At 50.9% G+C, this 57,671-nt stretch carries 53 protein-coding genes (2 of these 53 cut by a window edge); 30 read left to right on the top strand and 23 right to left on the bottom strand.

Annotated elements, in window-relative coordinates; genetic code table 11:
• On the top strand, positions 1-634 hold the 3' portion of the coding sequence (locus GW591_RS23545) for a hypothetical protein (protein WP_013577609.1). Its footprint begins 296 nt before the window's first position; 634 of the gene's 930 nt are visible here — the last part of the coding sequence; its start codon lies beyond the left edge, outside the window; it ends in the stop codon at positions 632-634.
• Between the two features lie 67 nt (positions 635-701).
• Here GW591_RS23545 and tdh read toward each other — a convergent pair whose 3' ends face one another.
• Together tdh and kbl are read right to left on the bottom strand one after the other, a co-directional pair.
• Positions 702-1,724 (bottom strand): L-threonine 3-dehydrogenase, encoded by a 1,023-nt coding sequence (gene tdh / locus GW591_RS23550; protein WP_013577610.1) that lies wholly within the window; start codon positions 1,722-1,724, stop codon positions 702-704.
• A 9-nt stretch (positions 1,725-1,733) separates the two neighbouring features.
• On the bottom strand, positions 1,734-2,930 hold the full coding sequence (kbl, locus tag GW591_RS23555) for a glycine C-acetyltransferase (RefSeq protein ID WP_013577611.1): 1,197 nt from the start codon (positions 2,928-2,930) through the stop codon (positions 1,734-1,736).
• 242 nt (positions 2,931-3,172) lie between these two features.
• Here kbl and rfaD point away from each other — a divergent pair, with 242 nt between their 5' ends.
• The 12 genes from rfaD to coaD all read left to right on the top strand — a co-directional run bounded on the left by rfaD (position 3,173) and on the right by coaD (position 15,657).
• The gene (rfaD, locus tag GW591_RS23560) at positions 3,173-4,105 is read left to right on the top strand and encodes an ADP-glyceromanno-heptose 6-epimerase (RefSeq protein WP_013577612.1); all 933 of its coding nucleotides are present in this window, start codon (positions 3,173-3,175) and stop codon (positions 4,103-4,105) included.
• A 30-nt stretch (positions 4,106-4,135) separates the two neighbouring features.
• Positions 4,136-5,185, top strand: a complete 1,050-nt coding sequence (rfaF, locus tag GW591_RS23565) for an ADP-heptose--LPS heptosyltransferase RfaF (RefSeq protein ID WP_112152576.1) — start codon at positions 4,136-4,138, stop codon at positions 5,183-5,185.
• On the top strand, positions 5,185-6,174 hold the full coding sequence (gene rfaC / locus GW591_RS23570) for a lipopolysaccharide heptosyltransferase RfaC (RefSeq protein WP_112152577.1): 990 nt from the start codon (positions 5,185-5,187) through the stop codon (positions 6,172-6,174). The genes rfaF and rfaC overlap by 1 nt, the downstream gene beginning before the upstream one ends.
• Positions 6,171-7,268, top strand: a complete 1,098-nt coding sequence (locus tag GW591_RS23575) for a glycosyltransferase family 9 protein (protein ID WP_037035340.1) — start codon at positions 6,171-6,173, stop codon at positions 7,266-7,268. Before rfaC ends, GW591_RS23575 begins: the two co-directional genes overlap by 4 nt.
• Complete coding sequence (locus GW591_RS23580) at positions 7,261-8,265, top strand: glycosyltransferase family 8 protein (RefSeq protein ID WP_119262199.1); 1,005 nt, start codon at positions 7,261-7,263, stop codon at positions 8,263-8,265. Before GW591_RS23575 ends, GW591_RS23580 begins: the two co-directional genes overlap by 8 nt.
• Entirely contained in the window at positions 8,262-9,548 is a 1,287-nt protein-coding gene (locus tag GW591_RS23585; protein WP_166861439.1) for an O-antigen ligase family protein, read from the top strand. The genes GW591_RS23580 and GW591_RS23585 overlap by 4 nt, the downstream gene beginning before the upstream one ends.
• Before the next feature lie 69 nt (positions 9,549-9,617).
• Positions 9,618-10,625: a glycosyltransferase gene (locus GW591_RS23590; RefSeq protein ID WP_013577618.1), complete on the top strand. Its 1,008-nt coding sequence runs from the start codon at positions 9,618-9,620 to the stop codon at positions 10,623-10,625.
• A 160-nt stretch (positions 10,626-10,785) separates the two neighbouring features.
• Positions 10,786-11,868 (top strand): putative lipopolysaccharide heptosyltransferase III, encoded by a 1,083-nt coding sequence (rfaQ, locus tag GW591_RS23595; protein WP_013577619.1) that lies wholly within the window; start codon positions 10,786-10,788, stop codon positions 11,866-11,868.
• On the top strand, positions 11,861-13,006 hold the full coding sequence (locus GW591_RS23600; protein ID WP_037035349.1) for a glycosyltransferase family 4 protein: 1,146 nt from the start codon (positions 11,861-11,863) through the stop codon (positions 13,004-13,006). Before rfaQ ends, GW591_RS23600 begins: the two co-directional genes overlap by 8 nt.
• Before the next feature lie 120 nt (positions 13,007-13,126).
• On the top strand, positions 13,127-14,401 hold the full coding sequence (gene waaA, locus GW591_RS23605) for a lipid IV(A) 3-deoxy-D-manno-octulosonic acid transferase (RefSeq protein WP_013577621.1): 1,275 nt from the start codon (positions 13,127-13,129) through the stop codon (positions 14,399-14,401).
• Positions 14,401-15,168, top strand: a complete 768-nt coding sequence (locus GW591_RS23610; RefSeq protein WP_037035350.1) for a glycosyltransferase family 2 protein — start codon at positions 14,401-14,403, stop codon at positions 15,166-15,168. The genes waaA and GW591_RS23610 overlap by 1 nt, the downstream gene beginning before the upstream one ends.
• A gap of 6 nt (positions 15,169-15,174) precedes the next feature.
• Positions 15,175-15,657 (top strand): pantetheine-phosphate adenylyltransferase, encoded by a 483-nt coding sequence (gene coaD, locus GW591_RS23615; protein ID WP_013577623.1) that lies wholly within the window; start codon positions 15,175-15,177, stop codon positions 15,655-15,657.
• A gap of 8 nt (positions 15,658-15,665) precedes the next feature.
• Here coaD and mutM read toward each other — a convergent pair whose 3' ends face one another.
• From mutM to radC, 4 genes are all read right to left on the bottom strand, one after another.
• Positions 15,666-16,475 carry a bifunctional DNA-formamidopyrimidine glycosylase/DNA-(apurinic or apyrimidinic site) lyase gene (gene mutM, locus GW591_RS23620; RefSeq protein WP_121020210.1) on the bottom strand — a complete coding sequence of 270 codons (810 nt, stop codon included), beginning with the start codon at positions 16,473-16,475 and terminating at the stop codon, positions 15,666-15,668.
• A 140-nt stretch (positions 16,476-16,615) separates the two neighbouring features.
• A complete protein-coding gene (gene rpmG, locus GW591_RS23625) occupies positions 16,616-16,783 on the bottom strand; it encodes a 50S ribosomal protein L33 (RefSeq protein ID WP_004392084.1) in 168 nt (55 codons plus the stop codon).
• An 11-nt stretch (positions 16,784-16,794) separates the two neighbouring features.
• Positions 16,795-17,031, bottom strand: coding sequence for a 50S ribosomal protein L28 (gene rpmB / locus GW591_RS23630; RefSeq protein WP_004931195.1), 237 nt, complete (start codon positions 17,029-17,031; stop codon positions 16,795-16,797).
• A gap of 266 nt (positions 17,032-17,297) precedes the next feature.
• A complete protein-coding gene (gene radC, locus GW591_RS23635; protein WP_013577625.1) occupies positions 17,298-17,978 on the bottom strand; it encodes a RadC family protein in 681 nt (226 codons plus the stop codon).
• Between the two features lie 184 nt (positions 17,979-18,162).
• Between radC and coaBC the strand changes: the two genes are divergently transcribed.
• From coaBC to slmA, 3 genes are all read left to right on the top strand, one after another.
• Complete coding sequence (coaBC, locus tag GW591_RS23640; RefSeq protein ID WP_166861441.1) at positions 18,163-19,380, top strand: bifunctional phosphopantothenoylcysteine decarboxylase/phosphopantothenate--cysteine ligase CoaBC; 1,218 nt, start codon at positions 18,163-18,165, stop codon at positions 19,378-19,380.
• Positions 19,358-19,816 (top strand): dUTP diphosphatase, encoded by a 459-nt coding sequence (gene dut, locus GW591_RS23645; RefSeq protein ID WP_013577627.1) that lies wholly within the window; start codon positions 19,358-19,360, stop codon positions 19,814-19,816. The genes coaBC and dut overlap by 23 nt, the downstream gene beginning before the upstream one ends.
• Before the next feature lie 171 nt (positions 19,817-19,987).
• A complete protein-coding gene (gene slmA / locus GW591_RS23650) occupies positions 19,988-20,584 on the top strand; it encodes a nucleoid occlusion factor SlmA (protein ID WP_013577628.1) in 597 nt (198 codons plus the stop codon).
• Positions 20,585-20,638: 54 nt separating this feature from the next.
• Here slmA and GW591_RS23655 read toward each other — a convergent pair whose 3' ends face one another.
• The 4 genes from GW591_RS23655 to rph form a co-directional block, all read right to left on the bottom strand.
• Entirely contained in the window at positions 20,639-21,175 is a 537-nt protein-coding gene (locus GW591_RS23655) for a GDYXXLXY domain-containing protein (RefSeq protein WP_112152587.1), read from the bottom strand.
• Entirely contained in the window at positions 21,162-23,369 is a 2,208-nt protein-coding gene (locus GW591_RS23660) for a DUF2157 domain-containing protein (RefSeq protein ID WP_112152586.1), read from the bottom strand. Before GW591_RS23660 ends, GW591_RS23655 begins: the two co-directional genes overlap by 14 nt.
• 31 nt (positions 23,370-23,400) lie before the next feature.
• Positions 23,401-24,042: an orotate phosphoribosyltransferase gene (gene pyrE / locus GW591_RS23665; protein WP_037035354.1), complete on the bottom strand. Its 642-nt coding sequence runs from the start codon at positions 24,040-24,042 to the stop codon at positions 23,401-23,403.
• Between the two features lie 83 nt (positions 24,043-24,125).
• Positions 24,126-24,842: a ribonuclease PH gene (gene rph, locus GW591_RS23670; RefSeq protein WP_013577632.1), complete on the bottom strand. Its 717-nt coding sequence runs from the start codon at positions 24,840-24,842 to the stop codon at positions 24,126-24,128.
• 248 nt (positions 24,843-25,090) lie between these two features.
• Here rph and GW591_RS23675 point away from each other — a divergent pair, with 248 nt between their 5' ends.
• Positions 25,091-25,954, top strand: coding sequence for a YicC/YloC family endoribonuclease (locus tag GW591_RS23675; RefSeq protein WP_013577633.1), 864 nt, complete (start codon positions 25,091-25,093; stop codon positions 25,952-25,954).
• Positions 25,955-26,035: 81 nt separating this feature from the next.
• Here GW591_RS23675 and fabF read toward each other — a convergent pair whose 3' ends face one another.
• Entirely contained in the window at positions 26,036-27,310 is a 1,275-nt protein-coding gene (gene fabF, locus GW591_RS23680) for a beta-ketoacyl-ACP synthase II (protein WP_013577634.1), read from the bottom strand.
• Between the two features lie 145 nt (positions 27,311-27,455).
• Positions 27,456-28,076 carry a TetR/AcrR family transcriptional regulator gene (locus GW591_RS23685; protein WP_013577635.1) on the bottom strand — a complete coding sequence of 207 codons (621 nt, stop codon included), beginning with the start codon at positions 28,074-28,076 and terminating at the stop codon, positions 27,456-27,458.
• Positions 28,077-28,419: 343 nt separating this feature from the next.
• On the opposite strand from GW591_RS23685, the gene GW591_RS23690 reads away from it, so the two are divergent.
• Positions 28,420-29,037, top strand: a complete 618-nt coding sequence (locus GW591_RS23690) for a trimeric intracellular cation channel family protein (RefSeq protein ID WP_013577636.1) — start codon at positions 28,420-28,422, stop codon at positions 29,035-29,037.
• Between the two features lie 20 nt (positions 29,038-29,057).
• Here GW591_RS23690 and ligB read toward each other — a convergent pair whose 3' ends face one another.
• Positions 29,058-30,755, bottom strand: a complete 1,698-nt coding sequence (ligB, locus tag GW591_RS23695) for an NAD-dependent DNA ligase LigB (protein WP_121020212.1) — start codon at positions 30,753-30,755, stop codon at positions 29,058-29,060.
• A gap of 278 nt (positions 30,756-31,033) precedes the next feature.
• Between ligB and gmk the strand changes: the two genes are divergently transcribed.
• The 6 genes from gmk (at position 31,034) to GW591_RS23725 (ending at position 38,454) form a co-directional block, all read left to right on the top strand.
• Positions 31,034-31,657, top strand: a complete 624-nt coding sequence (gene gmk / locus GW591_RS23700; RefSeq protein WP_013577638.1) for a guanylate kinase — start codon at positions 31,034-31,036, stop codon at positions 31,655-31,657.
• 54 nt (positions 31,658-31,711) lie between these two features.
• Positions 31,712-31,987, top strand: coding sequence for a DNA-directed RNA polymerase subunit omega (rpoZ, locus tag GW591_RS23705; RefSeq protein ID WP_013577639.1), 276 nt, complete (start codon positions 31,712-31,714; stop codon positions 31,985-31,987).
• Positions 31,988-32,006: 19 nt separating this feature from the next.
• Positions 32,007-34,115: a bifunctional GTP diphosphokinase/guanosine-3',5'-bis pyrophosphate 3'-pyrophosphohydrolase gene (gene spoT, locus GW591_RS23710; protein ID WP_013577640.1), complete on the top strand. Its 2,109-nt coding sequence runs from the start codon at positions 32,007-32,009 to the stop codon at positions 34,113-34,115.
• 5 nt (positions 34,116-34,120) lie between these two features.
• A complete protein-coding gene (gene trmH, locus GW591_RS23715) occupies positions 34,121-34,819 on the top strand; it encodes a tRNA (guanosine(18)-2'-O)-methyltransferase TrmH (protein ID WP_013577641.1) in 699 nt (232 codons plus the stop codon).
• Positions 34,816-36,897, top strand: a complete 2,082-nt coding sequence (gene recG / locus GW591_RS23720; protein ID WP_013577642.1) for an ATP-dependent DNA helicase RecG — start codon at positions 34,816-34,818, stop codon at positions 36,895-36,897. The genes trmH and recG overlap by 4 nt, the downstream gene beginning before the upstream one ends.
• A gap of 231 nt (positions 36,898-37,128) precedes the next feature.
• Positions 37,129-38,454, top strand: a complete 1,326-nt coding sequence (locus GW591_RS23725) for a PTS cellobiose transporter subunit IIC (protein WP_013577643.1) — start codon at positions 37,129-37,131, stop codon at positions 38,452-38,454.
• 54 nt (positions 38,455-38,508) lie between these two features.
• Here the strand turns inward: GW591_RS23725 and gltS are convergent, their stop codons facing one another.
• Positions 38,509-39,720, bottom strand: coding sequence for a sodium/glutamate symporter (gene gltS, locus GW591_RS23730; protein WP_013577644.1), 1,212 nt, complete (start codon positions 39,718-39,720; stop codon positions 38,509-38,511).
• A gap of 238 nt (positions 39,721-39,958) precedes the next feature.
• Here gltS and GW591_RS23735 point away from each other — a divergent pair, with 238 nt between their 5' ends.
• Positions 39,959-41,350: a nucleobase:cation symporter-2 family protein gene (locus GW591_RS23735; protein WP_121020213.1), complete on the top strand. Its 1,392-nt coding sequence runs from the start codon at positions 39,959-39,961 to the stop codon at positions 41,348-41,350.
• Positions 41,351-41,503: 153 nt separating this feature from the next.
• On the top strand, positions 41,504-43,198 hold the full coding sequence (locus tag GW591_RS23740; protein ID WP_119262205.1) for an AsmA family protein: 1,695 nt from the start codon (positions 41,504-41,506) through the stop codon (positions 43,196-43,198).
• A gap of 67 nt (positions 43,199-43,265) precedes the next feature.
• Here the strand turns inward: GW591_RS23740 and fabY are convergent, their stop codons facing one another.
• The 5 genes from fabY to typA all read right to left on the bottom strand — a co-directional run bounded on the left by fabY (position 43,266) and on the right by typA (position 48,144).
• Positions 43,266-44,198 (bottom strand): fatty acid biosynthesis protein FabY, encoded by a 933-nt coding sequence (gene fabY / locus GW591_RS23745; RefSeq protein WP_013577647.1) that lies wholly within the window; start codon positions 44,196-44,198, stop codon positions 43,266-43,268.
• A gap of 33 nt (positions 44,199-44,231) precedes the next feature.
• Positions 44,232-44,669, bottom strand: a complete 438-nt coding sequence (gene dtd / locus GW591_RS23750; protein ID WP_013577648.1) for a D-aminoacyl-tRNA deacylase — start codon at positions 44,667-44,669, stop codon at positions 44,232-44,234.
• Positions 44,670-44,687: 18 nt separating this feature from the next.
• Entirely contained in the window at positions 44,688-45,557 is an 870-nt protein-coding gene (locus GW591_RS23755; protein WP_013577649.1) for a virulence factor BrkB family protein, read from the bottom strand.
• 11 nt (positions 45,558-45,568) lie between these two features.
• Positions 45,569-46,156, bottom strand: a complete 588-nt coding sequence (gene yihX, locus GW591_RS23760; RefSeq protein ID WP_013577650.1) for a glucose-1-phosphatase — start codon at positions 46,154-46,156, stop codon at positions 45,569-45,571.
• A 164-nt stretch (positions 46,157-46,320) separates the two neighbouring features.
• The gene (gene typA / locus GW591_RS23765; protein WP_013577651.1) at positions 46,321-48,144 is read right to left on the bottom strand and encodes a ribosome-dependent GTPase TypA; all 1,824 of its coding nucleotides are present in this window, start codon (positions 48,142-48,144) and stop codon (positions 46,321-46,323) included.
• Positions 48,145-48,615: 471 nt separating this feature from the next.
• Here typA and glnA point away from each other — a divergent pair, with 471 nt between their 5' ends.
• The 3 genes from glnA (at position 48,616) to glnG (ending at position 52,747) form a co-directional block, all read left to right on the top strand.
• Positions 48,616-50,025, top strand: a complete 1,410-nt coding sequence (gene glnA, locus GW591_RS23770; protein ID WP_013577652.1) for a glutamate--ammonia ligase — start codon at positions 48,616-48,618, stop codon at positions 50,023-50,025.
• A gap of 252 nt (positions 50,026-50,277) precedes the next feature.
• Positions 50,278-51,327, top strand: a complete 1,050-nt coding sequence (gene glnL / locus GW591_RS23775; protein ID WP_013577653.1) for a nitrogen regulation protein NR(II) — start codon at positions 50,278-50,280, stop codon at positions 51,325-51,327.
• A gap of 7 nt (positions 51,328-51,334) precedes the next feature.
• Complete coding sequence (gene glnG, locus GW591_RS23780) at positions 51,335-52,747, top strand: nitrogen regulation protein NR(I) (protein WP_013577654.1); 1,413 nt, start codon at positions 51,335-51,337, stop codon at positions 52,745-52,747.
• 64 nt (positions 52,748-52,811) lie between these two features.
• Here the strand turns inward: glnG and hemN are convergent, their stop codons facing one another.
• Positions 52,812-54,185: an oxygen-independent coproporphyrinogen III oxidase gene (gene hemN, locus GW591_RS23785; protein WP_037035571.1), complete on the bottom strand. Its 1,374-nt coding sequence runs from the start codon at positions 54,183-54,185 to the stop codon at positions 52,812-52,814.
• Positions 54,186-54,372: 187 nt separating this feature from the next.
• Positions 54,373-54,924, bottom strand: a complete 552-nt coding sequence (gene yihI, locus GW591_RS23790; RefSeq protein WP_013577656.1) for a Der GTPase-activating protein YihI — start codon at positions 54,922-54,924, stop codon at positions 54,373-54,375.
• A 579-nt stretch (positions 54,925-55,503) separates the two neighbouring features.
• Between yihI and yihA the strand changes: the two genes are divergently transcribed.
• Positions 55,504-56,154, top strand: coding sequence for a ribosome biogenesis GTP-binding protein YihA/YsxC (yihA, locus tag GW591_RS23795; RefSeq protein WP_013577657.1), 651 nt, complete (start codon positions 55,504-55,506; stop codon positions 56,152-56,154).
• Positions 56,155-56,292: 138 nt separating this feature from the next.
• Here yihA and GW591_RS24315 read toward each other — a convergent pair whose 3' ends face one another.
• The gene (locus GW591_RS24315) at positions 56,293-56,340 is read right to left on the bottom strand and encodes a spot 42 RNA, inhibition of DNA synthesis (protein WP_071892919.1); all 48 of its coding nucleotides are present in this window, start codon (positions 56,338-56,340) and stop codon (positions 56,293-56,295) included.
• 164 nt (positions 56,341-56,504) lie between these two features.
• Positions 56,505-57,671 carry the 3' end of a DNA polymerase I gene (gene polA, locus GW591_RS23800; RefSeq protein ID WP_121020215.1) on the bottom strand. Its footprint extends 1,638 nt past the window's final position, so 1,167 of the gene's 2,805 nt are visible here — the last part of the coding sequence; its start codon lies off the right edge, out of view; the stop codon is at positions 56,505-56,507.

The raw sequence follows: 57,671 nt of genomic DNA on the forward strand, positions 1-57,671 counted from the left end.
TTATAAACAAATTTATCTCAGCCGCCTGATCAAACTGATGGCGCCTTTGCAGGCCAGAACTGACGGTATTTTGATGATCGATTCCGATCTTAATTTGCTTAAAATGCCGGAAATTCAGTTACATGAAAATCATATTTATTCAAGTTTCCGTCAGGGCAAGATGATTGCCAAACTGGACGGTTGTGATCCTGAGATCATCCCGGCGTATTACAAAAACAGCGTGCGTCCTTATATTGTCGATCACGTGAACGGCGCTTTTTTAGCCGCCACGCGTAAAACCTGGGAGCGTTTGTGCCCGCTGTGGATTATGTTTTTCATCGATACATGGAACATTCTGCCAGACAACCAGCCCCCGACAGATCAACTGCCTCTGGCGGCCATGCTGGATACGCTGGACATCAAAAGCGTCAATCTGGGCGACTGGATGAACTGGCCGGTATCGAAAAAAATTGGCGGCACACCGTCGGTTATCCCTAAAGAAGTGATCGGCGCTCATGGCGGCTTCCCGCTGACAGAATGGCAAAAGTATCTGGCTTCACCGGATAATGAACTGTTATTCAAAGGTCAGGATTACACCCGTAAAGTGCGTTATCTGACGGATGACGAGAAACAAATGGCCGGTCCTGCGGCGTAAAGACTGCGCCCGCTATCAGCAAAAGCCCGCTATTTTCAGCGGACTTTTGCATTTTCAGAGCGCCAGATTACCAGTTAAGTATCACTTTGCCGGAATGCCCGGAGCGCATCGCATCAAACCCTTTCTGGAATTCATCAATCGGAAAATGGTGCGTAATCAGAGGTGTAAGATCTAATCCTGACTGGATCAGGGCGGCCATTTTGTACCAGGTTTCGAACATTTCCCTTCCGTAAATCCCTTTAATAAACAGTCCTTTGAAAATCACCTGATTCCAGTCGATTGCCATCTCGGTCGATGGAATGCCCAGCATCGCAATCCGGCCGCCATGATTCATGGCGTTAAGCATGCTGCGAAATGCCGCAGGTGCACCTGACATTTCCAGCCCGACGTCAAACCCTTCCGTCATGCCCAGCTCATCCATCACATTCTGCAAGCTTTGCTGGCTGACATTCACCGCCCGCGTCACACCCATTTTGCGCGCGAGTTCCAGACGGTATTCGTTCATATCCGTGATCACCACATGGCGGGCACCGACATGTTTGCAAATGGCTGCCGCCATGATGCCAATCGGCCCGGCACCGCTGATCAGAACATCCTCGCCGACCAGATCAAACGACAATGCGGTATGCACAGCATTACCAAAGGGATCAAAAATGGCAGCCAGATCATCAGAAATATTGTCCGGGATTTTAAACGCATTAAAAGCAGGCAATACCAGATACTCCGCAAAAGCGCCCGGACGGTTTACCCCCACGCCCTGTGCGTTGCGGCACAAATGCGTACGTCCTCCCCGGCAATTACGGCAGTGTCCGCAGGTAATATGCCCCTCGCCCGACACCCGGTCACCGATACTGAAACCTTTAACTTCCTGCCCGATGCCCACCACTTCGCCGACATATTCGTGTCCGACCACCATTGGTACGGGAATGGTTTTTTGTGACCATTCGTCCCAGTTGTAGATGTGCACATCGGTTCCGCAAATGGCGGTTTTACGGATTTTGATCAGCAAATCGTTGTGCCCTAATTCCGGCACGGCCACATCCGTCATCCAGATGCCTTCTTCACGTTTGAGTTTTGCTAAAGCTTTCATCGACATTCCTCAGGCGATCACGCCAAGTTTTTTGCCAATACGGGTGAAGGCTTCAACGGCCTTTTCGATTTGTTCCGTGCTGTGCGCTGCTGACATTTGAGTACGGATGCGCGCCTGCCCCTGAGGCACCACCGGGTAAAAGAAACCGGTGACGTAAATCCCTTCCTGCTGCAAAAGCGACGCAAACTCCTGAGCCAGACGAGCCTCGCCAAGCATCACCGGGATAATGGCGTGATCAGCCCCCGCCAGCGTGAAACCCGCGGCGGTCATTTTCTCGCGGAACAATTTTGAATTGCTGAGCAAACGCTCACGCAGTTCGCTGCCTTCTTCGAGCATGGAAAGCACTTTCAGGGAGGCAGAAACAATCGACGGTGCCAGGGAATTAGAGAAGAGATAGGGCCGCGAACGCTGACGCAACCAGTCGATCACTTCCTGACGCGCAGCGGTATAACCGCCGGAAGCCCCGCCCAGCGCTTTGCCAAGCGTGCCAGTGATGATGTCCACGCGCCCCATCACATCGCAATATTCGTGCGTTCCCCGCCCTTCGGCACCGACAAAACCTACCGCATGGGAATCATCGACCATCACCAGCGCGTCGAACCGTTCGGCCAGGTCGCACACGCCCTTCAGGTTGGCTATCACGCCATCCATTGAAAATACGCCGTCAGTTGCCACCAGAATATGACGGGCACCCTCATCTTTTGCCTGCTGCAAACGGGTTTCCAGTTCAGACATATCGTTGTTGGCATACCGATAGCGTTTCGCTTTGCATAAGCGAACACCATCGATTATTGAGGCATGATTCAGCGCATCCGAAATGATGGCGTCTTCTTCACCCAGCAGTGTTTCAAATAACCCACCGTTGGCATCAAAGCAGGAGGAATAGAGGATCGCATCGTCCATACCGAGAAAGTCAGCCAGACGGTGTTCAAGTTCTTTGTGCGTATCTTGTGTGCCGCAGATAAAGCGGACCGAAGCCATGCCGAAACCGTGGCTGTCGAGACCGGCTTTTGCAGCACGGATCAGTTCGGGATGATTCGCCAGGCCAAGGTAGTTGTTGGCGCAAAAATTGATCACCGGACGGCCGCCAGCGACGGAGACTTCAGCCTGCTGGGGCGTGGTGAGAATGCGTTCTTCTTTAAACAGCCCTTCAACCCGGGCCTGCTCCAGCTGATCTTCCAGCTGGCGATAAAACGAAACAGACATACAGTATTCTCCTGAAATGACTCATTCACGGAATACCTTACTAATCTGCATATAAAATAACGATGGAAGTGCTCACAATATCTTTGTTTTGCAGCATAGTTCACGCCTTACGCTCTGAAACATAAGAATCCCTGTTATCGGACACCTTCCCAATGTGAGCTTCATAATGAAGTGTTATGATATTACCCAATATACAGGCTGTGCATGGTGCGCAGTTCTTCAAATGATTAAAGGTGAATCCCATGATAATCGTCACTGGCGGCGCTGGTTTTATCGGCAGCAATATTATTAAATCGCTCAATGATATGGGATACCGCGATATTCTGGTGGTGGATAATCTGAAAGATGGCACCAAGTTCGTCAATCTGGTGGATCTGGATATTGCGGATTATTGCGACAAAGAAGATTTTATCGCCAGCATCGTGGCCGGCGACGATCTGGGTGATATCGACGCCATTTTCCACGAAGGCGCATGCTCTTCCACTACCGAGTGGGACGGCAAGTACATGATGGATAACAACTATCAGTACTCTAAAGATGTCCTGCATTATTGTTTAGATCGCAGCATTCCCTTCCTTTATGCGTCTTCCGCAGCCACTTATGGTAGCCAGAGCACCAGCTTTGTTGAAGAGCGTAAATACGAGCAACCGCTGAACGTCTATGGTTACTCTAAGTTCCTGTTTGACCAGTATGTTCGCGAAATTCTGCCGCACGCTGAATCTCAAATTTGTGGTTTCCGTTATTTCAACGTTTACGGACCGCGTGAAGGCCATAAAGGCAGCATGGCGAGCGTAGCGTTCCATCTGAATAATCAGATCAAGGCCGGGGAGAACCCAAAACTGTTCTCGGGCAGCGAAGGCTTCAAACGCGATTTTATCTACGTGGGTGATGTGGCAGCCGTGAACCTGTGGTTCTGGCAAAACGGTGTTTCGGGCATTTTTAACTGCGGTACCGGACGTTCGGAATCCTTCCAGGCCGTGGCAGATGCTGTCGTGGCATACCACAAGTCTGGCGATATCGAATACATTCCATTCCCGGAAAAACTCAAAGGCCGTTACCAGTCCTTCACACAGGCCGACATGACGGCCCTGCGTAACGCCGGTTACGACAAACCGTTCAAAACGGTTGCCGAAGGTGTTACGGAATACATGAGCTGGCTTAACCGCACAGTTTAAGCCCTGCACATTGAGGAATGGATTAACGGTATGAAAATACTGGTAATTGGGCCGTCATGGGTCGGTGACATGATGATGTCACAAAGTCTTTATCGCACCCTGAAAGCTGCGCACCCCGACGCTCAGATTGACGTGATGGCACCTGCATGGTGCCGTCCTTTACTTGATCGCATGCCGGAAGTACATCAGGCGCTGGCCATGCCGCTGGGCCACGGTGCGCTGGAATTGGGCGAACGTCGTCGTCTGGGTATTTCATTGCGCAATGAGAAATATCAGCGTGCATTCGTTCTGCCTAACTCGTTTAAATCGGCGCTGGTTCCTTTCTTTGCCCGTATTCCGCAACGCACCGGCTGGCGTGGCGAAATGCGCTATGGTCTGCTCAATGATTTGCGGGTGCTGGATAAACCCGCTTTTCCACTGATGGTTCAGCGTTATGCTGCTCTGGGCTACGATGCCCGGCAAATCAAAACTGCCGCTGATCTTCCACAACCCATTCTCTGGCCGAAATTAGAGGTCGGCGACGCTGAAGTCACCGCAGTTAAAACCTCATTCTCTGTGGATAACACCCGGCCGCTGATTGGTTTCTGCCCTGGCGCAGAGTTTGGTCCGGCAAAGCGCTGGCCTCATTATCACTACGCGGTGTTGGCTGAAAAACTGATCAGCGAAGGCTATCAGGTGGTGCTCTTTGGCTCTGCAAAAGATAACGCAGCAGGTGAACAAATTCGCCTGGCACTGACAGAAAACGCACAACCTTTCTGTCTCAATCTGGCGGGGAAAACCTCATTGGATCAGGCGGTGGTGATGATTGCCGCCTGTCATGCGGTCGTCAGTAATGATTCAGGCCTGATGCACGTTGCCGCCGCGCTGGATAAACCGCTGATAGCACTTTACGGGCCCAGCAGCCCGGACTTCACACCGCCCCTCAGCCATCAGGCAAAAGTTATACGTCTGATCACTGGCTACCATAAAGTCCGTAAAGGCGATGCTGAAGAAGGCTATCACCAAAGTTTAATTGATATTCAACCCGGACAAGTTTATCAGGAACTCACCCAGTTGCTGAGCGCAAGGAAGGAGCTTTAATGCGGGTTCTCATCGTCAAAACGTCGTCCATGGGCGACGTTCTGCATACCCTTCCGGCGTTGACGGATGCTATGCAGGCCATTGCCGGGATCCGCTTTGACTGGGTCGTGGAAGAAGGATTTAGCCAGATCCCCGGCTGGCATCCTGCCGTTGATCGCGTGATACCTGTCGCCATCCGCCGCTGGCGTAAAAACTGGTTCGGCTCTGAAACCCGTCAGCAACGCTGCGACTTCAAACGCGAAGTTCAGTCTCAAACCTATGATGCGATCATTGATGCTCAGGGTCTGATTAAAAGCGCGGCACTGATCACCCGTGTCGCCAAAGGTGAAAAACACGGTCAGGATTGTAAAAGTGCCCGTGAACCATTCGCCAGTTGGTTCTACAATCAGCGTCATGAAATCGATAAAAAGCAGCACGCGGTAGAGCGTACCCGGGAATTGTTTGCGAAAAGCCTGGGCTATGAAAAGCCATCAGGCCAGGGAGATTATGCTATTGCAGCACGTTTCCTCTCCCATCTTCCTGCCGACGCGGGCCGGTATCTGGTGTTTCTTCATGCCACCACCCGCGCCGATAAACATTGGCCGGAAGAACACTGGCGTGAGCTGATCAGCATGTTCGGCGGGCAAGATATCCGCATCAAACTTCCGTGGGGGGCAGACCATGAACATCAGCGCGCATTGCGTCTGGCAGAAGGTTTCCCTTATGTCGAGGTGTTGCCCAAGTTGAGTCTGGAAAAAGTTGCTGAGGTTTTAGCCGGTGCGAAAGCGGTCATTTCTGTTGATACGGGGCTGAGCCATCTGACTGCCGCGCTGGATCGTCCAAATATCACGCTTTACGGACCGACCGATCCGGGATTGATTGGCGGGTATGGAAAGAATCAGTTTATCCTCAAAGCCGAGAACAATTCACTGGAAAACTTACCAGCCAAAACCGTCTTTGAGCGTCTGAGTGATCTGACCGCTGCGAAAGAGGAAATGAACCGACCATGAGCTACGTGATTATTTTCATCTTGCTGTGGCCGTTCAAAATGCTGATGAAGCCTTTTCATCAGGGCAAAGGGCGAAATCTGGTCATACAAACCGCCAAAATTGGTGATTTCGTCAATATCACGCCTTTACTGAAGCATTTAAAAAAATCAGATGTCTTGATCAGTAAAACGGTTTTGCCTTTGGCTGCACACGATTCGACGATCGATTCTATTTATCTCATTGAAGATTACAAAAAATCTTTAGTCAGTAAAATTGGTCTCGCCTTTCGCCTGCTCAACCGCTACGACAATATTTATCTGCTACAACCTAACAGCGTTAACGGTTTCTATGCCGCCTTCTGTAATGCGAAGCATAAAGCCTTTCTGATCGCTTATACCCGCAAGTGGTATCACGGGATTTTTTATCAGACGGCCGACGTTGTTCGTTTGCATCAGAAAACCGATTTTACGCTGGAAAGTTATCTGAAGCTGGCAGACCCCAGCCTCAGTGCAGAAAGCTATACTAAACATGCCACCCTTCCCTTGTGGATACCTGAAAAAACCTTGCCGGAGCTGGCGGCAAGCAAGCAGGTCAAAATCGGTATCAGCATTTCGGCAGGCAATAAAGCTAAAACAATTCCGACAGCGGTATGGATTAAAATCCTTAATACCCTGGCTGGCCTTCCTTGTCAGTTTTATGTTTTTGGCCCGGAGAATGAGCAGAAATACCTTGATCAGTTGCTGGAAAAACTCAGTGCTCGCGAAAACATCATTAACCTGATCGGTAAGCTAAAATTGCATGAAGTCCCACATGCCATTTCTCAGATGGATATGTATATCGCCTCAGATTCTGGAAACGTGTATATCGCAGATGCGGTGAATATCCCAGTGGTATGTTTAGCGGGTCCTTGTGACTTAACTGAGCAGCATCCAACCTATGCGCCACTCATCCTGACGCCTGAAGATAAAAAACTCGCGCCTGAATCTTTTATTTTCTCAGCACCTTATCAATTCCGGCACAGTGCTGAAGAACTTTTTTCACTCAGTGATGCTCAACTGGAGAAAATACGTTCATTTGTTATAAGCAAAACAAGTCAGGTACAACATTATGTCTGACCATGAATATATGAGCTATCTCGAGCATAAAGAAGAGCTCGTGAATAATTTAGGGGATTCATCACTCTCTGTGGTCCATATCGCATTCGGAATAAATAATGCCTATGCCCGTGGTATGGGGGTCACTGTCTTTTCTGTCCTGAAAAACAACCCTGACTTAGCTTTTCATATTCATATATTTGGCAGTGCGCTCGATGAAATATCAAAATCCCGACTGCTTGAGCTGGCGGCAAAACATCCGCTGGCCATCACCTGTTACGTTTTTAAAGAATCTGCGTTCACTGATTTACCGCTGATGGGGCGCTATCCTCAGGCTATTTATTATCGTTTATTCACTCCCTACATCCTTTCTGGCGTCACATCAAAATTACTCTACCTTGACGCGGACACATTATGTTTAGGCAGTTATAAAGAACTGAGCGAGATGGATATCAGCCCTTATACGCTGGCAGCCGTCAACGATACGCAACGGGCAAGAAATAAACTTTGCTCACAGTTAAGTCTGACAAAGGGAAATTATTTCAACTCAGGATTCTTATACATCAATATCCCTCAATGGCTTGAGAAAAATACAACTGAGCGGATCATCCGGACACTTAGCCTTCAGGAAAGTGAATTTAAATTCCCTGACCAGGACGCACTTAATATTGTCCTGGAACATGAAGTTCTGCTGCTTCCTAAAAGATATAATTTTGTGTGTGACATCATTTTAAATAAAGTGGGAAAGAGAGTTGATATCCCGAAAGATACCATCCTGATTCATTATACGGGTAAATGTAAACCCTGGCACCTTTGGGGAATGGGAGAACTGGCCGATATTTATGATCAATATTATGCGCAATCCCCATGGCACGCAGTCCCACATGACGTGCCGGTTTCCTATAAAGAGATGAAACGCTATGCCCAGGCACTCTGGCATAAGGGTCGCTACCTGACCAGCTTGCGCTGGATGACCAAATATATGAATAATAAGATTTTCAGGAAAAGCTCTTTATGAAAAGTAATCTGATGGCACAGATAAAAAAATCGTCTTTTGACGATAAACTTGCATCTTTACTATTCTTATTGATTACCATTTCCATTTCTTTCTTTATGTACTCTGGTGAAATAACCCGGAATTTCTTTTATATCGCAACGTATATTGCTGTCCTGTATTTCATCTACGTCACCCTGCGTGTTGATAAGAAAATTAAATTCTACCCGGTTGCCTGCACAATTCTACTTCTGGGTATCAGCAAGTTGCTTTGGGTTATGCTCACCGTAAACCATCAATATCCGCTCATTGCCTATCATTACCAAATTAGCGGTAAGAGACTCATATTAGCTTCATTTATTCTGTATGCCATTGAACATAACATTCACAAATGGAAAATCCCTGCACTGACAGTGCGCACGGGGATAGCTATTATGACGATTCTTTTTATCGTTATATCCGTCATACGAATCATTGTTTATTTAAAGACAGGCGAAAGAATGAAAATAAATTCTGACGCTCCGACTTCCGGCGCCTATACATTTACTATTTTTTCTTTGCTGGTGATGTACAGTCTTAAATATCATGCGTTAAAGCATTACAGGCTCATTTGTCTGATTGTGATGACGCTGACTTTTGCGGTTCTCGCTGCCACAGAAACCCGCTCTGCAATAATACTCTTTATACTTATTAGTGCAGGCAGCATTATTTACGATTTCACCAAAAGCTCGCATACGTCTAAAATTATCTACGGTTTTGCCATTGCGGTCTTAATTATTGCCGCAGTGACTTCTGGTCATCCTTATTACAATAAAGTCCTCACCCGCTTCGATAATCTCCAAAACGAGGTTACCTCTTACAATGACGGGGAGCGTAATACTTCAGTCGGTGCGCGTTTCTCAATGTGGCGAGCCGGAGTGGATGCTTTCAAACATCACCCGTTTGGTCAGTCCGCCGACAGCCGCAATACACTTGCCACCACGTTCATCGATGAGCATGAAGGCGGAAACCCGGAAGCGTTACGCAATCTTCAGTTCCATTTGCACAATGATATTATCGATACAATGTCATTACAGGGAATTTTAGGCGCATTGATTATGGTACTTTTCTTCGCCGTATTATTGCTCTATCCCTTCAGGCTGGTGCCCAAGGGTTACGAATTTTTATTACTGTCGGTCCCGGTAATTTACTTCAGCATGGGTGATACCCAGTTTTACAATCGCGAATCACCGTATTTTATTGTGCTGGTATTTGCCTACCTGATGATGCTCAGGATGAGGCCACATCCCCCGATAGAAAAACAATGATTTTTTCCGGGCTGTGAAACTTACACCGGCCCGGTTGATTGCCCTCCTTATCAGTGGAAATTGTGTGATATGCCCCTTACAACGACATCCGACAACATTAAGCTCAGCGCGATTATCCCTCTGTATAACGCAGGGGAAATGTTCCGAAACTTTATGGATTCGCTCGTCGCCCAGACGCTGACAAACTTCGAGATCATTATCGTCAATGATGGTTCGACAGACGGTTCCGAGTGCGTTGCGCAAGAATATGCTGAGAAATACCCGCATATTCGCGTCATTCATCAGGCTAACGGCGGCGTATCGCGTGCGCGTAATGCTGGCCTGGATATCGCCAAAGGTCAGTACGTCACTTTTCCGGATGCCGATGACATACTCTATCCGAACATGTACCAAACGCTGATTGAACTGTGTGAACAGGATGATCTGGATGTCGCACAATGCAATGGTGAACGTTATTTTGTCGGCTCAGAAAAAGTTAAACCCATCATCCCCACCGATCGTTTAACGTCGACTGCCGTGCTGGATGGCCCGCACTGGCTTAAAATGGCGCTGGCAACAAACCGTTATTTGCACGTAGTGTGGTTAGGTGTCTATCGTCTGGAACTTATTAAAAAGCATCATCTGTATTTTGAACCCGGCCTGCATCATCAGGATATTCCCTGGACAACCGAATTCATGTTCAACGCACGCCGCGTGAAATACACCCAAGAGGTGCTTTATCGCTATTACATTCATGGTCAGTCAATCAGTAATCAAAAAAGAACCGGAATGAAAAACGTTGAATATCAACGGCATTACCTGAAAATTGCCAAGATGCTTGATGAATTAAATAAGCGATATAAAGACCGGGTAAAAATCTATGCGGAGTTTCCGAGACAGGTCACCCGGGAAGCCCTGACGGTTTGTCATTCTGTTCGCCGCGAGCCTGTTCAGGCCGCTCAGAAAGCCATGATCGACGATATTTACACCTCCGGCACACGCAGGATAATGCTGCGTAACGCACGCGGACCGAAACAATGGTGGCAACTGTTACTGTGGCTGTATCGTCTCCATAACCTGCGTAAAAAACTCGGTTAAGTTGTTTCAGAAAGAGACGATTCCTTTATTCGTTTAAGTGGAATCTAACTATTTCATAAATGAAGTTATTTATCTTTCTATATCAGGAAGATAAATAACTTCACAGCATACGATTCTTCACCTAAAATCAACTCACTATATTCTACTATCAGATAATAGAATGCCTAATTCAGAAGCCAAATACGCAGCGTTCAGACCCCAAAGAATTCTTCTGGTGAAACTCCGTCATCATGGAGATATGGTGCTGACCACGCCGGTGATAAACAGGCTACGCGAGCATTACCCCGATGCTGAAATTGATGTGCTTCTGTATAAAGAAACTCGCCCTATTCTCAGTGAACATCCAGCGCTATCTCATATCCATGTCATTGACAGAACATGGAAAAAACAAGGTGTCCGCTATCAGTTACAACAGGAATATCAGTTACTCAAAGCTGTTCGCGACCGACATTATGATCTGGTGATTAATCTTGCCGATCAATGGCGCAGTGCTTTGATTTCCCGATTTAGTGGCGCGAAAGTTCGTTTAGGATTCGACTATAAAAAACGACGTTCTGCTTTCTGGCGGGCAGGTCATACGCAGTTAGTGACGACCGAAAATCACAGCATTTTGCATACTGTCGAACAGAATATGTCGATTTTGTCACCGCTTGGTATTTCCACCGACAACGCTCTGACATCAATGCATTATTCAGAAAGTGACAAGTCATTTTGTCAGCAATTACTTCTGAAAAATCAGGTGTCCGGCGAATATATTGTGATTCAGCCAACGTCCCGCTGGACGTTCAAATGCTGGGATGATGACAAATTCGCCAATGTGATTGATGGACTTGCTGAAACCGGCCTGACGATCGTGATGACCTCCGGCCCGGATAAGAAAGAGCTGGATATGGTGAGCAAAATCCAGGATCTCACGCACAATCCGCAGGTGATCTCTGTCGCCGGTCAGTTATCACTGACCCAGCTGGCTGCAATGATTGACGGTGCAAAACTCTTTATTGGGGTGGATTCTGCGCCGATGCATATGGCCGCCGCGCTTAATACGCCTTGCGTCGCCTTATTCGGCCCGACGAAAATGCAACACTGGCGTCCATGGGGCAAAAATAATACCACTCTCTGGGCGGGGGACTACGCGCCGCTACCCGCACCCGATTCGATCGATACAAAAACTCAACAACGTTATCTGCATGCAATCCCTGTCAGTGATGTGATTGATGCAGCCAGGAGTTATCTGCATGACTAATGCCGCCAGTGGGAAAAACATCCGTTTAGCGATTGTCAGACAAAAATATCGCCCGGATGGCGGCGCGGAACGTTTTATTTCCCGCGCCCTGGAGGCACTGGATGACCAAAATATTGATCTGAATATTATTACCCGCCAGTGGGAAGGCAAGCCAAATCCGCAATGGAAAATTCACCTGTGTAATCCGGCAAAGTATGGCCGTGTTTCACGTGAGAAGGGTTTTGCCGCTGCTGCGCAACAATGTTGGAAACAGGAACATTTCGACATAGTGCAAAGCCACGAACGTATTCCGGGTTGCGACATTTTCCGGGCCGGCGATGGTGCACATCGTGTCTGGCTGGAACAACGGGCGCGTGTCATTTCCCCTCTTCAGCGTTTTCTTACAAAAATCAGCCCCTACCACCGCTATGTCCTGCAAGCCGAAGAAGAGATGTTCCACTCCCCGGCATTGAAAAAAATCATCTGCAATTCTGAGATGGTAAAACGCGACATCATCCGCTGTTACGGAGTTGATGAGAGCCGTTTTGAAGTGATCTATAACGCCATTGATTCCCAAAAATTCGTACCGGCGACAGATGCACAGCGCCTCGCTGCGCGTGAAATGCTTTCAATTCCTGCGCAGGCCGTGGCACTGATTTACGTAGGTTCAGGTTTTGAACGCAAAGGGCTGAAGCCTGCCATTGAAGCGATCGCTTGTGGCGATCGCTACCTCATTGTCGTCGGACAAGATAAAGACCAGAAGAAGTATGAATCTCTGGCGAAGCAATCAGGGTGCGCTGACCGGGTCCGCTTTGTCGGGGTACAAAACAATGTACTCCCTTATTACCATGCGGCCGATGGCATGATTCTGCCGACATTATACGACCCGTTCCCGAACGTGATTCTTGAAGCCATGGCCTGCGGATTGCCCGTTATCACCAGCGAAACCTGTGGTGGCGCAGAGTTTATTCTGCAGGGGCGCGAAGGCTTCGTTTGCGATGCGCTGGATGTGATAAGACTTAGCGAATACGTTAATAAAATTCCTTCCCGTCAGGAAAATGACCAGATGGGAAATGCGGCAAGAGAGCGGATTTTACCTTACAGCCCTAAAAACCTTTCAAAACAGTTGGTTACACTTTATCACTCATTACTGGTCTGAGGACGCAGGCGCTGACATGATGAGTCGATCACACTTATCTGATAACATGTGCCCATCTATCCGCCGGGACTATTTTCGCTCTATGAAATTGACTTTCCCTTATGCAACGCCTGATAAAAGATGAATATTTTTTATAATATAATCATATATTTAATTCAGCCATTGATTTGGATCCGTTTACTTTTGCGCAGCCGCAAGTCGCCCGCCTATCGTAAACGCTGGGCTGAACGTTATGGCTTCTGCAAAGGAAAGGTTGTCTCCGGCGGCATTATGCTGCATTCCGTTTCCGTTGGAGAAACGCTGGCAGCGATCCCTTTAGTCCGCGCATTACGTCATCGTTATCCTTCCTTGCCAATTACCGTCACCACCATGACACCGACAGGCTCAGAGCGTGTTCAGTCCGCTTTTGGCAAGGGTGTGCACCACGTCTATCTGCCTTATGATCTGGCCGGATCCGTAAATCGTTTCCTGGATGAGGTTAACCCCAAGCTGGTAATCATTATGGAAACCGAGCTTTGGCCGAACCTTATCAGTGCATTGCATCGTCGCAAAATTCCACTGGTTATCGCCAATGCCCGTCTTTCTGCCCGTTCAGCGAAGGGATACCAGAAGCTAGGCAAATTCATTCGCACCATTTTGCAACGCATTACACTGATCGCCGCACAGAATCAGGAAGATGGTGAACGCTTCTTGTCTTTAGGACTCAAACGCAACCAGCTTGCGGTGACCGGTAGCCTGAAATTCGATATCTCGGTCACGCCGGAACTGGCGGCAAAAGCCATTGCACTGCGCAGCCAGTGGGCATCACGCCGTCAGGTGTGGATCGCTACCAGTACGCATGAAGGCGAAGAAACTTTACTGCTGGAGGCGCACAAAGAGCTGCTGAAAGCGCATCCGAACTTGCTGCTGATTCTGGTGCCGCGCCATCCTGAACGTTTCCCGGTAGCTTGTGAGCTGACGCGCAAAGCTGGCCTCTCTTTCATTCAGCGCAGCTCAGGGGAAGTCCCTTCTTCGGCCACTCAGGTCGTGATCGGCGATACGATGGGCGAATTAATGTTGCTGTATGGCATTGCTGACCTGGCGTTTGTTGGCGGCAGTCTGGTCGATCGCGGAGGCCATAATCCCCTGGAAGCGGCAGCCCACGCAATTCCGGTGCTGATGGGACCCCATACCTTCAATTTCAAAGACATCTGCGCCAAGCTCGCTCAGGACGACGGTCTGATCACGGTCACTGATACTGCATCGCTGGTGAAAGAAATTTCTACACTGTTGACCGATGAAGACTACCGTTTGTATTACGGTCGCCACGCCGTTGAAGTTCTGCATCAAAATCAGGGGGCGTTACAGCGCCTGCTGCATTTACTGGAGCCTTATCTGCCCATCCGGAGTCATTAATGGCTGATAAAAAACGTTTATCCGTCGTGCTGATTGCCCGTAATGAGGCGGATTTATTGCCGGAATGCCTTAAGTCAGTAGACTGGGCAGATGAAATAATTCTGCTCGATTCCGGCAGCAACGATGCGACGCAGGATGTTGCCCGCCACTTCGGCGCTAAAGTATTCCAGAACACAGAGTGGCCGGGTTTTGGCAAACAGCGCCAGCTGGCGCAAAGTCATGCCACCGGTGACTACATTTTGATGATCGATGCCGACGAGCGTGTCACCCCTGAATTACGCCAGTCGATTGAAACCGTGCTGAATTGCCCGCAGGAAAATACCGTTTATAGCCTCGGACGCAGTAATCTGTTCCTCGGAAAATTCATGCGCCACAGCGGCTGGTATCCTGATCGGGTCAACCGCCTGTACCCTGCTACATTCTGCTACAACGACGATCTGGTGCATGAATCACTGAACACAGGCAATGCGACTGTCGTTGCTTTGCAAGGTGACCTGCTGCATCTCACCTGTCGCGACCTTTTCGCTTTCCAGCGTAAACAACTCAGCTATGCGCAGGCGTGGGCAGAGCAACGCCATCAGCAAGGCCGCCGTTGCAGTTTTTCCTCAATTCTTTCGCATACGCTGGGCGCATTCGTCAAAACCTGGATCCTGCGGGCCGGTTTTATGGATGGAAAGCAGGGGTTGATCCTGGCAGGCGTCAATGCACAATATACGTTCAATAAATATGCCGCCCTGTGGGCACTCAGCCACCAACTGCAAAAGTGAGCCGTCATGAGCACTAAGGCAATTTATCCCGGCACTTTCGACCCGATGACCAACGGGCATCTCGATATCGTCACCCGTGCGGCGCTGATGTTCGACCAGGTCATTCTTGCGATTGCGGCCAGCCCGAGCAAAAAACCGATGTTTTCGCTGGATGAACGCGTGGCGCTGGCGACCCAGGTCACATCCCATCTGGATAATGTTGAAGTCATTGGTTTCAGCGATTTGATGGCGAATTTCGCCAAAAATCAGGGCGCAAACGTGCTGGTACGGGGATTACGTGCGGTGTCTGATTTTGAATATGAGATGCAACTGGCAAACATGAACCGACATTTGCTGCCAACGCTGGAAAGCGTGTTCATGATGCCCTCAAAAGAATGGTCGTTTATTTCTTCTTCGCTGGTCAAAGAAGTCGCCCGCCACGGTGGGGATATCACGCCTTTCCTGCCGCAAATCATTACTCAGGCACTGATGGAAAAAATCAGCGCCTGAATCATGCGTTAGCGCTGACAGCGCGGGCAGAAAAACGTGGTGCGCTGAGCGTGTTTCTTACTCTCAATGGGCGTACCACATGCGCGGCAAGGCTCGCCCGTTCTGCCGTATACCTGCAGTTCCTGTGCAAAATATCCTGGCTTCCCATCTGACTGTAGAAAGTCTTTCAGCGTCGTCCCGCCCTGTTCAATAGAGCGCAGCAATACCGCTTTGATGGTTCTCACCAGCAATTCCGTCTCATCACGTTTGAGCGAATGTGCAGGTCTGTCAGGTGAAATACCGGCAACAAACAGGGATTCGCTGGCATAGATATTCCCGACGCCGACCACCAGTTTGTTATCCATCAGCCAGGGTTTGATTGGCGATTTCTTCGTACGGGATTTCTCAAACAGATAATCTGCGTTGAAATCCTCGCTCAGCGGTTCCGGCCCCAGATGGGCTAAGACATTACTGGCCGCCAGATCAGAAGACCATAACCAGGCACCAAAACGTCGCGGATCGGTATAACGCAGCACATGGCCGCTATCCATCACCAGATCAACGTGGTCATGCTTACCTGCTTCAGTTTCTTCCGGCAATACCCGCAAACTGCCGGACATGCCCAGATGAATGATAATCCATCCGGTTCGCAGCTCAACCAGCAGATATTTTGCCCGACGCTGCACACTCAGAACCGGCTGATCGCTTAACGCTAAGATCTCCGCCGAGACAGGCCAGCGCAGGCGCGGATTACGCACAATGGCATGCAGTATCGTGTGACCTTTCAGATAGGGTTCAATCCCTCTGCGGCTGGTTTCAACCTCAGGTAATTCCGGCATAATTTCCCCTTGAGCAAAATCGTGTTCAGAGTGTGTCGCAGACACCGACATCAGGCAAATAAAAGTCGCACTAAATGGAAATCACGAAATTCAGGCAATAAAAAACCCGGCCGGAGCCGGGTTTTAGCAATCCACTAAAATTATTTAATTTTAGCTTCTTTATAGATCACGTGTTGACGGACAACTGGATCGAATTTCTTCAGTTCCAATTTTTCCGGCTTAGTACGCTTGTTCTTCGTGGTGGTATAGAAGTGACCAGTACCAGCAGAAGAAACCAGCTTGATCTTCTCGCGAACACCTTTAGCCATGATGCAGTTCCTTAATACTTCTCACCGCGGGCACGCAGATCGGCCAAGACCGTCTCAATACCCTTCTTATCAATAACACGCATACCTTTAGCAGATACACGCAGAGTTACAAAGCGCTTCTCAGCCTCAACCCAAAAACGGTGGGAGTGCAGGTTCGGCAGAAAACGGCGTTTGGTCGCGTTCATTGCGTGGGAACGGTTGTTACCGCTCACCGGGCGCTTGCCAGTAACTTGGCAGACTCGGGACATGTCTATTCTCCAAAAATCAAATCAGCTCGAGCTTCGTATAGGGTATGGCCGCCTCGTCAGGCTTTTAGAGCCCATCTCAGCAAACTCCACTGAGAACCGACTCACTGTCGTCGGGTAAAAAACCAATTCATCAGGTCAGAAACCTGCTGAGATAGGCTCTTAACGCCAAACCCAAGATTCTCAAAGGTGGCGTAGTATACGCTCTGTAGCGTAAGTGCTCAAGTCCCGAACAGCTAAAGATCCCTAAGGATCTTCAAAAAACGAAGTTAAATCCAGCCGCGTTCGGCAAAAGATACCGTTTCTCCGTGGCCTACAACCAAATGGTCAAGGACACGAATTTCCAGCAACTGGCACGCTCGAATAATCTGTTCAGTCACTTTTCTGTCCATCAGACTGGGCTCAGCCCGACCGGATGGGTGATTATGCGCCAGAATTAGGGCTGCCGCATTAACCTTCATCGCACCACGAACAATTTCGCGGGGATACACTTCTACGTGCCCAATAGTACCAGCAAACATCTCCTCATGGCGAATAACGCGATGCTGGTTGTCGAGAAAAAGTACCAGGAACACCTCTCTTTCCCGAAAAACGAGTAAATTCTGCAAATATTCACGGATAACTTTGGGGCTGAGCATCGCATTTTCGGCACTCAGGTGGCGCAGATAAGCGCGGCGGGATAATTCGGACACCGCCACAAGTTGCGAAAACTTGGCAACCCCCATTCCTTTCGTGCGCGCCATGGCGTCAAAATCCGCCATCAGTAACTGATGCAATGAACCGAACTCTTCCAGCAGATTCTTTGCCAGGTCCATCACATGCAATCCCCGGCATCCTGTACGCAGGTAAATCGCCAGCAATTCCTGATCCGTCAGCTCTTTTGCCCCTTGCTGCAATAATTTTTCGCGCGGTGGCATCACTCCCGGCCACTGGTTTTGCTGTTTCGTCATCCTGACTCCTTTTTTGCGGCGATTGTGTCACAGCATTCTCCCTGTCATAACGTCCGGTATGTCAGCTTGCGAGATGTTACGCAGAATTTTTATTCCTCAACTTTCGACGCATCGCCAATAGCTGTCATCATTCCCCGTTATGCTAAAATGTCGCTTCTTTCAGCTTTCAACCAATCGGACAATGATGATGACGGGACTTTCCGGCAAACATATTGTGCTCGGTATCAGCGGTGGTATCGCTGCCTATAAAGCACCAGAACTGGTACGTCGCTTACGTGAAAGAGGCGCTGAAGTTCGCGTCGTCATGACAGAAGCGGCGAAATCTTTCGTGACTCCGCTGAGCCTGCAGGCTGTTTCTGGCTATCCGGTTTCTGACGACCTGCTTGATCCGGCGGCCGAAGCGGCAATGGGACATATCGAGTTAGGGAAATGGGCAGATTTAGTCATTATCGCGCCTGCCACAGCGGATTTGCTGGCTCGCATGAATGCTGGCATGGCAAATGATCTGTTGACGACGGTGTGTCTGGCGACAGCGGCACCGGTCGCGGTACTTCCTGCGATGAACCAGCAAATGTATCGTGCGGCCATCACGCAAGAAAACCTGCAAAGCCTGGCAGCACGGGGCACATTGTTGTGGGGGCCGGACAGCGGCAGTCAGGCCTGCGGCGATGTTGGCCCGGGACGTATGCTGGACCCGCTGGTGATTGTGGATATGGCCAATGCGCATTTCTCTTCGCGCAAGGATCTGGCGCATCTGAATATTATGGTGACCGCAGGCCCCACCCGTGAGCCGCTGGATCCTGTCCGCTTCATCAGTAATCACAGTTCCGGCAAAATGGGTTTTGCCATTGCCAAAGCCGCCGCTGAACGTGGTGCCAAAGTAACGCTGATCGCCGGGCCGGTGACGCAACCGACGCCTGCCCGTGTTCATCGTATTGATGTGGAAAGTGCGCTGGAAATGGAGCAAGCCGTCCAGCTTTCGGCAACTTCTCAGCATATTTTTATTTCCTGCGCTGCCGTGGCGGATTATCGCGCAGAACGTATTGCTGATGAGAAGATCAAAAAGCAAGGCGATGAAATCACTGTAAAAATGATTAAAAACCCTGACATCGTCGCTGGCGTCGCGGCCATGACAGAAAACCGGCCTTACGTCGTGGGGTTTGCCGCTGAAACCCAGAATGTGGAAGAATACGCGCGGCAAAAAAGGATCCGTAAGAATCTGGATCTGATCTGCGCCAACGATGTTTCACTTGCCGGGCAAGGTTTCAACAGCGATTCCAATGCCTTGCATCTTTTTTGGCAGGACGGGGATAAAATCTTACCACTCAGCGATAAGTCCCTGCTTGGCCAACGTTTATTAGAAGAGATTGTCAGCCGTTATGATGAAAAAAATCGACATTAAAATTCTCGACCCGCGCATCGGTTCGACTTTCCCTTTACCGGCTTACGCGACACCGGGGTCTGCGGGTCTGGATTTACGCGCCTGTCTGGATGCTTCTGTAGAACTGAAACCGGGCGAAACCACACTGCTGCCAACAGGTCTGGCTATCCATATTGGTGATGCTAATCTGGCGGCGGTGATTTTGCCACGTTCCGGTCTGGGTCATAAACACGGCGTTGTACTGGGCAATCTGGTTGGCCTTATCGATTCAGATTATCAGGGCCAACTTATGGTGTCCGTCTGGAACCGTGGTCAGACAACATTTGTTATCGAACCGGGCGAGCGCATTGCTCAGATGGTGTTTGTGCCTGTCGTTCAGGCAGAATTCAATCTGGTGGAAGATTTTGACGCCAGTGAACGCGGCGAAGGGGGCTTTGGCCACTCAGGTCGCCAATAAGAACCTGTTCAGCACCGCTGATTTTGACGCGATATTGAACAGATCCTTATCACTATCAGACCGTAACAACGCGAAGGGAACGAAATAAGCCGCAGGATCACAGCGATTCATGCGGCAGTTGTGCGGTTTCTCCATGATTTTAGCCGTTTTTTAGCAAGGGTCTATTCAGACATGGCAGAGAAAGAAACGACAAAAAGGAACAGGCGCGAAGAGATTTTGCAGGCATTAGCGCAAATGCTTCAGTCCAGCGACGGCAGCCAGCGGATCACGACTGCAAAGCTCGCCGCCAGCGTGGGGGTTTCAGAAGCAGCTCTTTATCGTCATTTTCCCAGTAAAACGCGGATGTTTGACAGCTTAATTGAGTTTATCGAAGACAGTCTGATCACCCGTATCAATCTCATCCTGCAGGATGAAAAGGATACGCTAAACAGAATACGTCTGATTTTGCTGCTGATTTTAGGGTTTGCCGAGCGTAATCCGGGATTGACCCGTATTATGACCGGCCATGCCCTGATGTTTGAACAGGACCGTTTGCAGGGCCGCATCAACCAACTTTTCGAGCGGATTGAAGCGCAACTGCGTCAGGTACTGCGGGAAAAGAAAATGCGTGAAGGCAGCGGATTCATCAGCGATGAAACTCTACTCGCCAGCCAGTTACTGGCATTTTGCGAAGGGATGCTGTCACGTTTTGTACGCTCTGAATTCAAGTACAAACCGACTCAGGACTTCGATACCCGCTGGCCACTTATCTCTGCTCAGCTGCAATAAACGCGCAGGGACAAACGTCAAATCTAAAAAGGGCCGAAAGGCCCTTTTTTCATATTATGGCTGAATCATTTTCCCATTTTCATCCAGCATCGCGGTCAGTAACGCTGTGCCGTCATCACCTACCCGAAATGCACCATAACGTGCACGGGCGAAACGTTCACCTTGTCCTTCCTGGAAAAAATACGCATTAGTTCCCACCATCAGCGTTCCGGCATTCATATGATAGTTAACCCGTAATTCATTGGGCTTCAGCAGGTCACCACTATCAAACCGCGCCTGAGTGACCTGCCGGTGTTCATTAACTGCCACAATAATTTTGCCACTAACAGGAAAACAAGGCGCCTGTGGAAGAGAATTACAACCCTGACGTTGCTGGTATAACTCCTCTTGCAAAGATCGCGTGATGGCATAATTGAGAGCCATGTAATCCCCCTGCATCAAAGAACGCGGATCAACCGGCGCAAGCTGCAATATCATTACCGCACCCTGTTTAAGCACCTGCTCTTTTTGCCAGATACCCGCATTCACTGCGATCAGTGCCAGCAGTATCACTACTCCTGACAGCCATTTCCTCAGATTACGGGTTTGCATAAGCTTCCTCCTTACGCACGGGGATCAGTTTTTTGGCTGCAAAGGCCAGCGCCAGCAACACCACGCCTGTGACAAACATCAGAAGGGATTTCTGCAATAAGCTGACGCCGAGGAAGTAATACCAGTCGATAACATACAGCGCGAGGAAACAGCCGCTCGCGGCTAAAACCCCCTGATTTCCCTGATAACGCGCCATCAGTAATAGCCACAGCCCCAGGCCAATTCCCGGCGCATAAAAGGCTGCGACGCCACACACAACCGCCGCCACCAGATACAGCATTGCTGATGGCGTCTTTTTCACCACAGTCTGATACAAACACACCAGTACTAAACCTGCGGCAATGCCTGCGCCAGTTCCTCCCGAAAGAGGAAAATACCCCGCTGGCCGCCAGAAAACATCGAAGAGAAGCGAGGTGTTAATGGCGGAAAAACACTGCAATATCAGGCCGGAAGGAATACCCCAGAGGAGGGGGAAAACAGCCTCAGCCCATGATGTGGCTTTTAAGTTAATTTGTTCTCTGATAATCCACAGCCAGAAAATCACAATGACAGTAACCAGCGCGGAAACCGCCCAAAAACGGGTGACCGGCGGTAAATACATCCCTGTCAGCAAATTGCCGGAAAGGATCAGCAAAAATGTCAGCGCCGTTATCGCCATAAAGCGGAAAGTACGATCGCGCATTGCCAGCGCCATCAACGTAAGCACCGGTAATGAACAGAGCGAGCCCACCAGGAAGGACATTTCCCAGTCGGGTTCAAAGAGAAGATAGAAACCAAAACAGAGGCCGCAGGTCGCGGCTATCGCCCATGCCAGCCCGATATGATGCTTACTCACGCCCTGCATGCGCAAAAGCCCACCCGCGACAATTGCAAGGAGCAGAGAAGGGATAATCACCGTGGCTGCATTGGGGTCATTGAGCAGGTCGACAACATACAGCACCAGAATCAGCAGAAATAAAATAATCATCGCGGCGACCCAGCCACCGATACCCAGTGTCAGTCGCAGGTACCAGGGAAGATGAGAGGAGTGATCGTATTGCTGAATCTCTTCAATTTGCACCTGACTAAGCAAATCATTTCGGCGTAGTTGTTCCGTCAGCACTGCCATTTCCGTGGAAGAAACCTCGACCGGCTGGCTCTCATAGAGTTTACGCCGCCAGTAGAGCATCAGGGCGCCACATCCCGCCAGCCATAAAGCCATCAGGCAGCCCAGCATAAACAGGCCGCCAATATCGTAAGAACTGTCGAACATCTGCACGATCAGCACACATCCCACTGCCGCTGCGCTGGCGGTTCCCAGAGTCAGCATGCAGAGATCAGGATAGCGATAACGATAAAAGAAGTAACTCACCACTAAGACTGCCAGCCATAAAGCGGTGACGAAGGGGTGAGGGGTATCGTATCCCCAACCGGATATATTTTCGGCAACAATGCAAGTCAGCACTAATAGCAGGAAGCCAGCCATCACCCGGGAAAACCAGCGGCTGGCAAGCCAGGCGTGGGGATTGTGCTTAATGACCCGTATGGCCAGAACTTCGCGAATAATCAGGCACAACGTCTGCGCAATCAGATAGCTGTAGAGCGCAGTTGTGGGGAAATAGTCGAGACCGTCGAATACGGCGCTGTCCATCAGGGACATAGACACCGTGGCGTAATAGAGCTGAAACGTCAGATTGGCAAGTAACCAGGAGCAGAACCACAGACTGTTCTGTCGGGCGATTAAGGCTAAAGGCAGGAAAACAAACAGCCAGGCCCTGAACAGCTCCCAGCTGTCGGCCCCCGTCTGATAAATCTGGCCATAAAGGGCAAACAGAGCACCAAAGCCGAGACCCGCAGCCAGCAAGGCACTGCGTGCAATCCCGTCATACCAGCGCCACCAGACGACGACGGCAAGCGCAACGATCAGTAACTCGGCCAGCGCAAATTTTGCCATCTTTGGCATATCAGCCCAGTTCCAGGCTACAAAGAATACGGCACCGGCCACCAGTGATAACAGACCCAGCAGGGAGAGTAAGGGAACCAGAAATTTCTGCCATTCGGGATAACCCGGCCGGACGCCACAAAAGTCATAAATACGCTGACATGCGGCCGGCGTCAGGCTACCGCTTTTGACCAGACGCTCCGTCTGGCGACAGAGAAACTCTGCCGCCCGCGAAGGCATCCATTCTTTGCTGCCGGCTTCATTTTGTGTCATGACATCCCTGCCTTTGAGGTTTTACCCGATATTAAACACCATACTCCTGCCGGTAAGCCCGCACAGCAGCCAGATGGTCAGCCATTTCCGCCTTTTCTTCCAGATACTCAATCAGGTCGGCCAGCGTAATAATTGAAATCACTTTGCAATGATAGTCGCGCTCAACCTCCTGAATAGCGGAGATATCTGCGCGTCCACGTTCCTGACGGTCCAGAGAAATCAATACGCCAGCCAGAGTGGCTTTGTTCGCGTTGATGATTTCCATCGATTCACGGATGGCAGTACCGGCGGTGATCACATCATCGACCAGCATGACACGCCCCTGCAAAGGGCTGCCGACCAGCAAGCCGCCTTCACCATGGTCTTTGGCTTCTTTGCGGTTAAAGCAGTATGGCACATCGCGCTCATGATGCTCAGCCAGTGCAACCGCGGTGGTCGTCGCGATTGGAATACCTTTGTAAGCCGGGCCAAACACTAAATCGAAATCAATTTTGGAATCCACCAATGCTTCGGCATAAAAACGTCCCAGTAACGCCAGATCACGGCCAGTATTAAATAGACCAGCATTGAAGAAGTAAGGGCTGATGCGCCCGGACTTCAGGGTAAATTCACCGAATTTCAAAACCTGTTTGTTCAGTGCGAACTCAATAAACTGGCGCTGATAGGCTTTCATTGATGGTCTCCTCTATAACGTCTTATTTCTTATTGTCAGCCCGCAGGCCATAAAAAAGGCGACTTCTCAGTCGCCTTAAAAAATTATTCCGCCAGCGCCGCTTTCTGCGCCTGGAAGATAGTGTCGATGCCCCCTCTGGCGAGAGCAAGTAAACCGAGTAACTCTTCGTGGCTGAATGGCTCACCTTCTGCGGTGCCCTGCACCTCAATCATGCGGCCATCTTCCATCATCACCACGTTCATGTCGGTTTCTGCCGCTGAGTCTTCGACATACTCGAGATCACACAGCGCTTCGCCTTTCACGATGCCTACGGAAACCGCTGCAACCATGCCTTTCATCGGATTAGCTTTCAGTTTACCTGCAGCTACCAGCGCATTCAGTGCATCCGCCAGAGCAACGCAAGCACCAGAAATGGACGCAGTGCGCGTGCCGCCGTCCGCCTGCAACACATCACAGTCGAGCGTAATGGTGAATTCACCCAGCTTTTTCAGATCCACCGCAGCACGCAGGGAACGGGCAATCAGACGCTGAATTTCCAGAGTACGACCGCCTTGCTTGCCTTTTGCGGCTTCACGCGCATTACGCGTATGGGTAGAACGCGGCAACATGCCGTACTCTGCGGTTATCCAACCTTGTCCCTGACCTTTCAGAAAACGCGGAACACCTTCCTCCACCGTCGCGGTACATAGCACTTTAGTATCACCAAACTCCACCAGCACGGAACCTTCAGCGTGTTTAGTGTAATGGCGGGTCAGTGTTACGGGGCGCACTTGTTGTGCATTTCGGCCTGCTGGACGCATGGATACTTCTCCGGGTCACGAATCATGTTTGGCTGCGCATTATACCCAAAAACATTCAGGTTGCATCAAGGCGGCAAGTGAATGAACTCCGCGAGCTTACTCACGTAAGCGACCGGAATGAGTAAACGACGCCAACGCAGAGGCAGCCTGAAGGGTGACGGGGATACGGACTTCAGGAGGTTATACCTATCATGACTGGCATGGCACGGCTATAATCGCTGCATCTTTACATTAACAGGTACGCATACATGATCAGAAGTATGACCGCTTATGCCCGACGCGAAATTAAGGGTGACTGGGGCAGCGCAGCGTGGGAACTCCGCTCGGTAAACCAACGTTATCTCGAAACCTACATCCGTCTGCCCGAGCAATTCCGCAGCCTGGAGCCGGTTGTCCGTGAGCGCATTCGCGCCCGGCTTACCCGCGGTAAAGTCGAATGTAATCTGCGTTTTGATCTCGATCCGGGCGCACAAAGCACGTTGCAGCTCAATGAAAAACTGGCGAAACAGCTGGTTGAAGCCGCGCAATGGGTGAAAATGCAAAGTGATGAAGGCGAAATTAATCCGCTGGAAGTCCTGCGCTGGCCGGGCGTGATGCTGGCTGAAGAACAGGATCTGGATGCCATCAGCACCGAGTTGCTGCTGGCGCTGGAAACAGCACTGGACGATTTTATCAGCGCACGCGAAAGCGAAGGTGCCGCACTGAAAACGATGATCGAACAGCGTCTCGACGGTGTGAGTGCAGAAGTGGTAAAAGTCCGCGCCCAGATGCCAAATATTCTGCAATGGCAGCGCGAGCGCCTGGTCAGCAAACTGGAAGATGCGCAGGTTCAGCTGGAAAATACCCGTCTGGAGCAGGAACTGGTTCTAATGGCGCAGCGTGTCGATGTAGCTGAAGAGCTGGACCGACTTGAAGCGCACGTCAAAGAAACACATAAAATCATGAAGAAAGAAGAAGCCGTGGGCCGTCGTCTTGATTTTATGATGCAGGAATTTAACCGCGAATCGAACACACTGGCATCTAAATCTATCAATGCTGATGTCACGACGTCAGCCATCGAGTTGAAAGTGTTGATCGAACAAATGCGCGAGCAGATCCAGAACATCGAGTAAATCCTCTCTCCCCCGCATAATAAAAAACGCCTCCGGTCATAAAACCCGAGGCGTTTTTTTATGCGTCAGCGAAGAAAGAAATTAGTCTTCCCAGCGTTTCAACAATACACAGGCATTAACGCCACCGAAGCCGAAACCGTTTGATAAGGCATAGGTGATGTCATGTTTCTGCGCAGTATTACCGACGATGTTCAGACCGGCAGCCGCTTCGTCTTTGTTTTCCAGATTCAGCGTCGGAGGAACGATTTGGTCACGTACGGCAAGAATGGTGAAGATCGTCTCCAGCCCGCCAGCCGCACCCAGCAAGTGTCCGGTCGCAGATTTGGTAGACGTAACAGCCAGTTTGCCGTCAGTGCCAAACAGGGTTTTAATCGCATTGATTTCACCCAGATCACCCACCGGCGTAGACGTAGCGTGAGCATTCAGATGTTGCACGTCTGATGGCTGAATACCCGCCTGACGCAGGGCGATTTTCATCGCGCGGCCCGCACCGTTGCCATCTTCCGCACCGGACGTCATGTGGTAGGCGTCACCGCTGGTGCCGTAACCGACAATCTCAGCCAGAATTTTGGCGCCACGTGCCTTCGCATGTTCCAGCTCTTCGATCACCAACATGCCTGCGCCTTCGCCCATGATGAAACCATCACGCGCGCTGTCAAACGGACGGGAGGCTTTTTCCGGATGATCTTCATGACCGGTAGACATGGCCTTCGCTGCAGCAAAACCGCCCAGGCTCACGGTATCAATCGCCGCTTCTGCGCCGCCACAAAGCGCAACATCGGCTTCGTCATTGCGAATCAAACGCACTGCATCACCAATCGCCTGAACACCTGCCGCGCAAGCCGTTACCGGTGCGCCAATCGGGCCTTTGAACTGATGTTTAATCGAAACCTGGCCAGACGCCAGATTCACCAGGAATGAAGGTATAGTGAAAGGCGACAAACGCTTAGCGCCACGGCTGTCATTGGTGCGCACGGCATGGGCAATAGCAGGGAAGCCGCCGATACCAGAACCGATGATTGTTGCGGTACGTTCCTGCTGTTCCTGCGTTTCTGCTTTCCAGCCGGCATCAGCAATAGCCATATCCGCAGCAGCCATCGCAAACAGAATGAAACGGTCCATTTTTTTCTGGTCTTTCGGTACCACGAACATATCCGGATCGAATCCTGACTCAGGGTCCTGTTCTTTAGTTTGTACCTGACCACCAATTTTCACAGTCAACGTTTCAACAATCTCTTCCGGCAAAACTCGGATACCAGACTGACCGGCCAGCAGACGCTTCCAGATAGTTTCGATATCACAGCCCAGAGGACTCACAGCCCCCATGCCGGTAATAACCACTCGACGATGAGTCATAAAACATTCCTCTCTGTCTGTATAAGACGTAAGTTTCTGCAGGCGATTACATGAACCGGCCAGAAACGGGTTTCTGGATAATAAAGCCTGACAGTATGTGACGAATTACGTTTTTGTAAACCCGTAACCCAAAATTTTATTGTGCCTACTTTGCGAGGCTACGCAACACCAGGCTGGTGATTGCCTGAACGCGTTCTTCCAGTTGTTCAGGTGTTTTTTGTTCCAGCAATAACGGATGCGAGAAGGGGGTTGTCACCGTGGTGATCGCCATACAAACCTCATCCAGCGGCGTTTTACGCTCAAATTCACCGGATTCCCGGCCGTCAGCAACCACTTTCTCAACAATGCTGTATATCATAGCACGATGATTTAATGTGGATTTCCATCGCTGAGCTGAGGCTATCGCGGCCAGATCATGTAATTTCCTGTCCAGGAAAAAGAGATCCAGACTACGTGTCAGCAGCGTTTTAAAAATAGATCTCAGGCGCAGAGTCGCACTTTGGTCACTTTGCGCAATCACCATGAGCGCTTCATCTATCTGCCCCACCCGCTGCGAGCAAATGGCTTCGCCAATAGCTTGTTTAGACTCAAAAAACTTATAAATATAAGCACTTGAAACGCCAATCGACTTGGCAAGATCCGCCACCGACGTTTTGGCATAGCCATAAAGACGAAAGTGCTCGAATGCCGCATCTATAATTTGTTCACGCCGTTCGTGCTCGGCAGGTCCACGCTGTGTTAACGCAACCGGAATATCGGGCTTCATACACTCCTCCGGGCAGATTAAACAATTAAGCCGTGCGTCAATGAGTGACGATTTTAATTAATCGTAACCTATAAGCGAAGAAAATTCACCTCTGATAAAAAACGGCGTCATGGATAAATGGAAAAGCACCGTCAAAACAAACGAGTAATCACCAATTTTCTAATCTAAAATAATACAACATTTTCTCTTACCCTTTAGTAATGGCTGACACGAGAGAAATCATCATTAGATAAAGTAATGTTAAAAGCCATGTAAAAGAAAAACTCAGTCGCCAGCTAATGGGAAACTCATTACTCTACGCGGCTACCGTTTCCTCACCGACTGATTTGTCTGGCGCACATCCATGTTACTCACCGTTCTTTATATTATTGGGATCACCGCAGAAGCCATGACCGGTGCTCTGGCTGCCGGACGTCGGAAAATGGACTCCTTTGGCGTCATTATTATTGCTGCAGCGACGGCCATTGGCGGCGGTTCTGTTCGCGACATGCTTTTAGGGCATTACCCATTGGGATGGGTTAAGCATCCGGAGTACATCGTGATTGTGGCTGTGGCCGCGCTAATGACCACCTGGCTGGCTCCTTTAATGCAACATCTGCGAAAGCTCTTTTTAGTGCTTGATGCCGTGGGGCTGGTGGTGTTTTCCATTATCGGGACACAAGTGGCCCTCGATATGGGACATGGCGCTATCATTGCTTCGGTTTGTGCGGTCATTACCGGTGTTTTTGGCGGCGTGCTGCGGGACATGATGTGTAATCAGATCCCGCTGGTCTTTCAGAAAGAAATTTATGCCGGCGTGTCATTTGCCTCAGCCTGGGTTTACATCGGGCTACAATATTTCTCACTGCCCCACAATCTGGTGGTTATTATCACGTTACTGATCGGCTTTACCGCGCGTCTTATTGCGCTGCGTTTTCGCCTTGGATTGCCTGTGTTTAATTACCCGCATTCGGACCACTAATGCGTCCTTCCTGTAGCCCGTTAGCGGAATGCAGGCAATTGCGCCTGCCTCAGAGCTTCGGTCAAAATCTCAACGTCCGGATGATGAATAAAATCAAAAACCTGAGCGGCCCGCTTTCTCCCGATCCCCTCAGTCATTTCCCAGTCGCGAGACGTCAGCTGTTTCAACCTGTTCCAGCTTTGCTGACGTTCTGCAAATCCCAGGGCAAAAGAAGGAAATCCTATTGCTGACAGCCAGCGCCGGAAGCTCTTTTCGCGTGCAAGATGAATTTGCGCCATCAGTTTTTGCGCCTGTTTAACACCGATCCCCGGAACCGCAGCCAGCTCTTTCTCGTTAAAGCTTAACCAACTGATCAGAGAATCCGCCGGGGAAGCATCCAGTAACTTTTGCCATGTGGCCCCGCCGAACCCCGCCATATCTAACGCTTCCGGCCCGCTAAGCCAGATCAGACGTGAGAGAAACTGCTGCATACAGCCCGGTTCAGGCGTAAAGCAGGAAAGTGCGTTATAGCGCGTTGGTTCAGGCAAAGGCATTTCCGTACGCTTACTTACCCGCCATGTCACTTCATCAAGGCGCGGGATCCCCTGTCCGGCCAGCGCGACAGCGACCTGATCGCCAGGAAGAACATCCCATTGTCTGAACCGGCTAACCGATCCCACACTCACCTTACTGACTAACTTATCGTCCAGCCTCAGGGGCTTCAGGTTGAGGATAACGGTCACTTTCCCGCTTCGTCCTGTGGTGGTGGTGATACCCGTGACATCGGTGAGCTCTCTGGCGGGCGGATATTTCCAGGCAACCGCCCAGACTGCGGGTTTATTTTGCCAGTATTTCCCGGCAGGCTCTTCTTGCTGACGAACAACCACACCATCCGTCGCAAAAGGCAGAGGCTGGTGAAACCAGTCTTCACGCCACTTTTCCACATCTTCGACAGCGCTCACCGCATGCGTGAACTGAGCCACAACCGGAAAACCGAACTGGCTCAGCTTCTCCAGGTGGTCAGCCATAAGCGTGGGTCCATCCGGCCATGACCAGATAAAAATACCCGTTTGCTTCAACAGGTCTGAAGCAGAAGCACGCATCATTGCACCCGCAACTTTTGATCTTGCATTCATCCCGCCATCAGCACTTTGTTGATGACCGGTCATCAACAGATAAAGCTCGCCCTGTAATATCAACTCAGGGCTCATGTCCGGGATATGCAGCGGGATCGCCGGAATTGACGCGGCTTTTACCGTCCAGTTTTGTCCTTTCTCACCATCGCCACGGCTAACCAGTGCGGCCAACTGCCCATAACGGTAAATCAGCGACACCGCCACGCCATCGATTTTGGGCTGCACCCACAGATTCTTTCGCCCTTGCATCCAGTTTGCGACAGCATGTTTATCTTTCATTTTATGCAGGCCGGTATGAGCCACCGGATGCGTAAATTCAGCATCATCACTCGCTGGCACTGTTAGTTCAGGCACCGGCTGGCTGGCACACTGTAGCCAGAGACGTTGTTTCTGACGCAAATGATCATAGACCGAATCTTCTATCGGGCTGCTGCCAGACTGATGGTAGGCTGCATCCCACTGGGTCAGCTGAGCGGTGAGATGGTGGGTTTCCTGTGTCAGGCGTTCTGATGGCCAGACAGGGCAGTCTGGCGACGGCATATTCTTACCGTAAGCAGAGAAAGCAAAAGGGAACAGGCAGATGAGAAAAATAAACTGGCGCATTGGCACCTCCTTGTGAAGGCAAGTAAACGCCGGTGTAATTTTTCCTGCCAGTGGCATAACCCCTTCTTGCGAGATACCTTCCTGGTTATTTCATCTGTTGCTGCAACGAAGGAAAAATTTGGAATGCGGCACGTAAATCTGTCAGGAAAGGCTATTTTCTCTGGCAAAGTTGCGATGAAATACGTCTGGGCGCTGCACCGAATGCAGCGAGCGTGTATACTGTGCGAGAGATCACTCTTCGCATACTTCCTATCAACCCATTCAGTTGAAACGTCATCATGGTTCAAGGCACGCTATATATTGTCTCCGCCCCTAGTGGAGCAGGCAAATCAAGTCTGATTCAGGCTTTACTTAAAACACAACCGCTCTACGACACACAGGTTTCTATTTCTCATACGACCCGAGCTATACGTCCGGGCGAGAAAGATGGCGAGCATTACTTCTTTGTCGACAAAGAAGCGTTTCGCGAGATGATTGAACGTGATGCCTTTTTAGAACACGCAGAAGTTTTTGGTAACTATTACGGGACTTCGCGTGAAACCATTGAGCAGGTTTTAGCGTCGGGTGTGGATGTTTTTCTGGATATCGACTGGCAAGGCGCGCAGCAAATTCGGAAAAAAATGCCGCAGGCACGCAGTATTTTTGTCTTACCGCCATCGAAAGATGAGCTAGACCGTCGCCTGCGTGGCCGCGGGCAAGACAGCGAAGCCGTTATCGCAAAACGTATGGCACAAGCCGTAGCTGAAATGACACACTTTGCCGAATACGACTATTTAATTGTGAATGATGATTTTGATCTGGCTTTATCGGATTTAAAAACCATTATTCGCGCTGAACGTCTGCGTCTGAGCCGTCAGCGGCTCCGTCATGACGGATTAATCACCAAACTATTGGCAGACTGAAGTCACTTTCAGTATTATGCCCAGTCTTTCGTCACCCTGTGGAGTAGCACATATATGGCACGCGTAACTGTTCAAGACGCTGTTGAAAAAATTGGTAACCGTTTTGACCTGGTGTTGGTGGCTGCTCGTCGCGCACGCCAGCTGCAATCTGGTGGTAAAGATCCACTGGTCGCTGAAGAAAACGATAAAGTCACTGTAATTGCCCTGCGCGAAATCGAAGAAGGCCTGATCACCAATCAGATCCTCGACGTTCGTGACCGTCAGGAGCAACAGGAGCAGGAAGCCGCAGAGATTCAGGCAGTGACTGCCATCGCTGAAGGCCGTCGTTAATTAACGAAACGGATCTCACTTGTATATCTTTGAAAGCCTGAATCAACTGATTCAAAAATACCTGCCGGAGGAGCAAATTAAGCGCCTCGTGCAGGCTTACCTCGTGGCGCGGGACGCGCACGAGGGGCAAACACGTTCCAGCGGTGAGCCGTATATTACTCACCCGGTGGCCGTGGCATGTATTTTGGCTGAAATGAGGCTCGATCATGAGACTCTGATGGCGGCGTTATTACACGACGTTATCGAAGACACGCCTGCAACTTACCAGGACATGGAACAACTGTTTGGCAAAAGCGTTGCTGAGCTGGTTGAAGGCGTTTCAAAGTTAGACAAGCTGAAATTCCGTGATAAGAAAGAAGCGCAGGCGGAAAACTTCCGCAAAATGGTCATGGCGATGGTGCAAGATATCCGCGTCATTTTGATCAAACTCGCTGACCGTACTCATAACATGCGCACGCTGGGCTCTTTACGCCCGGACAAACGTCGCCGCATTGCCCGTGAAACGCTGGAAATTTACAGCCCGCTGGCACACCGTTTGGGTATTCATCACCTGAAAACCGAGCTCGAAGAGCTGGGCTTCGAAGCCCTTTATCCAAACCGTTATCGCGTCATCAAAGAAGTGGTGAAAGCTGCGCGTGGTAACCGTAAAGAGATGATCCAGAAAATCCTCTCTGAGATTGAAGGCCGTTTAACCGAAGCCGGCATTCAGTGCCGTGTCAGTGGTCGCGAAAAACACCTGTATTCTATCTATTGCAAAATGCACCTGAAGGAACAGCGTTTCCATTCTATTATGGATATCTACGCCTTCCGGGTGATCGTTAAAGAACTCGATACCTGTTATCGCGTGTTAGGACAGGCACATAGCCTGTACAAACCGCGTCCGGGTCGGGTTAAAGATTACATCGCCATCCCCAAAGCCAACGGCTATCAATCTTTGCATACATCACTAATCGGTCCGCATGGTGTGCCGGTTGAAGTACAGATCCGTACGGAAGATATGGATCAGATGGCGGAGATGGGGGTTGCGGCTCACTGGGCTTATAAAGAGAACAGTGAAACCAGCACCACCGCACAGATCCGTGCTCAGCGTTGGTTACAGAGTCTGCTTGAGCTGCAACAAAGTGCAGGCAACTCCTTTGAATTTATTGAGAGCGTGAAATCGGATCTGTTCCCGGACGAGATTTACGTCTTTACGCCGGAAGGTCGTATCGTCGAATTGCCTGCGGGCGCGACACCGGTCGACTTTGCTTATGCTGTGCATACCGATATCGGCCATGCCTGCGTTGGCGCGCGCGTTGACCGCCAGCCGTATCCGCTCTCGCAACCGCTGACCAGCGGACAAACTATCGAAATCATTACCGCACCGGGCGCCCGCCCGAATGCTGCCTGGCTGAACTTTGTCGTCAGCTCACGTGCACGCGCCAAAATCCGCCAGATGCTGAAGAACCTGAAACGTGATGATTCGGTTTCACTTGGCCGTCGCCTGCTGAATCATGCGCTGGGTGCCGGTAAAAAACTGTCAGATATTCCGCCGGAAAACATCAAAAACGAGCTGGATCGTATGAAGCTCGCCGCGATGGATGACCTGCTGGCGGAAATCGGTCTCGGCAATGCCATGAGCGTTGTGGTTGCCAAAAACCTGATGGGTGACCAGTCTTCAATGGCATCGTCAGGTACCCGTAATCTGCCGATTAAAGGCGCAGATGGCGTGCTGATCACCTTCGCGAAATGTTGCCGTCCGATTCCGGGTGACCCGATTATTGCCCACGTCAGTCCGGGCAAAGGGCTGGTGATCCATCATGAATCCTGCCGTAATATTCGCGGTTATCAGAAAGAACCTGAGAAATTCATGGCCGTTGACTGGGATAACCACCAGGAAACTGATCAGGAATTTATCGCTGAAATCAAAGTTGATATGTTCAACCATCAGGGCGCACTGGCGAACCTGACCGCTGCAATTAATGCCGCGCAGTCGAACATTCAGAATCTGAGCACCGAAGAAAAAGACGGTCGCGTCTACAGCGCCTTTATCCGCCTGACGACCCGCGATCGCGTTCATCTGGCGAATATCATGCGTAAAATCCGTATCATGCCGGACGTCATCAAAGTTACCCGCAACCGAAACTGATTGTTATGACCCCAGAACGTTATGCCCGCATCCGCGAAATGCTTGCGGCCCGACAGCCAGACCTGACGGTCTGTATGGAACAGGTGCATAAACCACATAACGTTTCTGCCGTCATCCGTACGGCAGACGCCGTCGGCGTTCACGAAATCCACGCTGTCTGGCCTACAACCAGAATGAAGACACTGGTCTCTTCGGCGGCAGGCAGCAACAGCTGGGTTCAGGTCAAAACACACAAAACCATTCAGGATGCCGTCGCCAAAATGAAGGCGAAGGGCATGCAAATCCTGGCAACCAACTTGTCAGAGAAAGCCGTCGACTTCCGCGCGATTGATTACACCCGCCCGACCTGCATTTTGCTGGGTCAGGAGAAAACCGGTATCACACCTGAAGCGTTAGCGCTGGCTGACAGCGATATCATCATTCCGATGATCGGTATGGTGCAATCTCTGAACGTCTCCGTTGCCTCGGCGCTTATCCTGTACGAAGCCCAGCGCCAGCGCGAAAACGCCGGTATGTATCGCCGCGACAGCAGTCTGCTGAGCGAGAAGGAACAGCAGCGACTGCTGTTTGAAGGCGGCTATCCCGTTCTGTCCAATGTGGCGAAGCGAAAGAAGCTTCCCCGCCCTTTCATTGACGATCACGGGCAAATCATTGCCGATGATGAATGGTGGTCGGCGATGCAAATGACGGTCAAAAAAAGATGAAAGGCCGCCTGCTCGACGCCATCCCGCTGACGTCGCTTTCCGGCGTCGGAGCCAGTCAGGCAGACAAGCTCGCCAAACTCGGCCTTGAAACTATTCAGGATTTACTGCTTCATCTTCCTTTACGCTATGAAGATCGTACCCGCCTTTACACCATCAATGATTTACAGCCCGGCATTTTCGCCACCATAGAAGGCGAAGTGTTGCGTAGTGATATCAGTTTTGGCCGCCGCAGAATGCTGACCTGTCAGATAAGTGACGGCACTGGCATGGCGACGTTGCGCTTCTTCAACTTTAACGCCGCGATGAAAAACAGCCTGGCAACAGGTCGCCGTGTTACCGCTTATGGTGAAATCAAACGCGGCACGATCGGTGCTGAAATCATTCATCCGGAATACCGCATTCAGGGTGAAAACAGCGAAGTCGTTCTGCAGGAATCACTGACGCCGGTTTATCCGACAACGGAAGGTATCCGCCAGGCGACCTTGCGTAAACTGACGGATCAGGCACTTGAACTGCTCGACACCGTACCTGTCGCCGAACTGTTGCCAGAGGAACTGAGTCGTTCGCTGATCCCGCTTCCTCAGGCGCTGCATTTGCTGCACCGCCCGCCGCCAGATATCCAGCTTGCAGACCTTGAAAAAGGTCATCATCCGGCTCAACGCCGCCTGATTATGGAAGAACTTCTGGCACATAATCTCAGTATGCTGGCTGTCCGCGCCGGTACGCAGAGTTATAAAGCTCTGCCGTTGCATCATGACGACCGCCTGAAAAATCAGTTCCTCGCGTCGCTTCCTTTCAGCCCGACCGGTGCGCAAGCACGGGTTGTGGCAGAAATTGAACAGGACCTGGCAAAAAGTTATCCCATGATGCGTCTGGTGCAGGGCGACGTGGGATCAGGTAAAACGCTGGTAGCCGCCCTCGCCGCACTTTGCGCTATTGCTCAGGGCCAACAGGTCGGATTAATGGCGCCGACAGAATTGCTGGCCGAACAGCATGCCAATAATTTCCGTCAGTGGTTTGAGCCACTGGGTATTCAGGTCGGCTGGCTGGCGGGCAAACAAAAGGGTAAAGCCCGGCAGGCACAGCAGGATGCGATCGCCAGCGGACAGGTGTCGATGGTGGTGGGAACGCACGCTATCTTCCAGGAACAGGTTTTGTTCTCGTCACTGTCGCTGGTCATTATCGATGAACAGCACCGTTTCGGTGTGCATCAGCGTCTGGCGTTGTGGGAAAAAGGTCTGCAACAGGGCTTCCATCCACATCAGTTGATCATGACCGCCACGCCGATCCCACGCACACTGGCAATGACGGCTTACGCTGATCTTGATACCTCTGTGATCGACGAACTCCCGCCAGGCCGCACGCCGGTGACTACTGTCGCCATTCCGGACACCCGCCGCAGTGATATTATCAGCCGCGTCAAAAGTGCCTGCGAGCAGGAAAATCGTCAGGCTTATTGGGTGTGTACGCTGATTGAAGAATCGGAAATGCTGGAAGCGCAGGCCGCTGAAGCCACATGGGAAGGCCTGAAGGAGGCACTCCCGGCGCTGAATATTGGACTGGTTCACGGTCGTATGAAAGCCCAGGAAAAGCAGGCCGTTATGCAGGCATTCAAACAGGGTGAAGTGCAGCTTCTGGTGGCAACGACTGTCATTGAAGTCGGCGTTGACGTACCGAATGCCAGCCTGATGATTATCGAAAACCCGGAGCGTTTAGGGCTGGCGCAGTTGCACCAGTTACGTGGGCGCGTTGGACGTGGTGCCGTTGCTTCTCACTGTGTACTGCTCTACAAAACGCCGCTCAGCAAAACAGCGCAGAAACGTTTGCAGGTTTTACGCGACAGCAACGATGGCTTTGTTATCGCACAGCAGGATTTGGAAATCCGCGGGCCGGGTGAACTACTGGGCACGCGCCAGACCGGCAGCGCTGAATTTAAAGTCGCTGATTTATTACGTGATCAGGCGATGATCCCGGATGTACAGCGCATTGCGCGTTATCTGCAGCAACAATTCCCTGATCATGCCAAAGCCCTGATTGAGCGCTGGCTGCCAGAAAGAGTCCGTTACACCAACGCCTGATCTCTCTTTTCGCTCATTCACTTCATCAAATCATTATTAAAAATGATGTTTTGTTTCCAACATATTCTCTTCTCTTTTCCCTATTGTGCCCCCAAAACCACTCTCCGCACTGGTTATTTGATAACCTTCACAGAGTGGGGAAAAGCCGGTAACCGGTTTCACATCCCGTCACTACACTGATGATAATTAAGGCAACCCTGTCTGATGTCCTCAACATAAGGCCAAATCATCATGAGTATCAGCCAATCCCTCTTCACTTTTATAGAACAGAAAATCAGCCCCTTCGCCGCACGATTATCCTCACAGCGACATGTCATGGCAGTGCGTGATGGCTTCATCTCAGCAATGCCCTTTATGATTGTTGGTTCGTTTTTACTGGTTTTTGTTCACCCGCCATTTTCGCCCGAATCTTCATGGGGCTTCGCCAGAAGCTGGCTGGCGCTCTCGGCAAAATATGAAGTGCAGATCCTGACGCCGTTCAATATGACGATGGGCATTATGTCCATCTACATCTCGGCATCGATTGCCTACAATCTGGCAAGAAGTTACAAGCTAGACCCGTTCATGACCGCAATGCTGGCGCTGATGTCTTTCCTGCTGGTCGCCGCACCGCAGATTGATGAAAAGATGTCGACGACGGCGCTGGGCGGCGTGGGGATCTTTACGGCTATTCTGGTGGCGATTTATGTCACCGAACTGACGCGGTTATTGAAAAAATACAATATCGGTATCCGTTTACCCGAACAGGTACCTTCAAACATTAAGCATTCGTTTGATTTACTGATCCCGATTGTGGCCGTGGTGATTACACTTTTCCCGCTGAGCTTACTGGTCCAGTCAGGGTTTGATATGTTGCTGCCACAGGCGATTATGGCGCTGTTCGAACCCCTGATTTCTGCCGCAGACTCACTGCCTGCTGTACTTCTCGCCGTGCTGATTTGCCACCTGTTGTGGTTCGCCGGCATTCATGGCTCGGCCATTGTATCTGGCATGTTGCAGGCTTTTTGGTTAACCAATCTCGGCCTGAATCAGACAGATCTCGCTGCCGGTTTACCCATGACGCACATCATGACCGAGGCATTCTGGAATTTCCTGATCGTGATTGGCGGGTCCGGCGCGACAATGGGACTGGTGCTGCTGTTTTGTCGCAGTAAGTCAGCGCATCTGCGCACCATGGGGAAACTCAGTCTGGTGCCAAGCTGTTTCAATATCAATGAGCCGGTGATTTTTGGCACACCTATCGTCATGAATCCGGTATTTTTCATCCCCTTCCTGCTGGCACCGATGGTCAATGCCGTTATCGCCTATCTGGCCGTATCGACGGATCTGCTCCCGCATATGATTTCACTGGTCCCCTGGACATCGCCGGCACCGATCGGGGCGGCCTGGGCGATGGGCTGGGATTTCAAAGTGTCGGTTCTGGTTATCCTGCTGATGGCACTGTCGATGGTAATTTATTATCCATTCTTCAAAGTCTACGAGAAGCAGTTACTGACGCAGGAAAAAGCCGCTGAGGCCGAACAGGTGTTCACTGAGAAGGCGGACGCGGCACAATAAACCCGACGGGAAGGAATCGTCAGGCACAGAAGCGATGTTTCTGTGCCTGTTTTTTTAGCTTATAGCCGGGAATACAGGCAGCATCAGGTAGAGTTTAATCACAATCGCATTGGCGATATCGATGAAGAATGCGCCCACCATCGGCACCACCAGAAACGCCAGATGCGAAGGGCCAAACTGGTTGGTGATCGCCTGCATATTGGCAATGGCCGTCGGGGTGGCACCCAGCCCGAAACCACAGTGTCCTGCCGCCAACACCGCCGCATCGTAGTTTTTCCCCATCACGCGATAAGTCACGAAAATCGCATAAAGTGCCATTGCGAGGGCTTGAACGATAAGAATTGCCATCATCGGCAAGGCGAGTGCCGCCATCTCCCACAACTTAAGGCTCATCAATGCCATGGCAAGGAACAGTGACAAACTGACGTTACCCAGCACGGATACCGCACGGTCGAAGACACGATAAAAACCGAGCCATGCCAGCATATTACTCAGGATCACACCAACGAAGAGCACGCAGACAAAGGTTGGGATTTCAAATGCCGAGCCTTGCAACAGACTGGCGGCATATGTCCCTGCCATCAGGCAAATCGCGATCAGGGCAATGGTTTCAACCATCACCAGTGGTGTAATCATCCTGCCAATCGACGGTTTCTCAAATGCGCTCGGATCGACCATATCCTCGGGGTTTCCGTTGGGGGTGGAAGAATGGCTGACCAGATAGCGCGCTACCGGCCCCCCAATAATACCGCCGAGCACCAGACCAAAAGTTGCGCAAGCCATCGCGACTTCCGTCGCATTTTCAAAGCCATAACGCTCGATAAACAGCTTGCTCCATGCCGCGCCGGTGCCGTGGCCACCTGAAAGGGTAATCGACCCCGCCAGCAACCCCATCAGCGGATCCAGCCCGAGCATTTTCGCCATTCCGATACCGATGGCATTTTGCAAAAGCAGTAAGCCCACGACGACAAACACCAGCAGAAACAGCGATTTACCGCCTGCCCGCAGACTTGCCAGATTGGCGTTAAGACCGATCGTGGCAAAAAATGCCAGCATCAGTGGCTCTTTTAAAGACATGTCGAAACCGACTTCCCAGCCGAATATCTGGTTGGCGATCAGTAACAATAAAGCGACCAGCAAACCACCGGCAACGGGTTCAGGAATGGTGTATTTTTTGAGGAATTTGACCGACTGGACGCATTTCCGTCCTAAAAGGAGCACCAACGTGGCGGCAACCAGGGTGCCGTAGGTATCGAGTTGAATCATTGACGAACTCCATTTTAAAATAAATCCAATAAAATTATCGAGTTATAAAAACTTCACTGACATGTTTTTTCCCAGAAGCTGAATTAGAAGTCATTCAAGCTGCGTCAGGCAAGAAAAACAGGCCATAAATCCCGTCCAATCCAAAACCAGTCGAGGAATATTGCCATTAGCAAACGATTGCTTTTGTCGTTAATTTCAATAAAAATGCCCGCTTTGCCGCTTATTGGAATGCCACAGCATGAGTTCGCAAACCGCAGAACAAGAAACACAGCAACCCGATCTTTCCCGCCAGCAAAAAAGTGAACTGATTTACCGGCTCGAGGACCGCCCGCCATTACCTCAAACGTTATTCGCCGCCTGTCAGCATTTGCTGGCGATGTTTGTTGCGGTAATCACACCAGCACTACTGATTTGCCAGGCGCTGGGTTTGCCTGCGCAGGACACGCAGCACATCATCAGCATGTCGCTGTTCGCCTCCGGCCTGGCTTCTATTTTGCAGATTAAAACCTGGGGACCGGTCGGCTCGGGTTTACTGTCGATTCAGGGCACCAGCTTTAACTTTGTTGCGCCGCTGATCATGGGCGGAATGGCGCTGAAAAATGGCGGTGCGGATGTGCCGACCATGATGGCGGCGCTGTTCGGCACCCTGATGCTGGCTTCCTGCACTGAAATCATTCTTTCCCGTTTCCTGCATCTCGCACGCCGCATCATTACGCCGCTGGTTTCCGGCATCGTGGTGATGATTATCGGGCTGTCGCTGATTCAGGTCGGTCTGACGTCTATCGGCGGCGGTTATGCGGCCATGAGCGATCACACATTCGGGGCACCGAAAAATCTGCTGCTGGCTGCCGTCGTGCTGGTAGTGATTGTTCTGCTGAACCGTCAACGTAACCCTTACCTGCGTGTCGCCTCTCTGGTTATCGCCATGGCGGTGGGTTATCTGGTGGCCTGGATGACGGGCATGTTGCCAACCGTTGCGCCAGCCGCGCAAAGCAACTGGATAACATTACCAACGCCGCTGTATTACGGACTGGGTTTTGACTGGAATTTGCTGATCCCGCTGATGCTGATTTTCATGGTGACATCGCTGGAAACCATCGGTGATATTACCGCAACCTCGGACGTTTCTGAGCAACCGGTCAGCGGCCCGCTGTACATGAAGCGCATCAAAGGCGGCGTTCTGGCCAATGGCCTGAACTCGATGCTTTCTGCTGTATTTAACACCTTCCCGAATTCCTGCTTCGGGCAGAACAACGGCGTCATTCAACTGACCGGCGTTGCCAGCCGCTATGTCGGTTTTGTGGTCGCGCTGATGCTGATCATCCTCGGGCTGTTCCCGGCTGTTGCGGGATTTGTGCAGCATATTCCTGAACCGGTACTGGGCGGCGCGACCATCGTGATGTTCGGTACCATTGCCGCTTCGGGTGTGCGCATTGTTTCCCGCGAGCGTCTGAATCGCCGCGCGATTATGATCATGGCGCTTTCTCTCGCCGTCGGTATGGGTGTTTCTCAGCAGCCGCTGATCCTGCAATTCGCACCGGACTGGCTGAAAACCTTTCTCTCTTCTGGCATTGCAGCGGGCGGCATTACTGCGATTGTTCTGAATCTGGTTTTCCCTCACGAGAAGTAAAAGCAGGATGTAATCCGCGTGCAACAGCGGCAGAGGGTCTGGAACCTCTGCCGCTTTTTATTGCCTCCATTTGGCTAACCTGTTGAGAAAATTCGCTGTTTGCGGCATAAACAAAGAATCTTTTTCCATTTTCCCGTTACAGGGCTCCAGACGATGAGATTTATCGGTAAAATTTTGCTGACGTTCGCCTTACTTCTGGTGCTGGCGATCGTGCTGGTGTACGTCCTATTACAAACCCGCTGGGCTGCTGGCTGGGTCAGCCGCTGGGTCAGCAATAACAGCGAGTACCGTCTCTCCGTGGAGAAACTCGACCATAACTGGTCGTCGCCGGGTCGGGTGACGTTAACCAATGTCATCTTCGGGCAGAAGAATCAGCCGGAAGTGCTGAATGCCGGTGAAGTTGATCTGGATTTAAGCTGGCGTCAGATCACCGAGCCACGCTTTTTCGATCGCGTCGTGCTGGTCAGCGGACGCCTCAATGTCAGTCCTTCGTCAATGAATTTGCCATTGCAGGCCAATACCCTGCAACTGAGTAAAATGGCGCTCACCGGCAATACCGCTGGCTTAGACATTCAGGGTCAGCAGATTAACGCCGGTATTTCGCCGTGGCAGCCAAAACCCAATCAGCTTTTAGGCGATAAGGCAGACTTCCAGCTGAGCGCCGCCAGCCTGACGGTCAACGGACTGCCGGCCGAAAATGTGCTGATTCAGGGCAACATCAATAATAAGAATCTGACGCTGAGTAATTTTGGCGGCGATCTGGCTCGCGGTCAGTTAACGGGTAAAGCGACGCAGGCCGCCGATGGCAGCTGGAACATAGAAAACCTGCGGCTGAGCAATGTGCGTCTGCAAACCTCCAAACCGCTTTCTGCTTTCTTCGACGACTTCCAGACCCTGCCAAAAGTGACTATTCAGCGACTTGATCTGATCGACGCGCGTTTGCAGGGAACAGACTGGGCATTCAGCGACGTTGATTTGTCCGTGCAGGATCTGACGCTCGAAAAAGGCGACTGGCAAAGTGATGACGGCGAAATCACCCTGAATGCGACGGATATGATTGATGGAAACCTGCATATTCAGGATCCGATCATCAGCCTCGACCTTTCGCCGCAGGGCATTGCGATCAAACAAGCTACGGCGCGCTGGGAGCGCAGTTTATTGCGCACGACCGGCAACTGGCTGCGCGCCAACAAACGCCTTCAGCTTGATGAAGTGTCTGTTGCGGGGCTGGAATACACCTTGCCGGAAAACTGGAAACAACTCTGGAATCAGGCACTGCCGGATTCGCTGTCTGAAGTCTTTATCAGCCGGTTCATTGCTAACCGGAACCTGATTATTGATATCAATCCGCAGTTCCCCTTCCAGCTGACTGCACTTGATGGCCTCGGCAATAACCTGTTGCTGGCGCGTAATCATCAGTGGGGGATCTGGAGCGGTAAGCTGAATCTGAATGCAAGTGAAGCCACATTTAACCGCAATGACGTGCGCCGTCCTTCCATCACCCTGGAGGCGAACGACCGTCAGGTGAGTATTTCTGAGCTGAGCGCCTTTACCAAAGAAGGATTGCTGGAAGCCAGTGCGACGGTTGATCAGCAGCCGCAGCGTCATTTCTCTGTGAAGATGACCGCCCGCTCAGTACCGGCGAATCAGCTGGAAAACTGGGGATGGCCACATGTGGCGCTGGAAGGTAACGCTAATATGCAGCTGAATCTGCAAGGACAGATGCCGGCAAACGTGGATTACAAACCCACGCTCAGCGGGACATTGCAGATAAACGGCAGCCAGACAATTGACCAGAGAATGGTAAACGGGTTGGTTTCCGGTACGCCAGCATCTGCTACTCCTTAATCCAGGCATCACCAAAAATGCAAAAGGCACCGCAATGGCGGTGCCTTTTATTTTGGGTAGAAACCAATCAGTTAATTTCAGGCTCCAGCGGTGCGCCGGGCGCGGCGGGCAATACCAGATAGGTGCCTTCAAACACCGCGCCGTCTGTCTCATCGCCGTATAAATTCACTTCGAGTTGCACGCGTGCTTTCCGCCCGCGAGCCAGACGGTCGAGATCACCGCGGACAGAGCCCAGGTCGGCAACGGCACGCGGCCTGCCGGTCACCGGCATGCTGTAACGGATATGCGCATCCGCCAGCACAATGGTGCCGCCCAGATGGCGCTCACGCAGCAGCAGCCAGATCAGCCCCCAGCCGGTCAGCGTTGCCAGCGAAAACAAACTGCCAGCGAACAATGTATGGTGCGGATTCTGGTTGCCCGTTTCCGGCATCGTGGTGACAAATCGCTGGCCGGTGTACTGACTGATACGTACGCCCATTTTTTCGCTGAGCGGGATGTGGTCATACCAGGCCTGCTGAAGCTGACCGCACCAGTCAGGGCGATGCAGAATATCATCCAGCGTTTCGATGGGTTTTATCATCAGGAAGTGGCGAACCGGCGTTGTTTGCGGCGTGGTGATTTCGCCCTGATTCACAAAGCCCAGTTTGGCAAAGAAATCCACGGCATCTTCGCGGGCGCTACAGACCACTCGTTTCACCCCTTCCTGACGCGCCACAGACTCCAGGGTCATCGCGACCAGCGTTCCCAGCCCTTTGTCTTGTACATTTGGATCAACCGCCAGAAAGCGGATAGAGGCTTCATTATCGGCATTGATATATAAACGGCCAACCGCCACCGGTTCGCCCTCCTCATCAACCACCATCTGGTGATGTGCGATGGAATCGTAGGCATCACGCTCTGAACCCTCCGGCTGATGCAACGGTTTACGCAGCATTTCCCAACGGAATCGGTAATAGGCGGCCAGTTCTTTTTCGGTCGTTGGTACTCTCAGATGATACATAGATGCTTTCTCTCCGGCGTTATGCCTTATAGATCAGACTTGTAGCCAGAAGGTCACCGGCCCGTCGTTCACCAGTGCCACTTTCATATCCGCTGCAAAGCGTCCGGTTTCGGTAGCAATGCCCTTTTCCCGGCACTGCCCGCAAAAATACTGATATAACCGCTCCGCTTCCTGTGGCTCAGCCCCGCGCGAGAACCCAGGACGCATGCCTTTTTGTGTGTCCGCCGCCAGCGTGAACTGCGACACCACCAGCAGGCTGCCACCGGCCTGCTGCACGTTCAGATTCATCTTGTCATTTTCGTCACCGAAGATTCGGTACCCGATCACCCGTTCACAAAGGCGTTTGGCTTTTTGTTCGTCATCGCCCTGTTCAACGCCCAGTAAAACCAGTAACCCCGGTCCTATCTGGCCACAGATTTCGCCATCGATCGTAACGCTGGCATTCAATACCCGCTGAATTAACGCAATCATACAAATCCTTCGGACTGATTATTCTTCTGCCCTATGTTGAGCAGACTGCAATTTTCTTAGAGAACGGTACTCGCCCAGCGTGACGGTAATTTCCGCCCCAAGAAGAACGATACACCAGCTGACATAGACCCAGAGAAATAAAATGGGGATCACCGCCAGTACACCGTAAATCAACTGATATGACGGGAAAAGCTGAATGTATAAGGTGAAGATTTTTTTACTCAACTCGAATAATACGCCGGAGACCAGTGCGCCGATCAGGGCATCTTTTGCCGGCACTCTGACCGTCGGGACTACCTGATAGAGCAGCCAGAATGTCACCCAGGAGATCAGCAAGGGCAGAATGCGCAGCGCGTGGTCGATCACCGAATGCACACCGCTGATGTTCAGCCAGTTCAGGGAGAGCAGATATGAGCTGACAGCCACGCTGGCCACCAGCAGAATTGGCCCGAGCGTTAACACCATCCAGTACACAGCGAAAGAAAACACAATCGGACGCGTGGTTTTGCTGTCCCAGATTTTGTTCAGCACGCTGTCTACCGAGGCTATCAGAAGTAGCGCGGTGACAATTAATCCACAGGTGCCCACGGCCGTCATTTTGCTGGAGTTGGCAACAAACTGTTCCAGATAGCGCTGGATAGTATTACCGGTCGCGGGCATGAAGTTGGAAAAGATGAATGTTTTCAGCTGCATGCTGATTTCTGAAAAAACAGGGAATAATGCAAAAAGTGAAAATACCACGGCGATCAGCGGCACGAGCGATAGCAAAGAGACATAGGCCAGATGGCCCGCCAGAAGCGTCAGGCCATCTTTATCCGAACGCTTTAAAAGCAGGCGCGTAAATTTCCACAACGATTTTAGGTAGTGGCTCAGTGCCCTTTTCTGCATCCTTACATCCTTCAGGAAAAGTATTTCGGTACCGTCTGGTTATCTTCTACCCATACAGCCTCAATGCCAGCATTCCGGGCGGCTTCGATATTTTCAGCAACATCATCAAAGAACACGGCCTGATCGGCGGTGAATCCTTCTTTCTCCAGAACATGCCGGAAAATTTCGGGCTCCGGTTTGCGCATACCCAAATTTTGCGAGAGGTACATCGCGTCGGTATTGGCTTCGATTTCAGGATAATGATGAGGCCAGAAATCCAGATGTAAGCGGTTGGTATTAGAAAGCACGACGACACGATGACCTTCTTCGCGCAGTTTCTGAAACAGGGCAATGACCTCAGGACGCAGACCAACAAACACCGCATGCCAGCCCGCACTGAATTGTTCAAAGCTTAGTGCGATACCCATTTCATGACATAAATCGGCAGCAAACTGTTCGTCGCTGATTTCACCACGCTCGTGTTTCTGGAACACCTCGCCCATTGAAAACCGCTCGGTCAGCGTCGCCAGCGGGGTGCCACTCAGATGGCTCCACACCCCCAGCACTCGTTTGAAATCAATATCAATAATGACGTTTCCCATATCAAAAATGTACAGCATTGCACGCTCCTGATTTCAAAGATGACAGTTAACTTTAGCGGTAAAACGTACAAGTGAACAGGGGCAACGCGACGGGGCGTAACGAACGGAGGAGAAAAAAACATAAAAAAAACAGGGTACCCGAAGGCACCCTGTTTCTGTGTAACGGCAAACGTTAAAGAAGATTAACCTTCTTTAGGACCACGCATTGCACGTTTACGATCGTTCTCGGTCAGGTGACGTTTACGGATACGCACAGACAGAGGAGTCACTTCGACCAGTTCGTCATCATCGATGAATTCCAGAGCTTGCTCCAGAGACATTTTGATAGCAGGAACCAGAGTCGTTGCTTCGTCAGTACCGGACGCACGCATGTTAGTCAGTTTCTTACCGGTCAGGCAGTTCACGGTCAGGTCGTTAGAACGTGAGTGAATACCGATGATCTGGCCTTCATACACTTCTGCGCCGTGGCCCAGGAACAATTTACCGCGGTCTTGCAGGCTGAACAGTGCGAACGCAACAGCTTTACCCTGACCGTTGGAGATCAGCACGCCGTTCTGACGCTGGCCGATTTCGCCCGGACGAACGTCATCGTAGTGGCTGAACGTGGAGTACAGCAGACCGGTACCGGAAGTCATGGTCATGAATTCGGTACGGAAGCCGATCAGGCCACGTGCTGGGATCAGGTAATCAAGACGGATACGACCTTTACCGTCTGGGATCATGTCTTTGACATCGCCTTTACGCTCACCCATGGCCTGCATAACAGAACCCTGGTGTTGCTCTTCGATATCCAGTGTCACGTTCTCGAATGGCTCTTGCATGCGGCCATCGATTTTACGGTTGATTACTTTAGGACGGGAAACCGCCAGCTCGAAACCTTCACGACGCATATTTTCGATCAGAACCGACAGGTGAAGTTCACCACGGCCTGAAACACGGAATGCATCAGCATCTTCAGTTTCTTCAACACGCAATGCAACGTTGTGCACCAGCTCTTTGTTCAGACGGTCAAGGATCTGACGTGAAGTCACATACTTACCTTCTTTACCACAGAACGGAGAGGTGTTTACGTTGAAGTACATGGTTACTGTTGGTTCATCAACGCTCAGCGCAGGCAGAGCTTCAACATTCGCCGGATCACAGATTGTGTCGGAAATGTTCAGTTCGCCCAGGCCGGTGATTGCGATGATGTCGCCCGCTTCAGCAACGGTGGCTTCGATACGCTCAAGACCCATGTGGGTCAGAACTTTACCGACTTTACCGTTGCGGGTTTTGCCTTCGCTGTCGATGACAGTGATTTGCTGGTTAGGCTTAACGGTACCGCGTTTGATGCGGCCGATGCCGATGACGCCAACATAGTTGTTGTAGTCCAGCTGAGAGATTTGCATCTGGAACGGTGCTTCCATCTCAACTTGTGGCGGAGATACGTGGTCAACGATCGCCTGGTACAGCGGGGTCATGTCTTCGGCCATATCGTTATGGTCGTTACCCGCGATACCCATCAGTGCTGATGCATAGATGATTGGGAAATCGAGTTGTTCGTCGGTTGCGTCCAGGTTTACAAACAGGTCGAAGACCTGATCGACAACCCAGTCAGGACGCGCGCCAGGGCGGTCAACCTTGTTGATTACCACGATCGGTTTCAGACCATTAGCGAAGGCTTTTTTGGTCACGAAACGGGTTTGCGGCATTGGGCCATCCATTGCATCCACAACCAGCAGCACCGAGTCGACCATTGACATCACACGCTCTACCTCACCGCCGAAGTCGGCGTGTCCTGGGGTATCCACGATGTTGATGCGGTAGTCTTTCCAATTAATGGCGGTGTTTTTTGCGAGGATGGTAATCCCACGCTCTTTCTCCAAATCGTTGGAGTCCATTACGCGTTCAGTGGCTTCTACACGCTCTCCGAAAGTACCGGATTGTTGCAGCAGCTTGTCGACCAGGGTGGTTTTACCATGGTCAACGTGGGCAATAATGGCGATGTTACGCAAATTTTCGATCACAGCTTTGCCTCAGGCATTAGAAATAGCGCGCTATTGTACACGTATTAAGCGAGGTTCTAAACAAGATCACAAGGATCTTGTTGAAACAACTTATGGATGGCTACTTTGTGATCCCTTTCACGGTGCAAAAAGACCACTGAACCATTATGACGCACCATTATAGTGCTTTCACTCTCACAGTTAGCACCATTTTAGTGCGAGAATTCCGTTATGGTGCATACTTGTCGAGTGCAAAAGCCCTGTAAAATGGCGTTGTTTGCATTTTCTCAAAGTTGGCACAGTTTTCGCTAATAGTTTTTAGAGTAAAAGTTTTTTAGGGTAAAAAATTTTTTACAGGGTGAAGAGCCTGACCAGACAAATAATAGCGCTGTTCAGTCTACACGCCAGTTCCAGTAAGGCTGTTATTTCCAACTAAAGACCAAAAATGGTTATTCGTTCCACGACGATAATGAGAAATTCGGGAGAACTAGTATGTCCGCTGAACACGTTTTGACGATGCTGAATGAGCATGAAGTGAAATTCGTAGATTTACGCTTCACTGATACCAAAGGCAAAGAACAGCACGTCACCATTCCTGCGCACCAGGTTAGCGCTGACTTCTTCGAAGAAGGCAAAATGTTTGACGGCTCTTCAATCGGTGGCTGGAAAGGCATTAACGAATCTGACATGGTCTTGATGCCAGATGCGAGCACTGCTGTTCTTGACCCATTCTACGAAGAAACTACCCTGATCATTCGTTGCGACATCCTTGAGCCAACCACGCTGCAAGGTTATGACCGCGATCCACGTTCTACCGCAAAACGTGCAGAAGATTTCCTGCGCTCTTCCGGTATTGCGGACACCGTTCTGTTCGGGCCAGAGCCAGAATTCTTCCTGTTTGATGATGTGCGCTTCGGCAGCAGCATCTCCGGTTCTCACGTCGCTATCGATGATATCGAAGGCGCATGGAACTCAAGCACCAAATACGAAGGCGGCAACAAAGGCCACCGTCCTGCAGTAAAAGGCGGTTACTTCCCGGTTCCTCCGGTCGACTCCTCTCAGGATCTGCGTTCTACCATGTGTCTGACCATGGAAGAAATGGGTCTGGTTGTTGAAGCTCACCACCACGAAGTGGCAACCGCTGGTCAGAACGAAGTGGCAACCCGCTTCAACACCCTGACTAAAAAAGCTGACGAAATCCAAATCTACAAATACGTGGTTCACAACGTGGCTCACGCATTTGGCAAAACTGCGACCTTCATGCCAAAACCAATGTTTGGCGATAACGGTTCAGGTATGCACTGCCACATGTCTCTGTCCAAGAACGGTAACAACCTGTTCGCTGGCGACAAATACGGCGGCCTGTCTGAAATGGCACTGTTCTACATCGGCGGTATCATTAAGCACGCTAAAGCAATCAACGCCTACGCTAACCCGACCACCAACTCCTACAAGCGTCTGGTCCCGGGCTACGAAGCGCCAGTAATGCTGGCTTACTCTGCGCGTAACCGTTCTGCATCCATCCGTATTCCACACGTATCAACGCCTAAAGCGATGCGTATCGAAGCACGTTTCCCTGATCCAGCGGCTAACCCATACCTGGCGTTTGCTGCACTGATGATGGCTGGCCTGGACGGTATCATCAACAAGATCCACCCTGGCGATGCGATGGACAAAAACCTGTATGACCTGCCACCGGAAGAAGAAGCAGAAATTCCAAAAGTTGCAGGTTCACTGGAAGAAGCCCTGAACGCACTGAACGAAGACCGCGAGTTCCTGACCCGTGGTGGCGTGTTCACTGACGACGCTATCGATGCTTATATCGGTCTGCGTAAAGAAGAAATGGACCGCGTGCGCATGACTCCGCATCCGGTTGAGTTCGAACTGTACTACAGCGTTTAATTTTTCGATTAAACCGGACTCAGCGCTCGTCTTCGGGCTGGCGCTGAGGGTAATACCCGACTGAAGGCCTGTGTTCACAAACCCTTCAGCGTCAAAATTAAGTAAGACGATTTATATTTGTTGCCGTGGAAACTTTCAGCCCATCTCCGGATGGGCTTTTTTCTCCACACTCTTTCCTGCTCAACCCCTCTGACCCGTGATTTCACCGGGTAGCGAGATAAAATGCACCAATCAGGTGCGGGAGACTGCGGTATGGCAACTGGCAAACTGCCCGATGCTGGGCAGATCCTGAATTCCTTAATCAACAGCGTTCTGCTGTTAGACGACGAATTGGCTGTGCATTATGCCAATCCGGCAGCTCAGCAGTTACTGGCGCAAAGTTCCCGAAAGCTTTTTGGCACCCCTTTGCCAGAACTGGTGGGATATTTTTCGCTGAACATCGAATTAATGCGTGAAAGTCTGACAGCCGGACAAGGCTTTACAGACAGTGAAGTGACGCTGGTCGTAGACGGCCGCGCGCATGTGTTGTCGCTGACCGCACAGATGCTGCCAGAAGGTTTCATTCTGGTGGAACTGGCGCCGATGGATAATCAGCGCCGCCTGAGCCAGGAACAATTACAGCACGCTCAACAGGTTGCTGCGCGTGATTTGATCCGCGGTCTGGCACATGAAATCAAGAATCCGCTCGGCGGGTTGCGTGGCGCAGCACAATTATTATCCAGAGCGCTGCCCGATCCGGCCTTGCTGGAATATACGAAAGTCATTATTGAGCAGGCTGACCGTCTGCGTAATCTGGTCGACAGATTGCTGGGCCCGCAACGTCCGAGCCAGCATGTGACACAAAGTATTCACCAGGTTGCGGAACGGGTTTGCCAACTGGTCTCGATGGAGAAGCCGGATAACGTTCAGCTGGTGCGGGACTATGATCCGAGCCTGCCTGAACTGGCGCACGACCCCGATCAGATAGAACAGATTTTGTTAAACATCACCCGCAACGCATTACAGGCGCTGGGGGAGGAAGGCGGCACAATTACATTACGCACGCGTACTGCTTTCCAGATTACGTTACACGGCGTGCGTTATCGTCTGGTGGCCCGTATCGATATTGAAGATGATGGCCCCGGCGTACCGGCGCATTTGCAGGACACCCTTTTTTACCCCATGGTCAGTGGCCGCGAAGGGGGCACCGGTTTGGGCCTGTCCATCGCGCGCAGTTTGATTGATCAGCATTCGGGTAAAGTTGAATTTAACAGTTGGCCAGGACATACCGAATTCTCGGTATTCCTGCCTATTCGCCAGTGAGGTTCTTATGCAACGAGGGATAGTCTGGATCGTCGATGACGATAGCTCCATCCGCTGGGTACTTGAACGTGCGCTCACTGGAGCCGGTTTGACCTGCACCACGTTTGACAGCGGCAATGAAGTGCTTGATGCCATTGCGACTCAAACCCCTGACGTTTTGTTATCAGATATCCGTATGCCCGGGATGGACGGTTTAGCGCTGTTAAAGCAGATTAAACAACGTCACCCGATGCTTCCGGTCATCATAATGACAGCGCACTCCGATCTGGATGCTGCAGTCAGCGCCTATCAGCAAGGTGCGTTTGATTATCTGCCAAAACCGTTCGACATTGATGAAGCCGTGGCACTGGTTGAACGAGCCATCAGTCATTATCAGGAACAACAGCAACCGGCACGCAGCCAGCCTGCGAGTGGCCCGACCGCAGACATTATCGGTGAAGCGCCCGCTATGCAGGACGTATTTCGCATCATCGGCCGTTTGTCCCGTTCTTCAATCAGCGTGCTGATTAATGGGGAATCCGGTACCGGTAAAGAGCTGGTCGCTCACGCCTTACACCGCCACAGCCCGCGCGCCAAAGCGCCCTTTATCGCGCTGAATATGGCTGCTATCCCGAAAGACCTGATTGAGTCCGAATTATTCGGCCACGAGAAAGGGGCGTTTACCGGCGCCAACACCGTCCGTCAGGGACGTTTTGAACAAGCCGATAACGGCACGCTGTTCCTCGATGAAATCGGGGATATGCCGCTTGATGTGCAAACCCGTCTGCTTCGCGTGCTGGCAGATGGCCAGTTCTATCGTGTTGGCGGTTATGCGCCGGTAAAAGTGGACGTGCGTATTATCGCTGCGACTCACCAGAATCTGGAGCTACGGGTTCAGGAAGGGAAATTCCGCGAGGATTTATTCCACCGCCTGAACGTTATCCGCGTCCATCTGCCGCCGCTGCGTGAACGTCGTGAAGACATCCCGCGTCTGGCACGTTACTTCCTGCAAGTCGCGGCTAAAGAGCTGGGTGTGGAAGCAAAAAACCTGCATCCGGAAACAGAAACGGCACTGACGCGATTGCCATGGCAGGGCAATGTGCGCCAGTTGGAAAACACCTGCCGCTGGCTCACCGTCATGGCGGCGGGTCAGGAAGTGCTGATTCAGGATTTACCCAGCGAACTGTTTGAGACCTCGGCCCCTGAAACCGGTGGTCAGAGTCTGCCAGACAGTTGGGCGACATTGCTGGCACAATGGGCAGACCGTGCGCTGCGTTCCGGTCATCAAAACCTGCTGTCAGAAGCGCAACCTGAAATGGAACGTACATTACTGACCACGGCGCTGCGCCATACACAGGGACATAAACAGGAAGCGGCACGGTTGCTGGGCTGGGGGCGAAATACCCTGACCCGAAAACTGAAAGAACTGGGCATGGAATAAAAGTCCTCGCACCAGACAGCAAAACAGCCGCTTATGCGGCTGTTTTTATTTGCAGAGCAGACTGTCAGATAACGCGGGAGAATTGTTGCTGGCGCACCTGACGTCGCAGATAAATATCAAAGCACATACAGATATTACGGATCAGCAAACGCCCGCGCGGTGTCACCTGAATATGTGTGCCACTCACCTCAACCAGCCCGTCTTCAGCCAGCGGCTTCAGCAGTGCCAGATCATCAGCAAAATAATCGGTAAAACGAATGTCGTAACGCTGTTCGATATCAGCAAAATTCAACTCAAAATGGCAGATCAGAGATTTAATGACATCACGACGAAGGCAGTCATCATTCGTCATTTCCAGACCCCGCCATAAGGCATGTCCCTGCTCTTCCACATGAGCGTAATAGGTTTTGATATCTTTTTCGTTCTGCGCGTAGGTATCGCCGAGCATGCTGATGGCCGAAACGCCCATTCCCAGCAAATCACTGTCGCCCTGTGTGGTGTAGCCCTGGAAATTGCGGTGCAATTTTCCTTCGCGCTGGGCAATCGCCAGTTCGTCTTCAGGGCGAGCAAAGTGATCCATCCCGATAAAGCGATAGCCGAAACCGGTCAGTGAAGCGATGGTTTCCTGCAAAATTTTCAATTTCTCTTCCGCGCCAGGCAAATCAGCATCTTTGATTTTGCGCTGAGCGGCGAACAATTTTGGCATGTGCGCATAATTGAACACACTCAGACGATCAGGGTTGAGCTCTGCCACACGCTGCAGCGTGTAAGCAAAACTTTCTGCCGTTTGTTTCGGCAGACCGTAAATCAGATCGATATTAGTCGAGTTGAAACCCAGCGCCCGGGCGCGTGCAATGAGGGCAAAGATGAAATCTTCATCCTGCTCACGGTTAACCAGAAGCTGCACTTCTTTGTTGAAATCCTGGACCCCCATACTCAGGCGGTTAAAGCCTTCGCTGCGCAGATGGTCAAGCACATCAAGCTCAATTTCACGTGGATCTACCTCCAGTGACATTTCCGCGTCGGGCAGGATATCAAAGTGTGCCCGCAGAAGGCCCATCAAACGGCTTATCTGCGCTTTATCGAGGTAAGTCGGAGTACCACCGCCCCAATGCAGCTGACTGACCTGACGACCTTTAAAGAGCGGTGCACGGTGACTGATCTCTTTTTCAAGCACGTTGAGATATTCTTCGGCTTTATGCTGCTGGCGGGTCACCAGTTTATTGCAGCCGCAGAAGTAGCAGAGCTTATGGCAGAAAGGAATGTGCACGTACAATGAGAGCGAGCGTGCCGGATAACGGGCAGCCGCATTTTCGAAAGCGGTATTATCGTAGCGTTCACTGAACTCAAGTGCTGTTGGATAGGATGTGTATCGCGGACCCGAATAATTGTATTTCTGGATCAGCGCTAAATCCCAGACGGTAGTCTGTTCTGACATGGGGTACTCACTCCTTCCGGCGTCGGATGCGACCGGTTCGCTTTACAGGCAGGCTTTGAGCCTGCCGTGCAAAGGTCGCTCTGCGCAAACGTGCTTTGGTTTTCGATAACCGGCGTAGTTTACCGAATAACCAAAGCAGATAACATGCAAAGAGTAAGGCTATTGCCGGGATGACCCAGCGCATAGCTTAGAAACCCTCTTTTGGATTTCCGCGCTTGAGCAACTGCATCATGTCTTCGTTTTTCACTTCTTCTTCGTCATCTTCATCTTCGCCGAGTTCGATGCCGAGGATTTCCATCAGAACGTCGATGCGATCAAGTGTCTGATCAACATAAGCCTGATCTTCTGCGCTTAATGCTTTGCCATCGTCGATGAGATCCAGCAAAGAATCCAGACGCTCATCATTTTCGAGTAACGTCAGTTCTTCTTCCGGTGTCATCTTAGGTTTTGCATCTTGCTTCGGCTGTGCGGCTTTTTTAGCTTTCGCTGCATTGTTCGTAACGGTCTCAACGATCAAAGGCACGGCTTTTTTGCTACCGATACGCGGATCGGCTTTTTTCGTGCCCGCGCCGCTTTGGTTCTGAGCCGCATCCGGATTGGCGCGTGAGCCTGCTTTATGGCCACGGCGCTTGTTGTCACGCTTGCGTTCGCGCGCTTCGATATCAAGCTCGACACGACTTTTCTTCTTCGTTTTAGCTGTCGCGGTATTGGCGCGCGGTGCTTTCGCTGGCTGTTTCATGGCATCTGCTCTTAGGTGTGTACATTTAGTATAGATTTGCGCCGGAATCTAGCAGAAAGCGGGCAAAGAAAAAAGGCAGCAAGGTAACCTTGCTGCCTTTTTCTTTCCTTCCTCAGAAGGATATTCATCAAATACTTTCCCTGTATAGCATCAACGTCCCGGTTTTTCCTTTGCCTTTCAGAGCCTCCGGCTCCGTTCATCCTTAAATCGCGATGCATTTCCCGTGATCCCTGAATGCAATTTTCGTCCCTGTTTCCGTTCTCGCCTTCACCGCGTAAGAAATACTTTACCCGACTGGCACAAAGGCTCAAGATACCCGCCAGCCGTCTTGTCGATTTCATAACGACATCAATTTTATCTTATTGAAATTGAATAACATTAAAAAATTCGGCGACAAAACAAGCGAAATAACCCGCATCATGAATAGCAAATGTCTTACATCATGAAGGCAATTTCCCCCGCCTTCATCTCTGTGGTCCCTTCGCCTCATCATTCGGATTTTAAAAACACGAACGCATCTCGGCTGTGTTGCAGTTATAATCGCCAGCCAGATACTCATGCCTCACGGAGACGCACGCTTTGACCAGCCAAACTTACAACTATCATATGACCCATTTCGTCATGAGCGCCCCGGATATCCGGCATTTGCCATCTGACGCAGGCATTGAAGTCGCATTTGCTGGTCGTTCAAACGCCGGCAAATCCAGTGCGCTGAATACCCTGACACAGCAGAAAAGCCTCGCGCGTACCAGTAAAACGCCTGGCCGTACTCAGCTCATCAACCTGTTCGAAGTGAAGCCGGGCATCCGCCTGGTCGACTTGCCGGGTTATGGCTACGCGGAAGTACCGGAAGAAATGAAGCGCAAATGGCAGCGCGCGCTGGGCGAATATCTGCAAATGCGTAACTCCCTCAAAGGTCTGGTTGTGTTGATGGATATCCGCCATCCGCTTAAAGATCTCGATCAACAAATGATTCAGTGGGCAGTTGATGTGGGTACGCCGGTCATGTTGCTGCTGACTAAAGCCGACAAACTGGCTTCAGGCGCACGTCAGGCGCAGATAAAAATGGTCCGTGAAGCGGTGAAAGAATTCATGGGTGATATTCAGGTAGAAGCATTTTCCTCACCGAAGAAAATGGGCGTGGATAAACTGAGTGACAAACTGAACACCTGGTTCAGCGAAATCCCGCCGGAAGTGCAGGAAGAAGAGCTTTCTAACGAAGGCGAATAGTAGCGCCCCGGGAACGGGGAAATGTAAGTAAAGAACAGAAAGGGGTGACCGCAAGGTTGCCCTTTTTTATGGGTATAACGCTATGAAAAATCCAATAAAAAACGCCCCAGACATAAATGCCTGGGGCGGCTAAAATATTCAGCCAAATCCGATTACGTGAAGTAAAAGGTCTGAAAGATAGAACATCTTACCTCTGTACCCTACGAGAGAAACTTTACCCTATTTTCTGACGGGGAAAAAGAACTTTTTGTAGTTTACTTACACAAAAATCGCGGATTATGCGATCACTCTCATGGTATGAGCACATAATCCTGTAGCTTAATTACAAAAAAAGCTTAATAACTATTCACTTAGTGAGCCTGATCCCAGTTTTCGCCAGTGCCCACATCTACTTTCAGTGGAACGGCCAGCGTCATGCTTGCTTCCATAAGATTACGGATTTTTTCGCTTGCCACTTCCACATCATCTTTATGCACTTCAAACACCAGTTCATCGTGTACTTGCATGATAATGCGAGCACGCGGCGCATCCGGTTGTTTCAGCCAGTCAGCGACGCTTATCATCGCACGCTTGATAATATCCGCAGCCGTTCCTTGCATCGGGGCGTTGATCGCTGCACGCTCCGCACCTTTACGGCGCATGGCGTTACTGGACTTAATGTCTGGCAGATACAGACGGCGACCATCCAGCGTTTCAACGTAACCCTGCTCAGACGCCTGAGTGCGGGTGCGTTCCATGTATTCCAGCACGCCCGGATAGCGCTCAAAGTACAAATCCATATAACGCTGGGATTCTTTGCGCGGAATATTTAGCTGGCGCGACAGACCAAAGGCGCTCATGCCATAAATCAGGCCGAAGTTAATCGCTTTCGCACTGCGGCGTTGCTCACCGGATACTTTCTCCAGCGGCGTACCGAAGACTTCTGCGGCAGTCGCGCGGTGGATATCTTTCCCCTCGGCGAACGCTTTCAGCAAACCTTCATCCTTAGATAAATGCGCCATGATACGCAGTTCAATCTGCGAGTAGTCGGCAGCGAGAATAATGTAGTCTTTCGGCGCGATAAACGCCTGACGGATGCGGCGACCTTCGTCATTACGCACCGGAATATTTTGCAGGTTTGGATCACTGGAAGATAGACGCCCGGTGGCAGTCACTGCCTGATGATAAGACGTGTGCACACGTCCGGACTGCGGATTGATCATCAATGGCAGTTTATCGGTATAGGTCGATTTCAGTTTTGCCAGACCACGATATTCAAGAATGACTTTTGGCAGCGGGTAATCCAGAGCCAGCTCAGCCAGAACTTCTTCATTAGTCGATGGCGCGCCACCCGGCGTTTTCTTCAGAATCGGTAATTTCTGTTTTTCATACAGAATGGCCTGCAATTGTTTGGTCGAAGACAGGTTGAAAGGTTCTTCTGCCAGTTCATGTGCCTTGTTTTCCAGCTCATTCAGACGGATAGCCAGTTCTTTTGAGTGGGCGGCGAGGATATTCTGATCAATCAGAACGCCAGTGCG

The organism is Rahnella aceris, from assembly GCF_011684115.1.
In the GTDB taxonomy this organism is placed as follows: domain Bacteria; phylum Pseudomonadota; class Gammaproteobacteria; order Enterobacterales; family Enterobacteriaceae; genus Rahnella; species Rahnella aceris.

Bases quoted from the DNA above. Each gene is read 5' to 3' on its own strand.
- tdh (WP_013577610.1), bottom strand. From the start codon at position 1,724: ATGAAAGCTTTAGCAAAACTCAAACGTGAAGAAGGCATCTGGATGACG.
- kbl (WP_013577611.1), bottom strand. From the start codon at position 2,930: ATGTCTGTTTCGTTTTATCGCCAGCTGGAAGATCAGCTGGAGCAGGCC.
- rfaD (WP_013577612.1), top strand. From the start codon at position 3,173: ATGATAATCGTCACTGGCGGCGCTGGTTTTATCGGCAGCAATATTATT.
- rfaF (WP_112152576.1), top strand. From the start codon at position 4,136: ATGAAAATACTGGTAATTGGGCCGTCATGGGTCGGTGACATGATGATG.
- rfaC (WP_112152577.1), top strand. From the start codon at position 5,185: ATGCGGGTTCTCATCGTCAAAACGTCGTCCATGGGCGACGTTCTGCAT.
- GW591_RS23575 (WP_037035340.1), top strand. From the start codon at position 6,171: ATGAGCTACGTGATTATTTTCATCTTGCTGTGGCCGTTCAAAATGCTG.
- GW591_RS23580 (WP_119262199.1), top strand. From the start codon at position 7,261: ATGTCTGACCATGAATATATGAGCTATCTCGAGCATAAAGAAGAGCTC.
- GW591_RS23585 (WP_166861439.1), top strand. From the start codon at position 8,262: ATGAAAAGTAATCTGATGGCACAGATAAAAAAATCGTCTTTTGACGAT.
- GW591_RS23590 (WP_013577618.1), top strand. From the start codon at position 9,618: ATGCCCCTTACAACGACATCCGACAACATTAAGCTCAGCGCGATTATC.
- rfaQ (WP_013577619.1), top strand. From the start codon at position 10,786: ATGCCTAATTCAGAAGCCAAATACGCAGCGTTCAGACCCCAAAGAATT.
- GW591_RS23600 (WP_037035349.1), top strand. From the start codon at position 11,861: ATGACTAATGCCGCCAGTGGGAAAAACATCCGTTTAGCGATTGTCAGA.
- waaA (WP_013577621.1), top strand. From the start codon at position 13,127: ATGAATATTTTTTATAATATAATCATATATTTAATTCAGCCATTGATT.
- GW591_RS23610 (WP_037035350.1), top strand. From the start codon at position 14,401: ATGGCTGATAAAAAACGTTTATCCGTCGTGCTGATTGCCCGTAATGAG.
- coaD (WP_013577623.1), top strand. From the start codon at position 15,175: ATGAGCACTAAGGCAATTTATCCCGGCACTTTCGACCCGATGACCAAC.
- mutM (WP_121020210.1), bottom strand. From the start codon at position 16,475: ATGCCGGAATTACCTGAGGTTGAAACCAGCCGCAGAGGGATTGAACCC.
- rpmG (WP_004392084.1), bottom strand. From the start codon at position 16,783: ATGGCTAAAGGTGTTCGCGAGAAGATCAAGCTGGTTTCTTCTGCTGGT.
- rpmB (WP_004931195.1), bottom strand. From the start codon at position 17,031: ATGTCCCGAGTCTGCCAAGTTACTGGCAAGCGCCCGGTGAGCGGTAAC.
- radC (WP_013577625.1), bottom strand. From the start codon at position 17,978: ATGACGAAACAGCAAAACCAGTGGCCGGGAGTGATGCCACCGCGCGAA.
- coaBC (WP_166861441.1), top strand. From the start codon at position 18,163: ATGATGACGGGACTTTCCGGCAAACATATTGTGCTCGGTATCAGCGGT.
- dut (WP_013577627.1), top strand. From the start codon at position 19,358: ATGATGAAAAAAATCGACATTAAAATTCTCGACCCGCGCATCGGTTCG.
- slmA (WP_013577628.1), top strand. From the start codon at position 19,988: ATGGCAGAGAAAGAAACGACAAAAAGGAACAGGCGCGAAGAGATTTTG.
- GW591_RS23655 (WP_112152587.1), bottom strand. From the start codon at position 21,175: ATGCAAACCCGTAATCTGAGGAAATGGCTGTCAGGAGTAGTGATACTG.
- GW591_RS23660 (WP_112152586.1), bottom strand. From the start codon at position 23,369: ATGACACAAAATGAAGCCGGCAGCAAAGAATGGATGCCTTCGCGGGCG.
- pyrE (WP_037035354.1), bottom strand. From the start codon at position 24,042: ATGAAAGCCTATCAGCGCCAGTTTATTGAGTTCGCACTGAACAAACAG.
- rph (WP_013577632.1), bottom strand. From the start codon at position 24,842: ATGCGTCCAGCAGGCCGAAATGCACAACAAGTGCGCCCCGTAACACTG.
- GW591_RS23675 (WP_013577633.1), top strand. From the start codon at position 25,091: ATGATCAGAAGTATGACCGCTTATGCCCGACGCGAAATTAAGGGTGAC.
- fabF (WP_013577634.1), bottom strand. From the start codon at position 27,310: ATGACTCATCGTCGAGTGGTTATTACCGGCATGGGGGCTGTGAGTCCT.
- GW591_RS23685 (WP_013577635.1), bottom strand. From the start codon at position 28,076: ATGAAGCCCGATATTCCGGTTGCGTTAACACAGCGTGGACCTGCCGAG.
- GW591_RS23690 (WP_013577636.1), top strand. From the start codon at position 28,420: ATGTTACTCACCGTTCTTTATATTATTGGGATCACCGCAGAAGCCATG.
- ligB (WP_121020212.1), bottom strand. From the start codon at position 30,755: ATGCGCCAGTTTATTTTTCTCATCTGCCTGTTCCCTTTTGCTTTCTCT.
- gmk (WP_013577638.1), top strand. From the start codon at position 31,034: ATGGTTCAAGGCACGCTATATATTGTCTCCGCCCCTAGTGGAGCAGGC.
- rpoZ (WP_013577639.1), top strand. From the start codon at position 31,712: ATGGCACGCGTAACTGTTCAAGACGCTGTTGAAAAAATTGGTAACCGT.
- trmH (WP_013577641.1), top strand. From the start codon at position 34,121: ATGACCCCAGAACGTTATGCCCGCATCCGCGAAATGCTTGCGGCCCGA.
- recG (WP_013577642.1), top strand. From the start codon at position 34,816: ATGAAAGGCCGCCTGCTCGACGCCATCCCGCTGACGTCGCTTTCCGGC.
- GW591_RS23725 (WP_013577643.1), top strand. From the start codon at position 37,129: ATGAGTATCAGCCAATCCCTCTTCACTTTTATAGAACAGAAAATCAGC.
- gltS (WP_013577644.1), bottom strand. From the start codon at position 39,720: ATGATTCAACTCGATACCTACGGCACCCTGGTTGCCGCCACGTTGGTG.
- GW591_RS23735 (WP_121020213.1), top strand. From the start codon at position 39,959: ATGAGTTCGCAAACCGCAGAACAAGAAACACAGCAACCCGATCTTTCC.
- GW591_RS23740 (WP_119262205.1), top strand. From the start codon at position 41,504: ATGAGATTTATCGGTAAAATTTTGCTGACGTTCGCCTTACTTCTGGTG.
- fabY (WP_013577647.1), bottom strand. From the start codon at position 44,198: ATGTATCATCTGAGAGTACCAACGACCGAAAAAGAACTGGCCGCCTAT.
- dtd (WP_013577648.1), bottom strand. From the start codon at position 44,669: ATGATTGCGTTAATTCAGCGGGTATTGAATGCCAGCGTTACGATCGAT.
- GW591_RS23755 (WP_013577649.1), bottom strand. From the start codon at position 45,557: ATGCAGAAAAGGGCACTGAGCCACTACCTAAAATCGTTGTGGAAATTT.
- yihX (WP_013577650.1), bottom strand. From the start codon at position 46,156: ATGCTGTACATTTTTGATATGGGAAACGTCATTATTGATATTGATTTC.
- glnA (WP_013577652.1), top strand. From the start codon at position 48,616: ATGTCCGCTGAACACGTTTTGACGATGCTGAATGAGCATGAAGTGAAA.
- glnL (WP_013577653.1), top strand. From the start codon at position 50,278: ATGGCAACTGGCAAACTGCCCGATGCTGGGCAGATCCTGAATTCCTTA.
- glnG (WP_013577654.1), top strand. From the start codon at position 51,335: ATGCAACGAGGGATAGTCTGGATCGTCGATGACGATAGCTCCATCCGC.
- hemN (WP_037035571.1), bottom strand. From the start codon at position 54,185: ATGTCAGAACAGACTACCGTCTGGGATTTAGCGCTGATCCAGAAATAC.
- yihI (WP_013577656.1), bottom strand. From the start codon at position 54,924: ATGAAACAGCCAGCGAAAGCACCGCGCGCCAATACCGCGACAGCTAAA.